Raw genomic sequence first — 57,671 nt, forward strand, 5'->3', positions numbered from 1 at the left:
ACCCTTGCCGTCGGCTAGCACTTCCCCTTGCCGGGCGTGCAGGGGACTTTCACCCCCAAGTCATCCTGAGGCACCACCCCCAGGAACAGCGCCAGTCAAGGCGCTGCGCGCCATGCCTGGCGCACTACAAAAAAGCCACTAACGAGTAGTGGCTAATGATGGATCGCTGAGACAGTGATCAGCGTTTGCTGAGTGCGGGAGGAGGGCGAGCGACCTCAATGAGCCGCTCGCCTCCTCAGCACCTACCATTTAGCGCCAACCTATTCAGCCGTTGCCAATAGGCTGGCGTTACCACCCGCGGCAGTCGTGTCGATACATAGATGGCGCTCAACCACGTAGCGATCCGGCGAGATGGTCTGGGTCTCGAGGGGTATGATGGCTCCGTCGCGCTTGGCCAGCGCTATCCGCAGTTCACGTGTCCAGTCGCTGGCGCCAGCGGCGGCGACCGCTGCAAGGCCTTTGACCTTGCTCACTGTCTCGGCCGAAACGCTTCCGTCAAGCCCGGCCACCGGCGCGCCGGCGTCGGTCAGCGGCTTCACGGCCTGCTCGGCGCCTGGTGCGACCACGACGGCCGCACAGCCCGCACCGAGGGCCTGCGCTGCTTGCGCGATGGCGATATCCAGGGTTGGCCCTAGGCATAGAACCACGCCCTTCGGGTACATCGCCAGGCGGTTACTTTCACCTGTCGGCCCCGGCAGTGTCTGCGGCGTCATATCCAGCGCTGCCGTTTCGGCAAGCGCTTTGCGGATTACACCGCCTTTACCGGAGAGCGCTTTGCGCAGTACCTCGATCCGATTGGGGCGTACCGCCCAGTTGCGCGCGTCCAGCCCGTTAAAGGCCGATTGAAGATCGCTGAGTGATACGACGTTCCCCTCAGGAGCTTCGTGGCGCTCAGCCTCCGCGGTGCGACGAAAACGATTGACGTAGAGCGGGCCGCCGGCCTTGGGCCCAGTGCCCGAAAGTCCTTCGCCACCGAACGGCTGAGAGCCAACAATGGCACCGATCTGGTTACGGTTAACGTAGACGTTGCCGACATGGATGCGTTCGACGATTTGCTGCACGCGGTCGTCGATGCGGGTATGCAGTCCAAAGGTCAGCCCGTAGCCCTTGCCATTGATGTCATCGACCACCTTGTCGATATCTCGCGCCTTGAAAGTGGCTATGTGCAGCACCGGGCCGAAGATTTCACGTTCGAGATCCTCGATACCGCCAACGTCGATCACCGCTGGGGTGACGAAGGTGCCGGTCTCCGGCGCGGCCAGTTTCTTCAGCACCTTGCCAGCTTTCTCTTGTGCTGCCACATAGTCGCTGATTTCGGTCTGGGCATCGGCATCGATCACCGGCGAAACGTCGGTGTCAGTGTTCCAGGGGTCGCCAATGGTGAGTGCGTCCATGGCGCCGTAGAGCATGTTGAGCAAGCGGTCACGGGCCTCTTCCTGGACATACAGCATGCGCAGTGCTGAACAGCGCTGGCCGGCCGACTGGAAGGAGGAAATCAGGATATCGCGCACCGCCTGCTCGGTCAGCGCTGTGGAGTCCACGATCATGGAGTTAAGCCCGCCGGTTTCGGCGATTAACACAGCATCCGGATTAGCGTTCTCGGCCAGCGCCTTGTGGATGATCTGGGCCACCGGCGTTGAGCCAGTAAAGCAGACCCCGGCGATCCGTGGATCGCTGGTCAGCGGGCCGCCCACCGTCGGGCCATCGCCAGGCAGTAGCTGCAGAGCTGCTTCCGGTAGGCCTGCTTCACGCATAAGTTCAACTGCGCGTGCAGCGATCAGCGGCGTCTGTTCAGCGGGCTTGGCGATTACCGCGTTACCTGCCACCAGGGCAGCAGCGATCTGCCCGGTGGTGATAGCCAGGGGGAAGTTCCACGGGCTGATGCAGACGAAGATGCCGCGGGCGCTGCCGGGCTCTTCCGCATCCAGACGCTCGCCTTCGTTGGCGTAGTAGCGCAGGAAATCCACCGCTTCGCGCACTTCGGCGATACCGTCGAACATCATCTTGCCCGCTTCACGGGTGGTGATCACGGTCAGTTCGGCGATATGCTCTTCGTAGAGGTCGGCGGTGCGGCGCAGTACTGCGGCGCGCTCGGCCGCTGGGCGTGCAGACCACTCTTTGAAACCTTGTTCGGCGGCGTCAAGGGCAGCCGTTACCTCTTCGGGGGTGGCTTCATGCACCTTGCCGATCACCCGCGAGCCATCGGCAGGGGAGACGGCGTCACGAGCGGGCCCCTGGGGGGCAGGGCTTCCCACCAACATGGGGCCTGCTGTCCAGGTAGCGTCGGCAAAGTTCTCACGCGCATTGAGCAGCGGCAGAATCGAGGCGGGCTCGTTAATCCGATAGCCCTTGGAGTTCTTGCGATCAGGCGCAAACAGCTCACCGGGCTGACGGATCAACGGGCTTGAGACATCGTTGCCGAGCTGTTTAAAGCCTTCAATGGGATCCCTTGAGACGTCGCTCGGCGGAATTGAGCTGTCTACCACCTGGTTGACGAACGAGGAGTTGGCGCCGTTCTCCAGCAGGCGGCGAACCAGATAGGCGAGCAGATCGCGGTGCGCGCCGACCGGTGCGTAGATGCGGCAGTGCGTGCCTTCCGTCTCCTTGACGATGTGGTGCAGCGATTCGCCCATGCCGTGCAGGCGCTGGAACTCGTAGCTGTCTTTGTCATCGCCTGCCATCTCAGCTACGGCGGCGCAGGTGTGGGCGTTGTGGGTAGCAAACTGCGGATAAATACGGTCGCGGCGGTCGAGCAGCATCTGGGCGCAGGCCATATAACTGACGTCAGTATTCACCTTGCGGGTGAAGACAGGGAAGGTCTTGACACCCATCTCCTGGGATAACTTGATCTCGGTATCCCAGTAAGCGCCTTTTACCAGACGTACCATGATCTTCCGGTTAAACCGCTCGGCCAGTTCGTAGAGTGTCTCTATTACCGGCGCTGCGCGGCGCCCATAGGCTTGAACGACGACCCCAAAGCCATCCCATCCGTCGAGGCTGGGGTCGGCCATTAGTGCCTCAATCACGTCGAGGGAGAGATCCAGCCGATCCTGCTCTTCGGCGTCGATATTGAAACCGATATTGGCCTTGGCTGCCTGCTGCACCAGCTCTTTGGCCCGTGGCAATAGCTCTGCCATCACCGTGTCGCGGTGGGTGTATTCATAACGCGGGTGCAGCGCTGATAGCTTCACCGAAATGCCGGGGCTGCCGCGTACATCGCCCTTGGCCTGCTCGGCGATGGCGGTGATCGCTTTGGCATACGCTTCATGATAGCGAACGGCATCTTCGTCGGTGCGCGCCGCTTCGCCCAGCATATCGTAGGAGTAGGTGTAGCCCTGTTTCTCGAGCTCGCGGGCATTCTTCATGCCTTCTTCAATGGTCTGGCCAAGCACGAACTGGCGGCCGAGGATCTTCATCGACTGGCCAACCGCCTTACGCACCACTGGCTCGCCCATGCGTCGTACCAGGCCGCGTAGTGCCCGTGTTGGGCCCTTGGGGTCTTCTTCCAGCACCTTGCCGGTTAGCAGCAGTGCCCAGGTCGAGGCATTGACCATTGACGAAGAAGATTTGCCCAGGTGAGCGCCCCAGTCGGAGGGCTCGATCTTGTCGTGGATCAGGTCGTCGATGGTTTCCGCATCGGGCACGCGCAGCAGCGCTTCCGCCAGACACATCAAACCGACGCCCTCGGTGGTCGAGAGCCCGTACTCAGCCAGGAACGCCTCCATCATTGAGGGCGACCTCTCCTTACGCACACGCTCTACGTATTTGGCGCCGACGGCAGCGACCTTCTTGCGGTCATCCTCCGACAGCTTGATACGCTCGACAAGCCCGTGCAGCACATCTGCCTCGTTGGCATCATAATGGCTGCGAATGCGCGAACGTAGATCACTCACGTCGCTATGCAGATGGTCGTTCATACAGGGTCTCTCCTTGCTAGCCGACACTTTGGCGTTACTGCGTCGGTTAGGATGTAATCGTTCTCTAACCTGAAGAGGGCTCCCGCGGGAGCCCTCTTGATACGCTAAATGTATCCTGAGCGCTTATTTGCGTTCGATATGCTGATATTCACCGGCATCGTCGGTGGCATTGCTTACTACGATGATGGCAATGAAGGAGGCGATAAAGCCAGGGATAATCTCGTAAACGCCCGGGCCACCCATAAAGGAGCCGTTCCAGCCGAGGGCAATCCAGATCATTACGGTGAGTGCGCCCACTACCATGCCGGCGATAGCACCATTGCCGTTGGTGCGTGACCACATCAGCGACAGGATAATCAGCGGGCCAAAGGCTGCACCGAAGCCTGCCCAGGCGTTACTGACCAGCCCCAGAACCTGGGAGTTTTCGTCAGAGGCAATAAACGCTGCCACAATGCCCACCAGCACTACACTGACACGGCCAACGGCAACACACTGCGCCTCAGTTGCATTCTTGTTCAGGAACAGACGATAGAAGTCTTCGGTGAGTGACGAAGATGCCACCAACAACTGACTGGAAACGGTGCTCATGACGGCAGCAAGCAGTGCCGCATAGAGGAAACCGGTAATCAACGGATGGAACAGCAGATTCGCCAGGACAATAAAGATGGTTTCCGGATCTTCGATATCCAGACCATTACGGATGGCATAAGCGCGGCCAAAGATACCCAGAGATACGGCACCGATTAGGGAGATAAGCATCCAGCCCATGCCGATGTTGCGGGCAATCGGTACATCCTTGAGTGTCCGGATGGCCATAAAGCGCACAATGATGTGCGGCTGACCGAAATAACCCAGCCCCCAGGTGACTGCAGAAAGCCAGCCAATAAAGGTTAACCCCGAGGTCCAGGAGAGTAGGGTGGGGTCGACTTCATTCAGCGTTTGCGAGGCCTGAGAAAAGCCGCCACCGCCTTCACCAAAGAGTACCACCGCCGGCATGATCACCAGGGCCAGCATCATGATGCAACCCTGTACGAAGTCGGTCATGCTCACGGCCAGGAAGCCGCCAACAACGGTGTAAATCAGTACCACACCCAGCGTAATCATCACGCCCATGGCGTAGTTGCTCATATCGCCGAAGTTGTAAATGCCTGAGAACGCACTTTCAAACAACTTGCCGCCAGCCACCAGGCCTGAGGCCGTGTAAACCGCGAAAAAGACCACGATGACGATGGCAGATACGGTGCGCAGTGACATGGAGCGGGTCGGGAAACGGTTTGCCAGAAAAGCAGGGATGGTGATCGCATTGCCATAGTGAACGGTCTGTTCACGCAGACGAGGGGCGACCAGAATCCAGTTGAATAACGCCCCCACAAGCAAACCAATGCCGATCCACGCGGAACCCAAGCCAGAGACGAACATTGCTCCGGGCAAACCCAGCAGCAACCAGCCGCTCATATCCGATGCACCGGCCGACAGAGCAGCGACTTTAGGGCTTAGGGTACGTCCACCCAGCATGTAATCTTCAGAGGAAGAGGTGGATTTGCGCATCGCATAAATACCGATGGCAATCATGAGCACAAAGTACGCAATGAGACTGATCCAAACACCAATAGCCATGTAACTTCTCCAGTTCGTCAGGAAGGAACTAGGTCCGACCTATCAGTGCGGTCACCGGGTAGAGCCCGGTAGTAAACCGCGTTATTTTTATTAACCCTGTTGTTTATTCACGTCAGAAGGCCTAACGAGCATCCGCCACGAATCAAGTCAGCGAACTGGTTGGTACCTTTGTAAGCAGTGATCCCTATATTATTGTCGACCATAAGTTAGTTTCCTGTTCAGGAGTTCAGGTTAATGATGTTGATGAGTGGCTCACTCATCGTCTAGCGACATACGCAAATAAGCGAATGTAGAGTGCTGCCCCCTTTGGTGTATGTTGATTTCAGGGCAAAACGTGTCAATTTCGCGGCAAGAACAGTTGTTATACGACTTTAGTAGAGTTCTTGCTGGGCTGCTAGCGACCCTAAAGCAGCGTTTGATGGGCTAATGGCAGCCGGTGGTACATCACCTTGGCGTAGTTTGCGTGGCGACAACCCATAACTGCGGCGAAATGCATGGGAGAGTGCGCTTTGATTGGCAAAGCCGGTTTGAATCGCAATATCGGTAAGAGGGAGGCGGCTTTGCAGAATCAGTTGGCGGGCCGCATGCAGACGCTGGCGTTTGACGTACTGCCAAGGTGAAAGCCCGGTTTGGGCACGAAAGCAGTCGGAAAAATGCGCTTCGCTTAAACAGGCGAGCCGAGCTAAATCGGCGACGCGAAGGTCTTCGGCAAGGTGTTGACGAATGAAGCGGTTAATCCGCGTTAAGTCCAGGCGCTGCTGAGCAGTGTTGGCGGCTGACCCCAGGCGCGCTTTAAGGGAGCCCAGCAGCGTAGCGGCCAAGCGGTCTTGCTGAAAGGAGTTAGTCGAGGTGTCAAACCCTTGAGCAAGTTCGCTTTGCATAAACGCTAAATAGTGTTGCAGCGCGTTATCCAGGCCAAAAAAACGCGGCGCATCAAACAGCGCTACCAGTTCGCGGTTTTCACCAGTGAGCGCGGGGGCGTCTTCAGGTAGGTCGAATATTAGTTGCCGGTTATGGCCATAACCCGAGTAGTAGTGCTCGTGATTAGCGGGCACGATACAGCCCGAAAAGGCATTGACTCGTCCGCCCAACCCTTCAATTTCAAATTCGGATGAACCACACAGCGTAATCACAATTTGATGAAAATCATGGGTATGGTGATGGGTGGCGCTGGCTAGTGGTATTTGTCGAATGGTACTGGGCATGCAGTTCTCCTTAATCGCAATAGGTCTCTTGAGCCGCTACTGCTGGCGGAGGGCCGTGTGGGCGGACAAGTGGTCGCGCAGGGCCTGAAGTTCTGCCTGCCCCTCTTGATTGAGCAACGGCTTGCCCTGAGCCACCATCCAACGGCGTCCGTGCTGCTCCATTAAGTGCGCGGCACGGCGCCTAATGCCGTCCAGGTACTCATTGTGCCGAATGGGGTAACCGATTATCGCATTCCACTCGGTTTCACTTACTTGGCTATTGAGCGCTTTATCAAACAACTCTAGTAAGTCCTTGGGCTCAGTGCGGTAGCGAGGGGTGCTTGAGGTCATTAGCACCAGCATGACTGCACCAATCACCAGCAAGCACACCCCAAACACCAATAGATACAGCGCCATTCGCGGTGCTCCCAGGCATCATGAATTAAAAAAATTGCCTCTAAATTATACGCTTGACATTGCTTGGGTCGAAATTTTTACTTTTTTTCGAACTTTTCCTTCATCGCGTGTCTGAGTATGTACAGGCAACATCGCGATAGCAGTCGCTAAAGTTGTTGTCCTGGCTCTATTGTTTTGATCCCTTGCTTCCGCTACTCACTGAGTAGCGGTTTTTTTTTGTCTAAAGCTTTCTTCTGCCAAAAAGCTTACCTAGAACGTTTCACAACCCTATTAGTGGCGGCGTATAGCCAATAGCGCTACCAGAATATCACGTCGTGTCACAATTCCTACCAGCCGCTGCTGCTCAACCACTGGGTAGATTTTAGGTTTTGAACCAAGCATCTCCTGGGCTAGGTCGGTTATGCTTTTATTGGGGGAGACGCTGAGTACTTCGTGGCGCATCATCTCTTTCACCAGTGGCGCTTCGTCATCATGGTAAATACTGTCCAGCACACGGCCCATGACATCCTGCTCTGAAATAAAACCGATTAAGCGATCGGCCTCATCCACTACCGGCGCGCCGGGCAGACGGTGAAGTGCCAGCCCTTTAGCCAAGGTGGTGATCGAGGCGTTGGGTGAGACACGGTAGCAATCGCGGGACATGATATCGCGAACGATGCCGGGGGTTGTTTTATTCATCATGGACACTCCTTGCTCATTTTATTCATCGCAATGGCAAACAGGGTATCGCCAGCAAAGCGATCTGATCTAAGTGCTAAAGTAGCAGCGACTCTTTCACTGTAGGTGATTTAAAACGCATTGTTCAGCCAGCAAGGCATCTTTATTCAACGCTGTAAGTACTGAATTTTCTAGGACGTTAATTTTCCAACCAGTTAAATGAACCGCAAATTAACGCATTGAGGAGCCACCCATGGATGCACGTGAGTACTTAAACCGCAAAGGGGTGTGTCTTGACCGAGACCCAGATCGGCCGAACACCTTGGAAGAGAAAGCCTGGGAGCGTGCGCGGGGGGCCGGGCACCAGCGACCAAAATCCGGGACGCCCCACGATTGGGAAGATTGGGAGCGCCACCACGATGACCTTGCTGAAGGGGCTGAGACCCTGGAGCAGAAAATTGATAAAGAGGCTCATCGTCTTGCCCAAGAGCGGGCCGCAAAGGGCGCGGCTGAGTCCGCTTCCAGCACTGTGGAGCACTTCACACCGCCGCCCAAAGCGGAACCCGCGCCTGCCCAGGTCGAACCACCCAAAGCGACTTCCGGGCAGCAAGCAGAGCAAGCTGTACCGGAGCCTGGCGCGCTGAAACTTGCCTATTATGCGCTGGCGATACTCCTACCACCGCTGGCGGTGGGTTTAACCCTGGGGGGAGGCAAGCGTGTAGGCTTGGCCGTGCTACTAACGCTAGCGGGATGGCTGCCCGGCGTTGTGTATGCCGTTTGGTGGTTGCAGCAGCGTTAACTAACGATCCTTATAGACGTTTACTGCTTGGCAGCCTCATCCAAGTGCGTATAATCCGTGTAAACTAAATAGTAGATTGAGGTTTACGATGGGTTATCTGATCGGCGTCACCGCCCTATGGGCCTTCTCCTTTTCGCTGATAGGGGTTTATCTAGCGGGTCAGGTCGACAGCTACTTTGCGGTGCTTCTGCGGGTCACGCTTGCCACGCTGGTATTTTTGCCGTTTTTGCGCCCCAGCCTGCTGCGGGGTAAGCAGCGGTTGGCACTGATGGGGTTGGGCGCCATTCAGTTGGGCGTGATGTACACCTTTTTCTATCAATCTTTTTTGCTGCTGTCGGTGCCTGAAGTTCTGCTGTTCACCATCTTTACGCCTGTCTATATCGCACTGCTGGATGACCTGCTGTTTGGGCGCTTTACGCCGATCTATATAGTCACCGCGCTGCTCGCCGTGGTTGGGGCAGGGGTTATACGCTACGACGGTGTTGATAGCGGTTTCTGGGCAGGCTTTTTAGTCGTGCAGGGGGCAAACCTCTGTTTCGCGCTTGGCCAGGTAGGCTATCGTCGTCTGGCCGCTGACCTACCGCCCACCCTGGCATGGCACAACGTCTTTGGCTGGTTCTTTATTGGCGCGATGGTAGTGGCGTTGCCCGCCTATTTGCTGTTTGGCAACAGCGCCGCGCTACCGACCACGTCACTACAGTGGGGCGTGCTGGCTTGGCTAGGATTGGTGGCGTCTGGCGTCGGCTATTTCGCCTGGAACCAGGGGGCCACCAAAGTAGATGCTGGCACGCTGGCGATTATGAATAATGCGCTGGTACCGGCAGGGTTAATTGTCAATCTAGTGATCTGGAACCGCGATGCGGATATTCCACGCTTGTTGTTGGGGGCGCTTATCATGGCCGCCTCTCTATGGCTCAACCACTGGTGGTGCCAGCGCCGTCAGGTAGCCGTTAGCTAAGCCTATTTGCCCGATAGCGGAGGTGTCTCCATAATGGCAGCTTACGTTAGCGAGAGTCGGCCCATGAGCAACACCTTATCAGCAGGCGCTAAACCAGGGACTGTGTCGCCCTCCAGCGATCAATCAGGTAGGCCCTTTAAAACTATCGGGCTGATTGGCCGGCTGGGGAGTGACAAAGTGGTCGACTCCCTGCAGCGGTTGGTGACCTATCTTATTGCCCATGATTACGCGGTGTTGGTAGAAGACCGCACCGCCACCGTGATACCACACCATGGCCAGCCTGAAGCCAGCCGCCGTATGCTGGGTGAGCTGTGTGACTTGGTGATTGTGGTGGGAGGCGATGGCAGTCTGTTGGGGGCGGCCCGGGCCCTCTGCCGAAGCGGTACGCTGATTTTAGGCGTTAACCGTGGCCGCTTGGGGTTTCTTACCGATATTTCTCCAGATGAATTAGAAACCCGCGTCAGTGAAGTGCTGGCGGGGGAATTTGAGGTTGAACAGCGCTTTTTACTCGATACCGTGCTTTACCGTAACGGTGTAGCGGTAGGTAATGGTGACGCCTTGAACGAAGTCGTGCTGCATCCTGGCAAAGCGGTGCGCATGATAGAGTTTGAGCTGTTTATTGATGGCCAGTTTGTGTATAGCCAGCGCAGCGATGGCTTGATTGTCGCTACCCCCACCGGCTCTACGGCCTACGCGCTTTCTGGCGGTGGGCCAATTATGCACCCCAAGCTGGATGTCGTAACGCTGGTGCCGATGTTCCCCCATACGCTATCGAGTCGCCCCATCGTGATTGACGCCGCCAGCGAAATACGTATTCACATTGGCGAAACCAATCAATCCTATCCACATATCAGTTGCGATGGGCAAACCCGTGCGGTGGCCAAGCCCAATGATGTACTGGTGATTACCCGCAAGCCTGAGCGAATCCAATTGGTGCATCCTATCGGTCATAACTTCTATGAAGTGCTGCGCAGCAAATTAGGCTGGAGCCATCGGCTGGGGGATTGAACATGGAGGGATACGACCTTATTGGCGATGTTCATGGCTGCGGTGCTACGCTGGCCTCACTGCTGGAAAAATTGGGGTATCACCAGCGCAATGGTGTGTATCGTCACCCCCGCCGTAAAGTAATCTTCCTGGGCGACCTGATTGATCGCGGGCCGCGAATTCGCCTGGCAGTGACCATCGCCCGTCGAATGGTCGAGCAGGGCGAGGCATACATCGTCATGGGTAATCATGAATATAACGCGCTGGCGTACACCCACCCTGGGCCGACAGGTAGCCATAAACGCTGGTTGCGCGAGCATACGCCGCGGCATAATCGTATTATTCAAGATACCCTGGCGCAGTATCGCGACTATACCAACGAGTGGGAAGACACTTTGGCGTGGTTTAAAACCATCCCGCTATGTTTAGAAATCGATGGTATCCGCGTGGTTCATGCCTGCTGGGACGAGGCGCTGATTGAAGAGCTGAAACAGCGTCGTCCAGATGGCTGCATGGACACGCAGTTTCTGGTCGAGTCCACCGACTCTTCCACCCAGGCGTTTAGGATCCTGGATCGTCTCACTCGAGGCCCCCATGTCTCACTGCCCGAAGGTATTGCGATACACTCCGGAGATGGTTTTAGGAGGCAGAGCTTTCGTGCCCATTTTTGGGCCCAGGCACCGCAGCAGTGGGGCGATGTGGTCTTCCAGCCGGATAACCTGCCCGGTGATCTTGAATCCCGTGAATTGACCGATCAAGAGCGACAAAAGCTTAGCTATTACGGGCCAGAGCAGCCGCCGCTGTTTATCGGTCACTACTGGTGCGAGGGTATACCGGCATTGCCGACGAATAATATCGCCTGTCTGGACTATAGTGCCGTCAAATATGGGCGTTTAGTGGCTTATCGCTGGAGTGGTGAGACGCTCTTAAATGCCGATCATTTTGTCTGGATTAAAGTGCCAAAAGAGGAGCGGGCGCTGCCTAAACCCTGGGAAATCGACTTTGATTAACCGCAATGATTAACAGTTTTTCATTTTATTACATAAAATTACATATTTTTTTCAAAACGGCTGAACTAACCCTGACGTCGGCTATCAGAGTAAGTGTTCCCTTGAATGATCCCTTGCTTTTATTCTCCGGCGGTTCCTACCGCCGGTTTTTTTTCGCCTGAATGTTGGCAGCCGTGCGGTATATTCAATACCTAACCGCTGCGGTCAGTATGCCGCCAGCGTCTTGATTAGAGGGATGTTATGCGTCCAGTGATGCTTCTGCCCGATCACGCGGATACGAGCGAACTGCGCCAGGCGCTTTGGCGCCATCGCATTGGCCACCGCATTACCGATGAGGCCGACGGCCAACTGTTATGGATCGCCGACCCACGCCAACTTGATGCGCTTAAAGCCCTAGTCGAACGCTGGCAGCAGGGAGAGCCCCTGGTGCTTCAGCAGGCTGCTCAACGTTCACGCAGTATGACCAACTCCTGGGCATCGCTGAAACAAGTGCCGGTGACGGCGCTGATGATTGTCATTAGCCTGATGGTATTTGCACTGATAGGTGTTTTTGGCGACCAGTTGATTGTTACTTTAACCATTGTGCCGATAGGTATTTCAGGTGGCGAACTGGTATTCGGCAATCTGACACAAACGCTAACCTCGGGCCAGGTATGGCGCTTGTTATCGCCCGCTTTTCTGCACTTTGGCTGGATGCATTTAATCTTCAATCTAATGTGGGTGTGGTATTTCGGTCGCCAGATTGAGGCGCTCCAGGGCAGCCGTACCATGCTACTGCTGCTTATTGTGTCAGGCATTGGCGCGAATGTGGCGCAGTATGCCACTGGCACCGTGCTGTTCGGTGGTATGTCAGGCGTTGTTTACGCCTTGCTGGCCCATGTCTGGTTGATGTCTCGACGGGTGCCCGGCAGTGGTTTCTTCGTACCCCAAATGCTGATGGTCTTTATGCTCGGATGGATGGTGTTCACCATGACCGATATGGCTGGCAGCGTTGGCTTTGGCAACGTCGCTAATGAGGCCCATTTGGGCGGCCTACTCGTGGGGCTTGTCACGGGCTGGTATTATTCATCCCGCCGTTTGAAAAACCGTTAAGAGGCCTGCAATGAGCGAAATGACGTTCGAAAAAATGATCAACCAGATGACCCCAGCGATTTATGAGAGCCTTAAACAGGCCGTTTCGCTGCGCAAATGGCCTGATGGTCGACGCTTAACGCCGGAGCAGACTGAGCTCTGCCTGGAAGCCGTCATGCGTTTTGAGGTGGAGAACAAGGTGCCGGAAGAGAACCGTGTAGGCTACCTAGAGCAGCGTACCTGCGGGGCGGCGGCTAGTGGTGCCGGGGTGACACCTGAGATGGCGGGCTTGGCACGGGACGCCACGCGTGATTGAAGCAGCAGTACCGGGCTTTTCAGTACAGGGTTGTTTAAGCAAAATGGCGGCGACTTTGCCCAACTGCCAAGATCAACCGGTGATTTACCACTTGCGTGCGGGTGAGCACCGTATCGCCCTTAATGAGCGTATAGGTGAGCCGCTCAGCCTGCGCTGGACGGGAGCGATTGCCTGTACCCACTGCGGGCGAGCAACCAAGAAGAGCTTTGCCCAGGGCCACTGCTACCCCTGCTTCAAGCGGCTAGCCCAATGCGATACCTGCATCATGAAGCCGGAAACCTGCCACTATTTCCAAGGTACTTGCCGTGAGCCGGAGTGGGGCGAGCGGCACTGCTTCCAACCCCATATTGTCTATTTGGCTAACTCGTCGGGGCTAAAAGTGGGCATTACCCGCAAAACCCAAATGCCTACCCGTTGGTTGGATCAAGGCGCTATTCAGGCGCTACCGATTCTTGAAGTGGATACGCGTCAGCAGTCCGGGTTTGTCGAAATGCTGTTCAAAGAGCAGGTGGCAGACCGCACCAACTGGCGGGCGATGCTCAAGGGCGAGGTCGAATCCATGGACTTAACCGCCGAGCGTGACCGTTTGCTCAGCCTGTTAGCCGATGGGTTGAGCCAACTGCGTGAGACCCAAGGCAGCGATTCGATTCGCACGCTGGAAGCGGCACCGCAGCATTTTCACTACCCTGTCAGCGTTTTCCCTAAAAAAGTCGTATCGCACAATTTTGATAAGCAGCCGCTGGTGGAAGGCGTGCTGCAAGGTGTTAAGGGGCAGTATTTAATCCTTGATAACGGTGTGATAAATCTACGCAAATTCACGGGTTACGAGATACAAGTGAGTTAACCGGCTAGCCAGATGAGGGTGTTTTGACTAAGGTTAGGGGGTGATCTGATCCTGCCTTATGCAATGCAAGGAAGCCCCAATGCCCTGGCTAAAACTGCTTCACATTGCCGCGCTAGTGATCTGGTGCGGTTCCCTGCTTTATCTGCCCGCCTTGCTCAGTCAGGCGCTACAGCTGCGCAAAGACTCGGGCTTTGCACAGGGCACGCCGCCCATGCCGCGGTTTTTTTATAATTCAATCGCTACCCCGGCTGCCTTAATAGCGATCGCCTCAGGCACGCTGCTGTTTCTTATCCATGGCTTGCTGGGTGGTTGGCTGATTTTAAAGCTTGGCGCAGTCGTGGCGATGGTGGCGGCTCATGGCTGTTTTGGTTTTTTAATTCTACGTATGGAAATGGGCCATTATCACTGGGTGAAAACCGCCAACTGGGCAGCACTATGCGTGGCGTTGGCGGGGATATTAAGCGTCCTGCTGTTCGTGTTAGCTAAACCAATGGATTGGAGCTGATGCCGATGATGGTTAAGAAATATACTTCAATCGTCGACATCGACTCCGACTGCGTGTTCATAGACCAGTTGACCACCCAGCAGTCCCGCCACAGCGATCAAGGCTGCCGTCAACAGCGATACCGCCAAGCCCCAGGGAAGAATTGCACTGGGGTCATTAAAGCGCAGCAGCCAATTCAGCGATGCCAACGAGAGCATTACGACAGCGACGATGGCGTGGCTCCAGCCGGTAACCAGACGGCGAATGCGGGGCACGGTTACCAAGTCTATAATGCCTGCCGTACTGGCAACCCATCCACCAAAAGCGCCTACCCCGGCCAACCACAAACTGGCGCGCATCCAGAAAGGGTCGCCGCTCAGCAGGAAACCGACATCGCTTGCTACCAGCGCCATCAGCGCTGCGACGGGAAAGTGGATCATCACTGGATGCAGCGGATGGCCGGCTATAGCTGCACGGCTAACAATCGATCGTTGGCGAATTTTTTCCATGGTCACTTCCTGTGGGCAGAAAAAGGAATTCAAGGGATGAGGCTATGTATTCAACGCTTAACCTGGCAGTGGGTCAAATCGCTTGGTACGCCGCTAGCGCTGTTCGCCAGCCTATTGTTAGCTGGTTGCGCGGGGGATAAGTCTATTCTAGACCCAGCCGGCCAGGCCGCGCGAGATGTAGTGATGATCTGGTGGGTAATGCTGGGGTTTGGCACCGTGGTACTCGTGCTGGTCACCGTTTTCTGGCTGTATACCTTCAAGCGCAAAGAAGTAACGCGAACGCCTGCTGATGAGCGAAAAATAGCTCGCCGCTGGATTATAGGCGGCGGCATTGTGCTGCCGGTGGCGAGCATTACCGCGCTATTGGCCTTCGGGGTACCCACTGGGCAGCGCTTATTGCCGCTGCCGTTAGCAGAACCACCGGAGGTCATCGAAGTTATCGGCCATCAGTGGTGGTGGGAAGTTCGCTACCCAGGGGCGGAAGGGGGCGAGGTGGTGACCTCTAATCAACTCATTATGCCGGCGGGAGAACCGGTTGATTTTCATGTTAGCGGTGCTGATGTGATCCACGCTTTCTGGGTGCCGCGCTTGGGTGGAAAGATCGATATGGTTCCCGGGCGGGTGAATAAGATCCGCTTGGAGGCGGATGAGCCGGCGGTATTTGGCGCCCAGTGCGCCGAGTTCTGCGGTGCCCAGCATGCCCAAATGCAGCTCTATGTAGAAGCCGTCGAGCGCGACGATTACGAAGCTTGGCTGGCCGCCCGCCAAACGGATCAACTGGCAGCGCTAGCGGAAAACGACCAACAGCATGAATCGGCCAGGGAGGCCTTTATGACCCATTGCGCGAGCTGCCACCGGGTAGCAGGACTCTCCTCTGGTAGGGAGGGGCCAGATCTTTCTGATCTTGGCAGCCGTACCAGCCTCGGGGCGGGCATTATGGCTATGGAGAAGGGGGCGGTAACCCGCTGGCTTCAGCACCATCAAGACTTAAAGCCGGGCAACAAAATGCCGCCCCACAATGATATCGAGACGGCCACCTTGGAGAGCTTGGGTGCTTGGCTGGAGACGCTCACCCCATGACCACTATCAACCGTGAAGCGACCCCCGAAGGCGATAACATTAAAGGCCCTCATCAACTGCATAGTGATTTGCACGAGATCTGGGGCAATCCGCGTGGCTTGAAGGCCCTCACCATTGTCAATCACACCACTCTTGGCCTGCGATTTATGGTCACCGGGATGGTATTCTTCTTGGTCGGCGGCCTGTTGGCCATGCTGGTGCGCACCCAGCTGGCGCTGCCTGATCAAGACTTTATGTCGCCGGATATCTATAACCAGGTCACCACCATGCACGGCACGGTGATGATGTTCCTGTTCGCCATCCCCATGCTGGAAGGATTGGCGATTTATATGATCCCCAAGATGATCGGTGCCCGGGATCTAGTCTGCCCCCGGCTGACATCGCTGGGGTACTGGTGCTATCTGTTTGGCGGCATCATCCTGTCGTTTAGTTTGGTGTTAGAGATGGCGCCGGACAGCGGCTGGTTTATGTATACCCCGCTTAGCAGCAGCGAGTACTCACCAGGGTTGGGTTCTGATTTTTGGCTGCTAGGGATTACCTTTGTTGAGATCTCTGCGCTCTCTGCCGGGGTCGAGCTGGTGGTCTCAATTCTGCGTACCCGTACTCAGGGCATGGCGCTGCACAAAATGCCGCTGTTTGCCTGGTATATCCTCGCCATGGCGCTGATGATCGTGGTCGGTTTTCCGCCGCTGATTCTGGGCAGTATTCTGCTGGAGCTTGAGCGCGCGGTGGGAATGCCCTTCTTCGAAGTGGCCGGTGGCGGTGACCCTATTCTTTGGCAGCACCTGTTCTGGTTGTTTGGCCACCCCGAGGTTTACATCATCTTTCTGCCTGCAGCGGGCATAGTATCCACGCTGATACCGGTGTTTGCTGGCCGTCCGATTGTTGGCTACGGCTGGGTGGTGTTTGCCATTACCGTAACAGGCTTTATCAGTTTTGGGCTCTGGGTTCACCACATGTTTACCGTGGGCATCCCCCAGCTGGCTCAGGCGTTCTTCTCCGCCGCCAGTATGTTGGTGGCGGTGCCCACAGCGATTCAGGTGTTTGTGTGGCTGGCCACGCTATGGCTGGGTAAGCCCAAGATGAAGCTGCCCATGCTATGGATTATGGGCTTCCTGATTATCTTTGTGTGTGGCGGCCTAACCGGGGTAATGCTGGCGCTAGTGCCGTTTAACTGGCAGGTGCACGATACCCACTTTGTCGTAGCGCATATGCACTATGTGTTGGTGGGTGGAATGTTCTTCCCGCTAATTGCCGGGCTCTACTACTGGCTGCCGCTGTTTTCCGGGCGTATGCCGTCTGAAACCCTGGGTAAATGGGGCTTTTGGTTGACCTTCCTGGGCTTTAACGGCACCTTCCTGATCATGCACTGGACTGGCCTGCTGGGTATGCCGCGGCGGGTTTACTCCTATGAGACGGGCATGGGCTGGGATATTTTCAACCTGCTCTCGTCCATGAGTAGCTTTATCATGTCCGCGGGCATTGCCATGGTGCTGCTCGATTTTGCGCTGCACTTCCGTTTCGGCAAACCTGCCAAGCATAACCCCTGGAATGCGGACACCCTTGAGTGGGCTAACCGCATGCCGCCCAGCGCCTTTAACTTTGTCAGCCTGCCAAACGTCGAGACACGCCATCCGCTCTGGGATAATCCCGAACTGCCCCGCACTATGGCAGAAGGGCAACATGGCTTGGCGGTGGCGACTCACGGCCGCCGTGAAATGTGGGGCAGCGATCCGATAACCGGCAAAGTGCGCGAAATCATCCACCTGCCGGGTAACTCCTGGTGGCCGCTGTTTGCCGCCATGGCCCTGGCGGTCGTCTGTATTAGCCTGCTAACGCGTCTTTATCCGTTGGCGGGCATTGCGGTGATTATCGCGGGGTTATTTCTGCTGCGCTGGTCGTGGGAGAACGGCGCTCATCCGAAAGCTGCCCCGGATGCGGAGGTTGCCCCCGGCGATCCGCCGCTGCACTCGCGTACCATGGATGGGCCGGGTCTATGGGCCATGTCGATCACGCTAATCGCCAACGGCTCGTTCTTTCTCTCGTATCTGTTTGGTTGGTTTTACCTGTGGACGGTATCGCCCGAGTGGCGGATGCCCGACTCTTCGCCGCTCTCTTTGCTGGGTCTGGTTGTTGCCGGGGTGGCGCTAACCGTTGGCGCGGGATTTCTCGAAAAACTTGTTCGCGGTTTGCGCCAGGGTACGGATGCGGGCTTGGCAGTGGGCATGTATTGCATTAGTGCCTTAGGCTTTGTGCAGGTAGCGATAACGCTTTGGGTGCTGCTGAGTGCAGACCTGGCAGTTACCGAGACCTCCCATGATGCGATCATTTTGGTCGGGCTGGCCTATGCGCTGCTACACGGCGGTTTAGGCGCCGTGCTTACCCTGCTCCAGGGCCTGCGGGTGGGCTATGGCTATGTGGGTGCCCATGCGCCTTTCGAGCCCGCCGTGGTTACCCAGTGGTGGCGGTATAACCTAGTGACCTTCTGGATACTCGTGGGCGCGCTCGCCGTGTTGCCCCGCGTGATAGGGAGCTAATTCGATGTGGAAATCTCCTACCATGCAGCGCCTACACCTTACCCATCCAGTGCATTTCGTTATTGGCTTAACGCTGTGGTGTATCTGGTTTGTAACGGTTTATGGCGGACATGCGGTCGCCTGCGCAGTCGCGCCGCCTGCTCCTGAGCAGGGCGTCTTCACCCTGGTGAACGCTATGCTGCTTGCCGTCAGTATTGCGGCGATTGTGTTACTGGCGCTGCTAACGGTGGGCTGTTGCCGTATGGCGAAGCGTCACGCCGGGCGGCTGCGCTTTAATGCCACGGTGTCCGCTGGGCTGTATCTTTTCTCTACCTTGGGCGTTGTATTTGCGGCAATGCCGATTATCGGCATTCCGCCTTGTCTGTAAGTGGCATGACGGACGCCAACGCGGAAAAACTCTATACCCTCCACGGTATGTGGTGCACCAGCTGCGCCCTAGCCGTGGAGGGCTCGCTTAAGCATCTTGAAGGTGTGCGTGAGGTTAGCGTGCACTACCCAAGCGCAACGCTTTGCATTAGCGGCACGCCTGCCGCTACCCAGCTCTCAACGCTTGCCGCAAAGGTTAAGCGCCTGGGCTATCGGCTGACAGAGCTTGAACCGGTAGGGGACGCCCATGCGCGTTTAGAATCAGAGAGCCGCTACTTAACGCTTAGACTGATGGTTGGCTCACTGTTTGGCATGTGGACGATGCTCGCTTCTGTGCTGATCTACGCCGGTGCTCTGCCAAGCGAGCAGATTGAGCGGATAGTGGCTTGGGTTTCAGGAGCGTTTTCTCTGCCCGTTGTGCTGTTTGCCGGTGTACCTTTCTATCGGGCCGGGTGGCGAACGCTGCTGGCCAAGCGCCCGGGTATGGATGTGCTGGTTAGCCTGGGTGTTATCGGTGCGGTGATGGTCTCGGTATGGCTGCTATGGCGCGGCTCTGCAGAGGTCTACTTCGACACGGCAGTGATGCTGATTGTGCTTTTACTCGTTGGGCGGTTGGTCGAGACGCTGTGTCGCCATCGGGGGTTAAAAGCATTGGATGCCCTGACGCTACCAGACACAAACATAAAAGTTTGGCAAAACCAGCGTTGGGTCTCGCTACCTATCGCCGAAGTGGCCGCTGGAATGCGCGTTGAATTAGCGCCCGGCGAGTTGGTGGCGATTGACGGCACCCTCGAAGAACCCGGTTGGATCGACACCGCCTCACTGACTGGGGAAAGCTTGCCGCGACATTTTCAAGCAGGGCAGAAGTTATACGCGGGCTGCCGCTATCTGGGTACCACGCCCATCGTTATGCATGTCAGCGCTGGGGTAGGCCAGCGGCGACTGGATCGGCTGTGTGATGAGATGCGTCGCTATCAGGCCAAAAAAGGCGAATTGCAGAAGCTCGCTGACCGCTTTGCCGCCTGGCTAAGCCCGCTAGCGCTGGTGCTCGCGTTACTGACGCTGCCCGCTGCACTGTTATTGGGGCTGGGCTGGGAAGATGCCTTTGTGCGCGCGCTTTCCGTATTAGTCGTGGCATGCCCCTGCGCCGTGGGGCTTGCCGTGCCGCTGGCAAGTCTAGCTGGGAGCGGTCAGGCTATGCAGCAAGGGATTGCGCTGCGCGACCCCGCAGCGCTTGAAACCCTGGCACGTATTCGCTCGGTCGCACTGGATAAAACCGGCACCCTAACCACCGGTAGCCATGCAGTGCTTCACTGGCAGGCGCGGGAGGGAGTTGAGCAGCAAGCCCTACAACGCAAGCTTAGTGCCGCTGTTGCGGGTAGTGAACATCCCTTGGCACAAGCGCTAGCACGTTGGGCAAGTAGCCACGGTGATCAACAATCGGAACCGTGCGAAGAGGTCAATGAAGTGCCTGGAGAAGGGCGCCGGGCGAGGTTAAGTAGCAGCGAATGGCTGTCGGTGGGCAGCGCTAGCTGGATGGCTCGCCAGCGCATCGTTCTGCCTGACCAAGCAGAAGACGCAGCGCTGGCTTTTGCTTCTCAAGTGATGGTAGCCGATGAGGCGGGCTGGTTAGCTACGCTCTATCTCTCCGATCAACCGGTGGACGACGCTGAACCTAGCGTGAAGCGCCTGCTGGCTTCGGAGTATATGGTGGCAATGATCAGCGGTGACCGGCAGGGCGCGGTGAGTTGGTTAGGCGAGCGGGTGGGGCTTGCCCGTGAAGCTTGTTATGCCCAACGCTCGCCGGAAGCCAAGGCGCGGTTACTACAGGCGCTGCCATCGCCAACGCTCTACGTGGGGGATGGCTTAAACGATACCTTAAGCCTGGCTGCGGCAGATGTGGGAATCGCGCCACTGAGTGCCAGTGAGGCCGCCCGTGAAGGGGCTTCTGCCCAGCTTATGGCACCCGGAATTGGTGGGGTAGTGAAGCTGCTCGGCATTGCCAAACGCACCCGACGCATCATGGTGCAAAACCTGTTTTTTTCGGCGCTCTATAACACCTTGGCACTCGGGCTAGTGGTGCTGATGGCCATACCGCCGTTGGTCGCAGTGCTTGCCATGGCGGCTAGCTCGTTAACAGTGACCCTTAATGCTGCGAGACTAGCGTGGGCTGAACCGGATGAAGAGGATTAAGGTAAGTTGCATTAAAGCGAATAGCCAAGCGTCTGTTTAAGCCGTTCTGCATTCGTCGCCACCCAGCTTGGATCTATCGCGCCCCAGTCACGTATTTGGTAGCGGCCAATGTTGTGGCGCTCGCCGTCATCTTTGCTAAAGACACACTCGATATCCAGCTCGGCCAGGGAGGTGATCGTATCCTGGGCGGTGCGCCGGGGCATGCCGGTGGCCTCAATTAATGCAGGCACGCTGGCGATACCTTGTTCGATTAAATGGGCGACATATAAGCGGCGGTAAAAACTCGATTTGGTTTTGCTAAGCACGGGCATTCGGCTTCCTTTGCAGCTAATTGATGCATGTGCCGCTTAGCTTAAATGAATAAATCCTGCTGCGCTCGTGGCGGGCGAAAATCTCGGGTGTTCAACCCCTGCTCGGTGCGATCCTGCATGTTCCACTGGCGGCTGGCACGGGCAAAGCGTTGGGCGATTAAATCTGCAAATACCCCTTCCCCGCGAAAGCGCTTACCAAATTTGGCATCGTACGCCTTACCGCCCCGGCATTGGCGCATTAAACTCATCACTTTAGCGGCGCGTTCCGGGTAGTGGGCTTCTAACCACGCTTCAAATAGCGGCGCTACTTCATAGGGTAAACGCAGCAACATCCACGCGGCGGTGCGTGCCCCTGCTCGGCTAGCGGCTTCCAAAAGGTTTTCGATTTCATGATCCGTCAGCCCCGGAATAACCGGCGAAATCAGCGTGCCCACCGGAATGCCTGCTGTATTCAGTTCACGAATCGCCCGCAAGCGCGCCTGAGGAGACGCCGCCCGTGGCTCTAGTGTACGTTTTAAATTGGCATCCAGGCTGGTCAAACTGACAAACACCCGCACTAGTCGGTGTTCGGCCATCTCCGCCAGTAGCTCTAAATCGCGCAGCACCAGGGTGCTTTTAGTCACCAGCGTTACCGGATGGCGACACTCCAACAGCAGCTCAAGCAACCGCCGAGTGGTTTGGTGTTTGGCTTCAAGCGGTTGGTAGCAGTCAGTGTTGCCGGAAAGATTGATCGGACGGCACACATAGTTGGGATGACAAAGCTCTTCGGTTAGCCGCTCCACTAATCCGCTGCGGGCAATCAATTTGGTTTCAAAATCCAGCCCTGGCGATAAATCCCAGTAGGCGTGGGAGGGGCGGGCGTAGCAATAAACGCAGCCGTGCTCACAGCCGCGGTAGGGGTTCAGCGAGCGATCAAAGGGTAAATCCGGCGATTTATTCCAGGAGAGCGCGCTTTTGCTCGCCTCCTCGCGCACTTCGGTGGCGATGGTCGTTGACGCTTCTTCCCGCCACCAGCCGTCGTCTTCTGCCACGCTACGGGTAGGCGAAAAACGGTTGTGCGGGTCGTACGTCGCGCCGCGCCCTTTGTAGGTGGCTGGCTGAAAAGGTGAGTTAAGAGATGCCATTTGTTCACCTCCTTTTAGTGATTTTATATACAGTAGTTGTGAAAAGGTAAGAAAGCAATAGTCCGCAAAAGAATGAATACGACAGCTGGCTTTGGTGAAACTACCCAAGTCACTATGACGGGGTTAATCTGATAAGTGGGTTTGTGAACACAGCGCCAGCGAGGAGGCATCATGTCGAAAGTGGTTATCGTGACGGGAGGAAGCCGAGGTATAGGAGCTGCGACTGCAAAACTGCTGGCGACTAAAGGCTATGCGGTGTGTGTCAATTATCTTTCTAACCGCGAGCGGGCGGATGATGTGGTTGATTCCATTACCCGGGAAGGGGGCCGAGCGTTTGCCCATCAAGCGGATGTCAGTAGTGAAATTGACGTGATCCGGCTATTTGATGCAGCAGAAGCGCGCTATGGAAATGTTACCCATCTGGTCAATAATGCAGGCATTCTGTTTACTCAATCTAAATTGGTTGATATCGACCTTGAGCGCTTCAGCCAAGTACTCAATAGCAACGTGGTTAGCTGTTTTCTATGTTCGAGAGAAGCCGTTAGACGCTTCCAAGCAGGCGGTGCCATCGTTAATGTCTCCTCGCTTGCCTCCCAAACAGGCTCGCCCTTTGAGTATGTGGATTACGCGGCATCAAAAGGCGCTATGGATACCCTGACTAAAGGGTTGTCTCGTGAAGTTGCCGCTGCGGGGATTCGTGTTAACGCGGTTCGTCCCGGTTTTATCTACACTGATATGCATGCCGATGGTGGTGAACCTGGGCGGGTAGATCGTTTAGCACCACAAATTCCTATGCAGCGCGGCGGTACCGCTGAGGAAGTGGCCAATACCATTGCTTGGTTGCTTTCGGATGAAGCTTCGTACGTTACGGGGGCATTTATGGATGTTGCCGGTGGGCGATAGTATTGCTGCACCCTTATGACAAGCTTTCTACAGGGATGCTGCATCTGACTAGGAAAGGTCTTAAAACTTATGCAACTTCAACAACACTTCAAACTAATGGCCACGTATAACGAGCGGATGAACGCACAGGTATACGATACGGCTAGCAAGCTGGGCACAGCTGAGCTTATCGAGGATAGAGGCGCCTTTTTTGGCTCTATTTATGGCACCTTGAATCACATTGTAGTAGCGGACACCATGTGGCTTAAGCGGTTTGCAACCCATCCTTCTTCTACCGCCACACTTGCGGTAATGGTGGCGTTGCCTATGCCCGAGCGCCTTGATCAAATTATGTTTGATGACTTGGATGGCCTAAAAGTGCACCGTCAGTGGCTGGATAGCGTGATTATCAACTGGATAGAAGCGTTGACAGACGAAGACTTGAGCACCACGTTGAGCTACCACAATAGCAAAGGAATCGTTTCCACACGGCGCTATTCAAGCCTTATCTATCACTTCTTCAATCACCAGACCCATCACCGCGGGCAGGTTTCTACGCTGCTCTCGCAAGCTGGTTTGGATATAGGCGTCACCGACCTGCTGGCGCTGATTCCGGATGAGGCGTAAAAATGGTGCCAAAACAACGCATATGTGGCAGAAAGCGGTAAATGGTGAAAACCCAGGCAAGTTAGGTGACTTATGTTAAAAATCATTGATGTGGATTTGATTGGGCCATACAAGCTTGAGCTGGTTTTTAGCGATGGTTTTCATGGTGTTGCTGATCTATCAGGCTATTTTAGCAAGGCACCCTTTTCAGAGATTAAAGACTTCCAAAAGTTCTCACTAACCGCGGATGGGTCGCTCAACTGGCGTGGTAACGAGCTTTCTGCGGCCACTTTGCGTGCAGTGACAAAGGGCGTGCAGAGAACAGCAGCTACTAACTTCAACGTGCAGGAAATGGAAGACGTTATTAAGCAAGCCTCTTGGGACTCTATGCAGGAAGGGCGTCCTGACATTTTACAGGCTGTTATTCGTTCCTACGTGGAGCAGTTTGGGCATAGCCAGGTCATTGCCAAAGCAGGTATCAAAAGCCGTACCAGCGCCTATCGTTCTTTAAAGCCACAAACCACACCCAATTTCGCCACCTTGGTTCAATTGGGGCATGCGGTCATCGAATTAGCTAAAGAAAATATCAGCGGGCGTTCTGAAACACAGCTATAAATCCAGGAAATTAAATGAGACCTTTCTCCATCCTGCTAATACGTGTATTGGCAATTTACCTCGCACTTAATCCTCTTCTGTCAGTGTCACCGGTTCTGTTTAGCTCGGGCTCGGAAGAGTCAATAAACGAATGGCTGCCTATGTTGATAGCTGGGGTGCTAATACCCATGGCTGCGGGCGTTGTACTCTGGTTTTTCGCGCGAGCGTTGGCTAATAAAATCCATGCTGGCTCTGTCGTAGAGCCAAGCGTAAATATTAGTGAGACAGGCTTAGTGAGAGCAGGTAGCTTTCTGATAGGCGTCTATCTATTTGTTCAACACCTAGGCACAACGATTAGTCAGTGGGCCTGGGGTGGTATTATTGCCTATGGCTCGCTGTCCGTTATCGTGATCAGCGTAGGATTGATAGTAGGAGCTAACTCTATGGGTAAACTATATAAGAAGATTAAGTACGCAGGTGTTGATTCATAGCCGACGGTAAATATCCATTGCAGTGGTGCAGCCTTATCTCTATTGACGGTTTAGTTTGCTACGCTTTAGCGGCACTGCTGGCAAGCGTCCGGAGTGTAAACAGATTAACGAGTGCTAAATGATCAAGCTAGAAAAACTTAATGCAGCGGATATTGCCGTGGTACGCAACATCGCGGTGCGCGATGATCAACTGAAATTTGTGGGCACCGCTAAGGAGTTTCTCGCTGATAGCAATGAGGCTACGCACCTGCATGTGATTAAACACAATGACCAGATGGTAGGATGCTTCAAAATCGATATAGCCTATGCTGATGGTTATGACTTTTGTACGGAAGGCAGCATAGGCTTACGCGCATTTATTATTGACGCCAAGCAGCAGGGCAAAGGTCTTGGTACGCTGGCAGTAAAAGCGTTGTTTCCCTACCTAAAAGAGAACTATGCGAATTACCCTCGAATCTACCTGACGGTGAATACCAAGAACCCCGCAGCGTACACCTGTTACCAAAAGGCGGGCTTCCATGAAACAGGTGAGCAATACCTGGGCGGGGCTGCAGGGCCTCAACATATTATGTATTGGGATATTCAGTGATCAGAACGTTTATCCCAAGCGATGTTGAGTCTGCACTGGCTATTTGGCAGACCTGGTCACTGAGGGAAGCCTCACTATGCCTTGGACGAAAGGCATGCGCTTTGTACAGGTTTAGCCGTTAATCTTCTTCTATGGATTGAATGCAATAGACATCCAATGCAATTAAATCTATCCGACTATAACCATCGCTGGGGGTAAGGTTGCCCTGAAATAAATCGATGATACACGTAGCCAAAACCCACCATCAGTATGGCCCCAGACGCCACTGGTGTTACTAAAAAGTGCCAGTTCTCACCTGCTAGCATAATCAGTAAGGGATTAGCACCAGCAGGCGGATGGATGGTATTGGACAGCATCATCGTCACTATCGATAATCCGACCGCCAGACCTAGCGTCCATTCGTGCACACCCAAAAAATGCGCCACCATAAGGCCTAAAGCTGCTGTTATTAAGTGACCCGCCACAATATTTCGTGGCTGTGCTAATGGGCTGGCGGGTAATCCAAATAGTATCACCATGGTGGCACCGAATGGCGCCATTAACCATAAAGCATTGCTGTGTGAGCTGAGAAAGCTAAGCGCCGTTATGCACCCGGTAGCACCGATACCGGCTAACAGTGCTGTCTTTTGTCGAACTGGAAAAATCTGCGCAATCTTCATAGAGGCAACCTCGTGTTAAACGATAGTGAAGTGGAGACCGATCTGTCTACTTCGGTCATGGTAGACAGATTGGTCTCCATCCGTCAATATGCATTCACAACATCAACACGAGGTTTCAGCGTGGAGAGGAGAGAGCAGTTAGTCTCAGTCGCCTTTGAGCTATTTTATCGTTATGGGGTGCATGCCATTGGCATCAATCGCGTCATCGCTGAAGCCGGAGTGGCAAAGAAAACGCTCTACAGCCACTTTTCCAGCAAAGAAGCCTTGGTGGCTGCGACGGTGGACTATCGTGATCGACAGTTTTTCGCTTGGATCGAAGGGCGAATCCAGAGCGCACCCGATGGCCTGAGCGCGCTTTATGCTTTGTTCGATGCGCTTGATGATTGGTTCAATGAGAGGGAAAAGCTGATACATGCTTTCCATGGTTGTTATTTTATCAATGTAAGTGCTGAGTTCGGCGATTTAAACCATCCCATTCACCAACAGTGTGCTAGCCACAAAAGAGCGATGCTTGGCCTGATAACCCGACATGTTTCACAGTTACTCTCGGACGAAAAAACGGTGACCACATTGTCGGAAGCTATAGCAACCTTAAAAGAAGGAGCGACCGTGCAGGCCCATGTTATGGGGGATCTAAAGGCCGCTGTAAAAGCCAAAGCAATTGCTGCGGAGTTGCTGAACGCAAGAGTGAAGCATTAGTCCAGGCTAGTGATAGTTTTCTTTCTAACAATATCTAATCATTCTGTAGCGCTATACTTATCCCATTTGCAGAACACGAGACGTGGCCCCATGGCAACAGCACATGATAAACAGTGGAACATGAAGCCTAATGTTCGCTTGGCTAGGCAACTGGCGGTGCGAGATGTGCCTGCTTTGGTGTACGACGCGGTGAATCTGGAAGGGGTCGCCATGACGCTACCGGAGGTTCAGACCATCCTGGATGGTATAACCGTTGGCGGTCATAAGGTCAGCGATCAGAATATGGCGATCAGCCAGGCAAAAGCTTGGGAGCATATATTCGCGCTAGTCGATAAAGGCGAATTTCGCTTTGATAAGCAAACCGCCCTAGACGTCCATGCCATCGCAGGCAAGGAAGAGGCCTTGGAGTGGGGTAAATTTCGTTCTGGTTATGTAACGATCGCAGGTTCTGACTATGAGCCGCCCGCGCCTGACGAGCTTGATGCTAGATGGCAAGAGGTTCAACGGCGGGTAGAGAGCGAAGAGGATAGTTACGACCAAGCCATCACTGCTTTTCTACAGATGGCTAGGGCACAATTCTTTTGGGACGTTAACAAGCGTACCGGCCGCTTTATGATGAACGGCATTTTGCTGGCCTACGGGTTCCCGATTATTAATGTGCCTGCCAAGCGCCAGCAGGAGTTCAACACCCTGATGATGGATTTTTACACTAGCAACGATATGCGGCCCATGAACACCTTCTTACGTAGCTGCTTACAGCTGACCATTATCAAAAATTTCACGCTTGATTTGTCCACTGGTTAGATCCTGTTGATGTTTCATGGCGGCTATGATTGAAGCGTCAATAGGCCCTAAGGTGATGTCTGTATAAAATTATTGGGTGATTTTGCCAAGGCACTCTCGTGGCACTGCATTGTAAGTTGCCTCTTGGGTTCGATTAAATTTGCTCATCAAGTTAAGGCGAGTAATGGCTACTGCCATGCGTGGCATGGTATGTTTACTTTTCTAAAATTATTTATGATACGGTTCGATACGTATATTTATTAAATCCGAATCCTACTGACGTAAGTTCCGGCAAGGGTGTCATCCATGTCTTCTGTTTCTTCCGTACGGCCAGGTCGGCCACGGAGTACTTCGGCTGCTCCCAAAGTTATGCGCGCCGCACTAGAGTTGGCATTCGAAGGCGGTGTTCATCATGCCACCGTCGAGCGTATTTCCTCTGTGTCAGGAGTGGCCAAGTCGACGATATATCGACGCTGGCAGAATGCTGCGGCAATTGTTATGGACGCGTTCTTCGAGGAGGTGGGGCCAACTATCGCTTATGACGTTCGACTACCCATCGTAGAAAACTTTTGCCACAGCGTCAGGGCATTGATGGTAGCGTTAAAAGGGCCGCGCGGGCAGTTACTCAGGGAGTTGCTGGGTGCTGCACAGGCTGACTTCGACCTGCGTGAGGCTTTCGTGGAGCGCTGGATCATGCCCAGACGCCGTATGGGCCGTGAGGCTATTGAAGGGGCTATCGCACGAGGTGAACTACGGCCAGAAATCGATCCAGAACTCACCTTGGATCTCATATTCGGTGCCGTTTACTACCATTTGACTGTATCATTCAGCGATATAGATGAATCTTTTGTTGCCAAACTTGTGGAAGAGGTTCTGAGCCCTTACCTGACGATCCAGGCCTAAGAGAAAACTGCGGACGTTCAGGAGTTAGGAAAACCAGAGCTGGTAACTGAGCAGTTCCCAGCTCTGGAAATGGTTACCGCAAAGTTGCTGCTCCTCAAAATAACATTGTTACTAACCTAAACCGCTTAAACCACCCACTGGCTGTGTAGGTAGTCGTCGTAGCTATCGCTGAAATCAATAATACCCTCCGGTTGAATATCAATGATGCGCTCCGCTAACGATGAAGCGAACTTGTGGTCGTGGCTTATAGGCATCAGTGTACGTGGGTGGTTTTATAAGGCTAAATGGAACGCTTTGATAGACACTCCATATCCAGGTGATCATTAGTCGGCACATTCATGAGTAGCACATTGGTCTGTTACCGAGCAGCATACGTCCTTGATTGCGACTGCACAAAAAATCCTACTTGTTTCTGGCAGCTGTTTTTAGGCTAGTTCCCTGCTTTATTGAATACATAATATCTGAAAATTTAAGTAAATTCATAACCATAGATTAGGGTCTGTTGACGTTTCACTCACGGCCACGCTGGAGCCCGTTTTTATTCGCGGCAAGGCAGGAGGAGAGATGTTTGGTTATTCCAAATGAACGACGACTAACGCCGCCGCGGGTAAAAACGGGCCCAGCCCTTCGGGTTGCGCCTCAAAGAGTGCCATACGGCGTTGCAAAACTTGAAAAGGGAACCACCCTTCCCTGCGTTTTGCGCCTTGTCTGGCACTCTTTGAGGCAGCAACGCGGTTCGCGATGAAACGTCAACAGACACTAGTTTAGGTATTTTTTAAAAATTATATTGATTTAAGTAAATTTGAGTACTACGGTATATAAATACGATACGATTCGTTTTTATGGGTGTTAATGTATTGAATGCTCTACGAGGTCGGTCACCTTGTTAGGCATTTTGAATGACCTCTGTGTTACTTCTTCGCGTGAAACAACACAGATCAGTAAGGACTCCAGGCTGTAAGGATTTTCAGGCAAAGCTCCATGCTCTGTATCAGCAAGCAGTGGCTAGCTCAAAACTGGATTTTTAAAATCTCGTTAGGCCCTCAGTATCCAAAGGAAACGCTATGTCCAACTCTACGCTCCAATCGCTCTTCGCTTATAAGGCGTGGGCCAATTCCGAGCTGTTCGAGCTTCTGGCAACATTGCCGCCAAGTCATGGCGAGCAGTTGCACACCTGTGTTCGTACGCTCAATCATGTCTATGTCGTGGATCGAATTTTTCGTTCACATCTTAGTGGAGAGCCTTGCCCGTTCGATGCAACAAATACGAAAGACACCCCATCGCTCAGCAAATTGCACGGCGACGTAAAGGCAACAGATGCTTGGTACATGAATTACTTAGCCGAACTTACTGAGGCAACTCAGTTTGAAGCCTTGGTATTCAGGTTCACTGACGGTGATAGAGGAAGAATGACTCGAGAAGAAATTCTTCTTCATGTCGTCACTCACGGTGGGTATCACCGTGGCAATGTGGGTGAAATACTGAAATCAATTTCAGTTTCCCCACCTCGCGACCTATATAGCAAGTTCTTACATGTCAGCGAACCTAAGCGTAGAGAGGCCTAATCCAGTATTCGAGAAGCCAATTCATGCTGCTTATGTTGAGCTGTAATAACTATTAATCCAAAGGAGAGAGTATATGTCCGAGTATTATGCGTCGGTTAAATGGACTCGCAAAGTAGATGAAAGTTACGTTGATAACAAATACAGCCGCGGCCATGTTTGGGAGTTTGACGGAGGGGTTAGTGTTCCCGCATCGTCATCACCCCACGTAGTGCCCCTTCCTTACTCTGTTGAAGCAAACGTTGATCCCGAAGAGGCGTTTGTCGCCGCCTTATCGAGTTGTCATATGCTCTTCTTCTTGGCAATCGCAGCTAAGAAAAAATACGTTGTTGACAGTTATACTGATCATGCTGTCGGCACAATGGAAAAGGACGCGTCGGATAGGGTTTCAATGACCAAAGTTATCCTGCGGCCAAAAGTATCGTTTTCAGGTGGTGGAACACCTTTGAGAGAGGAGCTAGAAGAAATACATCATCAGTCTCACGAACAATGTTTTATAGCCAATTCTGTTAAAACCGAAGTAATTACGGAGATTGACGTGTAACAGGCCAAGGCCTACTGATATAGGTGTTGACCATAGAATGAACGGTCGCCATTCATATATCAAATGCCAAAAAAGCCTTAGCTTTTTAAAGCCAAGGCTTTCTTTCTACCGACTTACTAACCTACCCGTCAACGCTTCTTCCGTGATGGCTTCTTATTGGCAATAACTGTAGCGCTCTCCTTTTCGCCGCTACCGCCATTGGGGAAGTGGGCACGCACTAGTTCCAGCAGGCCTTGTGTGGAGGTATCGAAGTCAGCGGCGTTGGTGTCGATACGCTCGCTGATTTCACCGGCGATACGCTTGCCCAGCTGTACGCCCCACTGGTCAAAGGAGTTGATGTTCCAGATGACGCCTTGGACGAACACCTTGTGCTCGTAGAGGGCGATCAGCGCACCCAGGTTTTTCGGCGTTAGCTCGTCGAGTAGTAATGTGCTGGAAGGGCGGTTGCCGGGGCAGCTGTAGGGGTCGTGCTGGCTTAGCTCTTTGCTGTCTCCCTGGCTGCCTTCCATAAAGGCGTTGGCCTGGGCGAGCATATTGGTCAGCAGGGCGAAGTGGTGGTCTTCCACGCCGGGCTCGGGCTTGAGCGAGGCGATAAAGTCGATAGGAACGTAGCGGGTGCCCTGGTGCAGCAGTTGGAAGAAGGCGTGTTGGCCGTTGGAGCCGGTTTGCCCCCAGACGATCGGGCCGGTTTTGTAATTCACCGGGTGGCCGAAAATATCCACCGACTTACCGTTAGACTCCATATCCAACTGTTGCAGGAAAGAGGGCAGTTGGTTGAGCGCCTGATCGTAAGGCACGATGGCTTGGGTTTCGGCGCCGATAAAGTTGATATACCAAATGCCAATCAGCGCCATCAGTACCGGCATATTCTCGGAGAAGGGCGCATTAATGAAATGGTTATCCATTTCGTGAGCGCCTTCCAACAGTTCGATAAAGCCTTTAAAACCGATGGAAAGCGCAATCGGGAGGCCGATAGACGACCACATGGAGTAGCGTCCGCCCACCCAGGCCCAGAACTCGAACACGTTCTCCTCGCGAATGCCGAACTCCATCGCTGCCTTGCGGTTAGTGGAAGCGGCGATAAAGTGCGCGCCCACGTCGGCGTCTTCGCCAGCGTTCTCCAGGAACCAGCGCCGGGCTGTTTTGGCGTTGAGCAGCGTCTCCTGGGTCGAAAAGGTCTTGGTAGAAACGATAAATAGCGTGGTGGCCGGGTCGAGGCGCGAAAGCACTTTCTGAATATGGGTGCCGTCCACGTTGGAAACGAAGTGGAAATGCAGCTCCGGGTGGCGGTATTTGAGCAGTGCGCGCACCGCCATATTGGGGCCTAAATCCGAGCCGCCAATACCGATATTGACCACGTCCTTAATGCGCTGGCCGTTGTAGCCTTTCCACTCGCCGCTGCGCACCGCTTCCGAGAACACCTTGATCTGCTCACGGGTGCGGGTGATTTCCGGCATCACGTCTTCGCCGTCTACATGAACCGGTTCATCGCTTAGATTGCGCAGAGCGGTGTGCAGTACCGGGCGGTTTTCGGTGACGTTGATAATGTCGCCGGAGAACATTTGTGCGCGGCGTTGAACCAGCGCGGAGTGGTCAGCCAGTTCTATCAGCTTGGCGAGCACCTCATCGGAGACATGATGCTTGGAGTAGTCCAGAAACAGACCGCCCACCCGCAGGCTCATTTTCTCAAAGCGCTGCGGGTCATTGGTGAAGTAGTCACGAATGCGGTCGTTGGCGGTTTTGTCGCGCAGGCGATCAAGCGCCTGCCAGGTAACACTGCGGGTGAGTTGAAACATAGGGCGATCCATTTGTTATAAGTGAATGTGGTAACCAAATGCGAAAAGTGGCGTTATGTAAAAATACTACATAAAAAGCGGCAAATAGTAGAGGGTATTTGTGCTTTGAAAGGGGGTAACTGCGTAAAACTACCTGCTTTTTTGAGGGCAGATTGTGAGGGCAGGCGCTATGCCTGCCCTTCACATTTGATGATAAGCCCTTAAGTGGCAACGGCTACCTGGGCCGCGCCGCGTTTGATAAACGCATAGCCTAAACCCGTCACCAACGAGCCCGCTACGATGGCGCCGAGGTAGAGCAGTGCTGGGCTGATCGCATTAGGAATCAGCAACACAAATATACCGCCATGGGGAGCCATCAATTGTGCGCCTGCAAGCATGGAAAGCGCACCGGTGAGGGCGCCGCCCACCATGCAGGCGGGGATCACCCGCAGCGGGTCTTTGGCTGCAAAGGGGATCGCGCCTTCACTGATAAAGCATAGGCCAAGTACAAACGATGCTTTGCCTGCTTCGCGCTCCGGTGCAGAGAACTTGTTGCGCGCCACAAAGCTGGCAATCCCCATACCAATGGCCGGCACCATGCCCGCGGCCATAATCGCCGCCATGGGGCCGTAGGTTTCTGAAGCGAGCAGGCCCACGCCAAAGGTGTAAGCGGCTTTGTTGACCGGGCCACCCAGGTCAAAGCACATCATCGCGCCCAGCAGAATGCCTAGTAGCACCGCATTGGTGGAGCCCATGGATTCCAGGAAACTGGTCAGGCCATTGAGCAGCGCCGCGACCGGCTCGCCAATCACGTAGATCATGGTCAGGCCGGTGACCAAGCTGGCGACCAGCGGAATGATCAGAATCGGTTTGAGGGATTCAATGCTGGAAGGCAGCTTAACGTAACGCGTCACCGCCAGCGCCACGTAGCCTGCCAGGAAACCTGCCAAAATACCGCCAATAAAGCCGGAGCCGATATTGGCCGCCAGCATACCGCCAATCATACCCGGCGCGATCCCGGGGCGGTCGGCGATCGAGTAGGCGATGTAGCCCGCCAATACGGGAATCATCAGTGCGAAGGCGGTGCCGCCACCAATCTGCATCAGTGCGGCGGCCAGAGTGCCTTCCTGCTCGAAGGCTTCAATCCCAAACACAAAGGAGAGCGCTATCAGCAAACCGCCCGCCACCACCATCGGCAACATAAAGGAAACGCCGGTGAGCAGGTGCTTATACACGCCTTTCTCTTTAACGCTCTTATTCGCGCTGCCTGCACTGCTGTTGCCGCTCTCTATAGCAGCCTCGCTGAGCGCGGCTTCAAGAGTGGGGCGTGGCTTTTTCAGCGCGTTGCCGGTAGAGGTGCGGTAGATGCGTTTGCCTGCGAACCGAGCCGGATCAACGTCGATATCGCAAGCCAATACGACCACATCGGCGTCGGCGATCTCATCTTCCGTCAACTGATCTTGGGCGCCTACCGAGCCTTGGGTCTCCACGCGAATGGCGTGACCCATGGCTTTGCCTGCCTCTGCTAGCGCTTCGGCGGCCATAAAGGTGTGGGCGACGCCGGTGGGGCAGGCGGTAACGGCAACGATTTTCTTGCCACCCGTTTCGCTTGGCGTTGCGGCTGTTGCCGTAGCAGCCGGGGCGCTATAAATAGGCGCTTCACGCTTGGCCTGGGCCAGAAAGCCACTGGGGTCGGGGAGGGCGCTGGCAATCGGGGCTTGGAATAGGCGCTTGCCTTCAAAACGCTCTGGGGCCGGCACATGGTCGGCGGCGACCACGATTAAGTCGGCGTTGGCGATCTGCTCGGCGGTTGCGGCCTGGAGCGGGGCGACTTCCCCGTGCATCTCCACGTGGGCTGTCCAGCCTTGGCGCTGGGCAGCTTGTTCCAGGCGCTTAGCCGCGAGGAAGGTGGTCGCCATGCCGCTGGGGCAGGCGGTAATCAGAATAATATTCATAGCGTGGCTCCCTCGGTGATGGTGTCATCAAGACGCCGTATCCGGGTGTGTTGTTGGAGTGAATCGAAATCGGCTGCATGGGGATCGCCCACGCCGACGTGGCGAACGGCCTCGGCAGACAACGCCGTGGCGAAGCGAAGGGTGTGCTCGGGGGCGTGGCCGCTAAGCAGGCCATGCAGGATGCCAGCGACAAAAGTGTCCCCGGCGCAAACGGTATTGGTGGCGGTGACCTTGGGCGGTGTGGCGTGCCAAGCACCCTGGGCGTTCACCCACAGCACTCCCTCCGCACCCGCTGAAATCAGCGCATTGGCGATGCCGCTTAGATGTAGGCGCTTAGCTGCGTTTAAACGTGCATCGGAAGAGGTCATGTCTTCGCCTGCCCATTCGGCCAGTTCATTTTCATTGGGCTTAACGCCTGCAGGGTGCGTCGCTATCGCGGCGTTGAGTGCAGGGCCGCTGGTGTCCACCCATAGCGGCACGCCGCTGGCGTTCAAGTGGTTTAACAGTTGGCTGAAATCGTCAAGAGAGAGCCCAGGGGGCAGGCTGCCCGCCACAACGATGGCTTGCGGGGGCGTTGCGCTGGCCAGCTCGGCATCCAGCTTATTGATCAGCGCCTGCAAATGATCGGCATCAATCGGCATGCCGGGGCCGTTAATATCGGTAACGCGGCCGCTCTGTTCAGCAATTTTGGCATTAATGCGGGTTTCGCCCGGCACGCGCACAAAGGCATCGGCTAAGGCGTACTGGGCAAAAGCCAATTGAAAGGGAGCGTCATTATCGGCCCCTAAAAAACCGCTGACGGTGACGTCGTGACCAAGCCCTGCCAGTACGCGGGCAACGTTGACGCCTTTGCCTGCGGCGTCTAATTGCGCGCTGATAGGGCGGTTGACGCTGCCCAGCACTAGCGCGTCGAGGTTAAACGCCAAATCCAGCGCAGGATTCAGGGTAATACACAGCACGCGGGCCATTAGCGCGCCTCCAGCGCATCGCGCACTTCATCGCTGGTCGCTTGGGAAAGCGCGAGTTGAGCGCTGGCCTGGGCATCTGCAAAATCAAATTCGCGCAGGCGAGCCTTGACCAGCGGAATCTGCCGTGCGCTGACGGAAAGTTCGTCTACGCCAAGGCCGACCAGCACCGGAATGGCCACGGCGTCAGAGGCTAACTCGCCGCACACGCCGACCCATTTACCTTGGCTGTGGGCAGCCGCCACGGTCATTTGAATCAAACGCAGCACCGCAGGGTGCAAACCATCGGCCTGGGCGGAAAGCTCCGGGTGGCCGCGGTCGATGGCCAGGGTGTACTGGGTCAAGTCGTTGGTGCCGACTGAGAAGAAGTCCACTTCAGCGGCGAGGCTGGGGGCTAATAGTGCACTAGAGGGTATTTCAATCATCACCCCAAGCTGCACATCGGTGGCGCGCTGGGAAGTCGGAATCTCCTGGAGTAGGCGGTCGTAGATGACTTTGACCGCGCGGAACTCGGCAATGTCTTTGACCATCGGCAGCATAATACGCAGAGGGCTGTCTTTACCGGCCATCAACAGCGCGCGCAGCTGGGTTTCGAGCACTTCGGGCTGAGTCAGCGCCAGGCGAATACCGCGCAGGCCCAGGAAGGGGTTGTCTTCCTGGGGCACCGGCCAGTAGGGCAGCGGTTTGTCGCCACCCACATCTAGCGTGCGAGCGACCAGTGGGCGGCCATCGAGGGCGTCAATCGCCTGGCGGTACTCGCCAATTTGAGTGGCTAAATCCGGGGCGCTAGCGTGGGCCATAAATAGAAATTCGGTACGCAGCAGACCAACCGCTTCGGCGCCGCGCTCTACCGCATCGGCGGCGTGGGCGGTGTTGCCCAGGTTGGCAGCGACTTCGACACGGTGCCCGTCGCGGGTCTGGGCGACCTCAAAGCGGCTTTCCCAGGCATCGGCTTCGCGCTGTTGGAGGTCTAGCAGTTGCTGTTCGGCGCGCTGCAGGCGCTCCTCGGAAGGCTGCGATGTGACTCGACCGCGTTCGCCGTCCAAAATCATCATGCTGGCGTTGTTGAGCGCCATTACGGCTTGCCCAGCGCCGACGACCGCGGGGATACCCAGTGCGCGGGCCAGAATAGCGCTGTGTGCCGTGGCGCCGCCGCGAACGGTGAGCAGGCCGCGCACCCGGGAAGTATCCAGACGGGCCACATCGGAAGGGCCGATATCGTCCATGACCAGGATGTAGGGGTGATCCGGCGGTTCGGGAAGTGTCACATCGCAAAGCACGCCCAGCACCCGACGACCTACGTCGCGTAAATCAGCGGCGCGTTCGGCCAGCAGACGGTCGGCGAGCATCTCCTGGGCGTGGGCAGCCGTTTCAATCGCTTCCCACCAGCCTGCCTCCGCCGAGCGGCCTTCACGAATGGCATCCACTGCCGCGTGATGGAGTTCCGGGTCGTCGAGCATCTCTTCGTGCATGGAGAGGATATCGGCGACTTCGCCACCGGGGGCCTTGCGCACCAAGCTTTCCAGTTGGGCGGCACCCTCTTTTAGCGCGCTGTTTAAACGGCTGATTTCGTGTTCAGCGTCGCTGGCGTGCTCGGCGTAGTCGAACTGCATCGGGCGAATGACAAACACCGGCGCAATGGCCAAACCGGGGGATGCGGCCACGCCTGCGTGGGGCGTGTCAGCCGCGAGGGGCTCGATATCCGCTTGGGCAGTGCTCGCTTGCGGGGTGCTGTCAAAGCCTCCGTCAAAGGGCGTTACTTTTTCTCCCAGGCCTGATTCAACGGCTTCAGCAACGGCCTCTAACGCTGCGCTTGCCTGTTCGCCTTCGGCTGAAAGTACCAGCCACTGGCCGCGCCGTGCGCCCAGACCGATCACTTTGGTCAGGCTGGCGGCGGAAACCGGGGTGGCGCTGCCTTCTTCCAGGCGTGCCTGAATCGGCATGGCCTGGGCGCGGGCAACTTGCACCAACTGCTTGGCGGGGCGGGCGTGCAGTCCGTGGGGGTTAAGCACACGCACCCGGCGGGTCTGGGTGCTGGCGGTCTCGCCTGCCAGGGTGGCCAGTAGTTGCGCGCTGGTTTTGCCCATCAAGCTTTGGCTTGCGCCGTTTTCTAACACCGCCAATAGCTGTTCTAACAGCGGGCGGTGGGCATCGCCGTGGGCGGCCAGGCAGAACAGCGCATGTACCGGGTGACCCGCGCTCTCCAGGCTCTGCTCCGCTGGCGTGGCGACCCCAAGCGCGGGCTGGTTAACGCCCTGGGCGCTGCTGGCCAGCCAAATCCCGTGGCCTAACCAGGTAGGCTGCGCTGCGGCGACGGCGGTAATAAAGCGGTTATCGACACAGCCGCTTTGACGTAAGCGGGCGGCTGCGGCTAAAACCAGCTCTTGTGGGTCGCGGGCGGGAAAGTTGACGCATAGGGTGTCGGCGTCCAGGCGCGGCTCTAATGCCGGTTTGGAAAGCAGGCGCGCGACATCGGCCGCGGAGGTGGCATTGGCCAACTGTTCGGAAACACCCTCTTTGTCGAGTACGTGCGTCAACTGGCGCAGAATATCCAGGTGCTCATCGTTTTGGGCCGCAATCGTGACCAGCACGTGTACCTGCTGGCCGTCGTGCCACTCGACCCCGTTGGGAAACTGCAGTACGCGCACGCCCGTTTGCTTTACATACTGGCGGCTTTCCGGCGTACCGTGGGGTATCGCAATGGCGTTGCCTAAAAACGTTGAGGACTGCGCCTCGCGGGCATGTAGGCCGTCGCGGTACTCGGCCTCAACCAAGCCGGCGTCAACCAGCGCTTCAGCGGCACTGTCCAGCGCGGTTTGCCAGCTGTCAGCGTTGCGGCCTAGCAAGATGTCATTGGGGCCGAGTGTCAACATAGGTGTCTCCGTGTAGAACCATAGTCGTAGCGCATCGAAGGGAGCTAGATGAATCGTCTCATCTGTGTATAGTTGGCTATGCTGAATCGATTCACTGAATGACACAAGGTTTGTGCTTTTAGACTTTGGTCTGGTAGACGCTAACTTGCTGATAAACTGCCTGATCACACCAAGGGGAAACCGCATGACACTTGCCGATATTGCCCGACTAGCCGGCGTCTCGCGCACCACCGCTAGTTACGTGATTAATGGCCAGGCCGAGCAACGGCGCATTAGCGCAGCGACCATCGATAAGGTGATGGCGGTGGTGCGCCAACACCGCTACCACATTGACCCCCAGGCGGCAGCGCTGCGCCGGGGGGCTAGCCGCTTGCTGGGGCTGATCGTGCCGGATCTGGAGAATATCAGTTACGCCCGGCTAGCCAAGCGCCTGGAGCGTGGCGCCCGGGAGCAGGGGTATCAGCTGTTGATCGTAAGCTCGGATGACTGCGCAGAGAGTGAAAGAACCCTCGCCCTGGCGCTGCGTGCCCAGCGCTGCGAAGTCTTGATCACCGCCAGTTGCCTGCCCAGTGACGACACTTTTTATGCCGACCTGGTCGACGAGGGCTGGTGCGTGGTGGGCATGGACCGTGGCCTCAACCCGGCGCGTTTTGCCAGCGTGGTGAGTAACGATCAGGAGGCGGCGGAGACGTTGACGCGCTCGGTGATTGGTGAGGCAACCAAGCGCGTTGCGTGGTTGGAAGCAATGCCGGATCTGTCGGTGAGTTGCGAACGGCGGGCGGGCTTTCAGGCGGCACTCAAAGGCACTGCTATTGAGCCGCTTTATTTAACCGGATCACACTATGAGCGCAGCGAAGGGGCGCGCTTGGCAGCTCAGCTGCTGGATGAGCAGGGCGGTGCCGACGCACTGGTGACTGGCTCTTACACACTGATGGAGGGGGTGTTCGATGTGTTCTTGGAGCGTGGCGGCTTGCCGGAGAATATTCGTCTGGCCACCTTTGGCGATCACCGGCTGCTGGATTTCCTGCCTCAGCCCGTTAACTCGGCGCTGCAGGATTACGACCGTATCGCCGAGTTAACACTGCGCTGTGCCCTAGCCGCCATGAGCGGCCACTATGAAAGTGGACTGCAGGTGGTGGCTCGCCACCTGCACCGGCGCTAAACCGTGCGCGCCTGGGCCCAGGCGGCAGCATCCGGTATCGACATGTCGTAGCTCTCGCTCAAGTAGGGCGAGGAGAGCAGAAAGTCGGCGCTCGCCGCGTTGCAGGCAACCGGCACATTCCACAGCGCCGCTAAACGCAGCAGCGCTTTGACATCCGGGTCGTGGGGCTGGGGTGAGAATGGGTCCCAAAAGAAGATCAACACATCCAGTTGCTGCTCCGCAATCCGTGCGCCAATCTGCTGGTCACCGCCCAAAGGCCCGCTCATTAAACCCTCGACTTCTAACCCTAACGCGGTCTTAAGCCGCTTAGACGTAGTGCCCGTGCCAATCAGTTTGTGCTGGCTCAGCGTATCCTGCCAGCGGGTTGCCCACTCCAGCATTTCACTCTTTTTGCCATCATGGGCAATTAGCGCAATGCGCTTGCGCGCTTGCAGGGTGCGGATAGCTTGGCGGGGCGGTTGCGCGTCACTCATTCATCACTTTCCTCTTGGTTTTTTTGCTTTTGAAAGGTCGCTATAGATTAAAGCTCGCTACAGAGGTTAGCCCGTTACTCGCTATCCAGGGCAAGGATTTTCATCGTATTGGTGCCGCCATGAGCGTTCATGTGGTCACCGCGAGTCAGAATGACATGTTCGCCAGGGTGGATAAATCCCTGCGTCTGCAGATGCTTCAAGGCCTCTTGGTTGAGGTTGGCAGGATCCATGTCGGTGGTGTCGAAAGGTATTGAGACAACGCCGCGATAGAGCGCCATGCGCCGTTGGGCGATAGGGTTATGGGCTAAGCCGACAATAGGCAGGCCGGAGCGAATCCGCGAAGCGATTAAAGGCGTATAGCCGGTTGCTGTCATGCAGGCGATGGCGCTAACGCCGGATAAGTGGTTAGCCGCATACATTGCCGATAGCGCAATGGTTTCATCGATCCGCTCGAAGCCTTCATGAATGCGGTGGCCTGACTCCTGGGCCATGCGTTCACGCTCGGCACCCAGGCAAACGCGATCCATCGCTTCAATGGTTTCTACCGGGTAGTCCCCGGCAGCCGTTTCCGCTGACAGCATGACCGCGTCGGTGGCGTCGAGCACCGCGTTGGCCACGTCGAAAACTTCGGCGCGGGTAGGCAGCGGTGACTCAATCATCGACTCCATCATCTGAGTAGCGGTAATCACCGCACGATTAAGGGTGCGGGCATGTTTGATAATGCGCTTCTGGGTGCCAATCAACGCCGCGTCACCAATCTCAACGCCCAGGTCGCCCCTGGCCACCATGACGGCCTCTGAGGCTTCGATAATGCCATCCAGGGTGGCGTCGTCGGCAACCGCCTCAGCGCGTTCAAGCTTCGCTACTAGGCCAATCTCTTTACCGGCTTCGCCCAGCAGTTCGCGGGCTTCCTGCATGTCCGCGGCGTTGCGCGGGAAGGAGACCGCCAAATAGTCAACGCCAATCTCGATAGCGGTTTTCAGGTCGGCCTTGTCTTTCTCAGTGAGGGCAGGCGCGGATAGACCGCCGCCCTGTTTGTTAATGCCCTTATTGTTGGAGAGCTTGCCCCCCACGTGAACACGGGTATGAACCTCCTGTCCAACCACACGAGTGACATCCAAAACCAAACGGCCATCGTCGAGCAGTAGGCGGTCGCCTTCCACGACATCCTCGGGGAGGGTTTGGTAGTCGCAGCCAACTCGCTCTGCGGTGCCGCTGTTGGCGTCCAGCGCCATGTCCAAGACAAACGGCTGGCCGACATCGAGTTTGACGGCGCCTTCAATAAAGCGCGCAATACGAATTTTCGGCCCCTGTAGGTCGCCCAGCGCAGCAACGCTGCGACCAAGTCGTTCGGCGATTTCGCGCACCTCGCCTAAGCGGTGGCGGTGGTCATCTGCCGAGCCGTGGGAGAAGTTAAGCCGCACCACATCCACACCGGCTTTGAGCATCGCTTCCAGCACGCCGGGGCGATCGCTGGCGGGGCCGAGGGTGGCAACGATTTTAGTGCGCCGTAGCGGGGTATGTAAGTTGGTCGCGGTGGTCGAAAGAGGGGCAGTAGACGCCTGAGCTGCTGTGTTCGAGGTAGCGTTTGTCACGAGAGCGCTCTCCTTATACAAGGGTATTGTGGGCAATTTAGTATTGGACTACGATAGCGTTTATATAGTAATTTTACTACATATTGGATTTCTACTAGCCTTTTGGGGCGGTTAAAACGCTATTTATCGGCCTCATGACGCTTAAATACGTATTTTTAGTAATTTTTTTACTAAAAGTACCTCTCATTATTATTGGTCAATTGAGGAGCTATCATGACAATAAGAGTTGCGATTAACGGATTTGGCCGTATCGGCCGCAATGTGCTGCGCGCCCTCTACGAAAACAGCTACCGTGACCGTGTTCAGGTGGTTGCCATTAACGATCTAGGCGATCCCTCGCTAAATTCCCACCTGCTGCGTCACGACACTGTGCATGGCCACTTCCTTTTTAAGGTAGAACACGACGCCGAGAGCATCACGGTGGATGGCGATCGTATCGCCATCTCTTCAGAGCGCGACCCTGCGAAACTGCCGTGGTCAGCAATGAATATTGATCTGGTGATGGAGTGCACAGGGTTGTTTACCAAGCGTGCAGCGGCGGCCAAGCATATTGAAGCGGGGGCCAAGCGCGTGCTGATTTCTGCTCCTAGCCCGGATGCCGATGCGATGATCGTTTATGGTGTCAATGAAGGTGTGTTGACTGCTGAAGATACCGTTGTTTCTAACGCTTCCTGCACCACCAACTGCTTAGCACCGGTAGCGAAAGCAATAAACGATGTTGTTGGTATCGAAAACGGTTTAATGACCACCGTGCACGCTTACACCAACGACCAAAACCTGTCGGATGTTTATCACACTGACCCCTACCGGGCGCGCAGTGCCACCCACTCGATGATCCCGACCAAAACCGGCGCTGCGGCGGCGGTAGGCATCGTATTGCCGGAGCTGGCGGGCAAGTTCGATGGTTTGGCGGTTCGTGTGCCGGTAATCAACGTTTCGCTGGTGGATCTGACGTTTACCGCCGGACGCGATACCACCAAGGAAGAGATCAACGCCATCGTTGAGAAGGCTGCCGCCAACTCGCCGGTGTTGGCGGTCAATGCCGAGCCGCTGGTGTCTATCGACTTCAATCACGATGCCAACTCGTCGACCTTTGATGCCAACCACACCCGTGTGAATGGCCGTCTGGTCAAAATCATGGCCTGGTACGACAACGAGTGGGGCTTCTCCAACCGTATGCTGGATACCGCGCTGGCCATGCAGGCGACGGCTAAATAACGCCTTCCTAAGGGCAGGTATCGCCCAGCAGTAGCTCCGTTTGCAGCAGCTGCTGGGCAAGGGGCACGCGGCCTAGAATCATCTGTGCCGCGATCCGCCCCTTGCCCCCGCTATCCTGGCGTACTGTGGTTAAGCGCGGTGCGCGGTACTGCCCTTCGGCAATGCCATCAAACCCGGTAATGCGCAGCTCTTCCGGTACGCGAATACCGCGCTGTTCGGCGAGCGTTAGCGCCGTTAGCGCAATGCGGTCAGACATGCACAGCAGCAGGTCTGGCCGCTGTTCGATGGGCTGGTCGAGAATCTCGGCAATCACCGGCGAACACACCTCAAAGGTATTCTCCTCGATATTCCACAGCGGCACCTGCTCCGTATCCATCGCGCGCTCTTGAAGCGCGGCGTGAAACCCCTCCAGCCGTGCACGGCTGATCGTGCTGGTATGGGGCAGCAGGGTGTGTTCAGGCGTCACGCGGCCATTGCAGGCCTCTTTGGTTAAGCGCAGGTTGATGATTGCCGGACGTTTGGGCAAGTGGCTCAACGCGTGCTGGGCGATTTTATAGCTGGCGGCGGTATCATCGATATGCACCGTTGGACAGCCTTCAATATCAAAATCAACGGACACCAAATTACGCTGGGCGGGCAGTTCATCGAGCAGTTTATTGTTGGGCATTAGCCCATAGACGATAAAGCCATCGGCGATATTGGCCGATCCCGGCGGTTGGGAGGCGTGGCCGCGCCCCGGCAGCAGCAGCAGCGTGTGTCCATGGGCATCGAGAACTTCGGCAACCCCAGAGAGAAACTCGCTGGCCACGGCATCGTTCAAGCTGTAGGTAAGGCTTTCGGCAAGAATGACCGCAATAATCCGCGAGCGGCCGGTGCGCAGGCTGCGCGCTTTGGCGTCAGGGCCGCTGTACCCAAGCCGTTTGGCCTGCTTGAGTATCCGTTCGCGCAGGGCTGGAGAGAGCTGATCCGGGCGGTTAAAGGCATTGGAAATCGTCGCCGTGGAGACGTTGAGTTCCTGCGCAAGATCCTTGAGTGTCATTCGGCGCTGATCAGTCACAATGTGTCCTTAGCAGGCTATTTTTTAATAATTGAAGGCTTAGCTATTTAAAAGGCGCGTTAGATAAAATCGACCCGCTGAGTGCTGCCACTCACCATGATAAGCGAAGGGGAGGTTAGGCACACACAGCGGGTCGGTAATGCGGGTATCTTGGTTGTCTCGTGAGTTAAGCGGCCGCCTGCTGTTCAGCTAATTTCAGCGCTGTACCGCTGTCATCAAACAAGTGGACTTTTTCCCAATCCGCTGCCAGTGATACCTGCTGACCTTCCTTCCACTGGCTGGGTGCTTCGCTGCGGTGGATCAGTAGCGTATCGCCCTGTTTGGGCTCAAGGTAGACGTAAACCTCGTTGCCTAAATACTCGACGTTGACGATATCAAAGCAGTTGCTATCAGTGGGAGCAGCTAAGCATAGATGCTCTGGGCGAATGCCCAGCGTCAACGCTTCACCGCTTTGCCGTTGCTGAGCATCCTGGGGTAGGTCAAGTTCGCCAATCCCCGTGGCCCGCACGCGGCAGCCGCTGGTGTTGCCAGCGAGCAACTCTGCGGGCATAAAGTTCATGGTCGGTGAGCCCATAAACCCGGCAACAAATTTCGTCGCTGGACGCTGATAAAGCTCGTGGGGGCTACCGACCTGCTCGACGTAGCCGCCGTTCAGCACCACGATTTTGTCGGCCAGGGTCATGGCTTCCACCTGGTCGTGGGTGACGTAAATCATGGTTGAACCGAGACGATGATGCAGCCGGGCGATCTCGTTGCGCATTTGCACCCGCAGTGAGGCGTCCAGATTTGAAAGCGGCTCATCAAACAGCAGAATACGCGGTTCACGCGCCATGGCTCGACCCATGGCCACCCGCTGGCGCTGGCCGCCGGAAAGCGCCTTGGGTTTACGGTGCAGGAGCTCTTCGAGCTGCAAAATCTTGGCTGTGCTCATGACCCGCTCGTGCACTGTCTCTTTGGCGGTTTTGGCCAGTTTCAGGCCAAACGCCATGTTGTCGTAAACGGTCATATGCGGGTAGAGCGCATAGGATTGAAACACCATGCCCACCCCGCGTTCCCGCGGTGGCAAGTCATTGACCACGATGTCGTCCATGCTTAGGTCGCCATCGCTAATCGATTCCAAACCGGCGATCAGGCGCAAAAGGGTCGACTTGCCGCAGCCGGAGGGGCCTACGAACACCACAAACTCGCCGTCGCCAATATGTAGATCCACATCGTTAATAATGTGATCGCTGCCAAACACTTTGTTGATCTTGCTAAGCGTTACACTGGCCATGGGTGACTCCTTGCCGACCTCACTGCTTTGCTCGCGTTGGGCCGGCCTGTTGTTTTGTATGGTTAAGTATTATCGGCGACGCGCATAAAGGCCGCTTGATACCCTGGCAGCGTCAGGCTGTCACCGTTGCGCTGAGTGGTAAAGCCGTGGCCCTGCAAGTCGCTCTCTATCGCTAGCGGCAGGCTAACCGTCTGCGCCTCGGCGGTAAGGTTGAAAACGCACAGCAGCTTTTCAGCATCTTTTTGACGGCTAAAGCCGAGCAGCGTTTCGCCCACATCGACCAGCGTTAAGTCGCCGTCGAACAGCGCGTGGTGCTGGCGACGAAAAGCCAGCATGCTGCGCAGCGCATTCAGGGTGGAGTTGGCATCATCCTGCTGGCGGCTTACCGCCAGGTCGCGGTGACTGGCCTCCATGGGTAGCCAGGGCTCAACATTGGAGAAGCCGCCGTGTTCGCTGTCGTTCCAGGGCATTGGCGTGCGGCAACCGTCGCGGCCTTTGAACTCCGGCCACAGCACCTTGCCGTAGGGGTCTTGGATGCGTTCAAAGGGGACGTCGGCCTCCGGCAGGCCCAGCTCTTCACCTTGGTAGAGGCAGACGCTACCGCGTAGCGAGCAGAGCATGGCCAGCGCCACTTTCGGGTAGGCGGTAGGGTGTTCACCTGCGCCCCAGCGGGTGGCGCTGCGTACCACATCGTGGTTAGAGGTTGCCCAGCAGGGCCAGGCATCGCCCGCCAGGCGCTGAAAGCGCTCCAGCACTTCATGAATATAGCGCGCTGAGTGGGGCTTGTTGAGCAGGTCGAAGGTGTACGCCATATGCAGCTTGTCACCACCGGCGGTGTACTCGGCCATACGCTCAAGCGGGTTATCGTCGCCGATTTCACCCACGGTCGTGGTGCCGGGATATTCATCCATCAGCGCGCGCAGATCTTTCAGAAAGTCGAGATTCTCCGGGCGGCTAAGGTCGTAAACATGGCGCTGCCAGGTATAGGGGTTGCTGTCGGGCGCGCCCAGGGTTTTGGCTTCGCCTTTGGGAACCGGCGGGTTGTCGCGCAGCTCGGCGTCGTGGAAGTAGAAGTTGACGGTATCCAAGCGGAAGCCGTCCACGCCCAACTCCAGCCAGAAGCGCATATTATCCAACTGCGCCTGGCGCGCTTCCGGGTTATGGAAGTTTACGTCCGGCTGGCTGGTGAGGAAGTTATGCATATAGTACTGCTGGCGGCGTGAATCAAACGTCCACGCCGGGCCACCGAAAATCGATAGCCAGTTGTTGGGTGGCGTGCCGTCCGGCTTGGGATCGGCCCATACAAACCAGTCGGCCTTGGGGTTGGTACGATCCTGGCGGCTTTCCTGAAACCAGGCGTGTTGATCCGATGTATGGCTAATCACCTGATCGATCATCACCTTAAGCCCCAGCGAGTGGGCCTTTTCCAGAAGTGCTTTAAAGTCCTCCAGGGTGCCGAACATGGGATCGACATCGCAGTAGTCGCTAATGTCGTAGCCAAAATCGAGCATGGGCGAGGTGAAAAACGGCGATAGCCAGATACCGTCCACGTTCAGAGACGCCACGTAATCGAGTTTTTCAGTGATACCTTTAAGGTCGCCAATACCGTCGCCGCGGCTATCCATAAAGCTGCGCGGGTAGATCTGGTAGATAACGCCGCCGCGCCACCAAAGAGTGTTGTCTTGCATCTTGAAATCCATTGTTGACATAAAAAATCCTTAGCCTTTAACGGCACCGGCGGTGAGGCCTGACACAATGCGGCGCTGGAAGATAATCACTAATACGACCAGCGGCACCGTGACCACCACAGAAGCGGCCATAATCGGCCCCCAGGGCAGTTCGTAGGCGCTGCCGCCTGACAGCAGCGCGATGGCGACGGGTACCGTGCGCTGGGTGTCGGTGAGTGTGAAGGTGAGGGCAAACAGAAACTCGTTCCAAGCGGCGATAAATGCCAGCAATCCTGTGGTCGCCATGGCGGGCCACATAAGCGGCAGAAACACTTTTGTGATCGTTACCCAGGGCGTGGCGCCGTCCATGATGGCGGCCTCTTCCAGCTCCATGGGTAGTTGCTTCATAAAAGTGGTCAACACCCAGACGGTGAAGGGCAGGGTGAAGATGGTGTAGCTGAGAATCAGCCCGGCAGGGTTGTTGTAGAGATTGAGTGCACGGATCACCTCAAACAGCCCTGAGAGCACCGCCACCTGGGGGAACATCGAAACGCCCAGAATCACCAACAGCACCGTTGAGCGGCCGCGAAAGCGCACGCGGCCCAGGGCGTATGACGCGGTAATGCCGAGCAGTAGAGCGATGAACACCACGCTAACCGCCACGATGATGGAGTTGAAAATAGCGCGCAGAAAGCTGGTCTGGGTGAAGACGCTGATGTAGTTATCGAAGTTCCAGTTCGACGGCCACAGCTCAACCCGGAAAAGGTCGCTCGACGGTTTTAATGAGGTGACCACCGCGTAGTAGAACGGGAAAACGGCGTACACCATGATCAGCACAATCAGCGCCCAAAACCCGACGCGCTTGGCTACTTTGGCCAACTGACGCGTGTTCATTAGTCACCTCCCAATTGGATTTGTTTACGCCCAACGTAGAGATAAGCCACGGTGGCCAATGCAATAATTAAGAACAGCAGGGTAGAGGCAGCGCTGCCGTAACCGACATCCTGGAATTCGACCAGCTGCTGGCGGGCGTATACCGACATCGACATGGTGCTGGTGGAATTAGAGGTCAGTACGTAGATCACGTCGAACACGCGCAGCGCGTCGAGCAAGCGGAAAATCACCGCTACCATGAGCGCCGGGGTAATTAACGGCAGGGTGACCTTGAAGAACACTCGAATCGGGTGGATGCCGTCTACTTCAGCGGCCTCGTAGCAATCCTTGGGCAGCATTTGCAGGGCAGCAAGCACCAGCAACGCCACGAAGGGGATGGTTTTCCATACATCGACCATAATCACCGCCCACATGGAGTAGGTGGCGTTAGCGGTCCATGCGATGGGAGCGTCAATCACCCCAAGACCCATCAGCATATAATTGATAATGCCGAACTGGTCGTTGAGCATCCACGCCCACATTTGCGCGGAAACGATGGTGGGGATTGCCCAGGGAATCAGTACCGCAGCGCGAACGATTACGCGGCCCTTAAACTCGGCGTTCAAGATCAGCGCGACAATCACCCCGAATACCACTTCCAGGGATACCGACACCACCGAGAAGTAAACGGTGTTCCATACCGACTGCCACCACACCGAGTCGGCCAGTACCCCGTACCAGCGGCCATCGTCATAGACGAGGTAATTCTCAAAGCCAATCAGATTGGCGGCGCCTAAGTCTGACAGTGATGCATCGGTGAAGCTGAGAAAAAAGGTGCGCACCAGCGGCCAACCAGCGACCAGGGTTAATGCAATCAGCATTGGGGCTAAAAACAACCAGGCTGCTTTCACCCGCTGACGGCGAACCTTAGTGCCTCGGCGCTGCTTGGTAGTGAAAGAACGCGCCCCGGTGGGCGCGTCATCATGCTTGATGGAGGTCGACATGGAGGGGCTCCAGGGTTACCAGTTGCGACGCTTCAGGCGAGCCAATTCGTCTTCAAGGTCAGCGACCGCTTGGGTGCCATCTTTAGTACCGGAAAGCACATCATGGGTGGTGCTGAAGAAGGCGTTGCTGACCCGGCCATAGGCATCGCCGGTGGGCGCGGAGGGCCGTGCAACAGCGTTAACAAAAGTTTCGTAAAGCGTGCCAAAGAAGGGCACCGCTTCGAGTACTTCGTCGTCTTGGTAGAGCGCATCGATAGTGGGGTTGTAAGAGGCTTGAATGGCGCGACGCTTCTGCTCCTCTTCACCTGTCAAAAAGGCGACCAAATCAGCGGCTAGTTCCGGGTGTTCGCTGTAACGCGACACGGCTAGGTTCCAGCCGCCCAGGCCAGCGGCGCTATGGCCATTTTCACCACCTGCGGGGAGTTGAGTTACACCTACTTTGCCGCGAACGTCACTGTCTTCGCTTTGCGCCAGCGCCCAGGCGTAGGGCCAGTTGCGCATAAATACCGCGCCGCCACTTTGGAAAACGCCGCGCGCTTCCTCTTCGGTGTAATTGAGTACGCCGTTGGGCGAGATGTCGCCAATCCAGGAGGCGGCAAGATCAAGTGCCTCGGCAGCGTGTTCGTTGTTAATGCTAATCTCGCCATCAGTTTCCACGATGTTTCCGCCGCCAAAGCTGGCCACCCACTCAAGCGCATTAACGGTCAAACCTTCGTAAGCGCGCCCCTGGAAGACATAGCCCTGCATACCCTCTTTGCCCTCGGCGCGTTCGGCGTCTTTAATCTCGCGGGCAATTTCGGTGAGTTCTTGCCAGGTCTTTGGCACTTCATGGCCATACTTTTCCAGCAAGTCTTCGCGGTAGTAGAGCACGCCCGCATCGGTGAACCACGGCATGGCGACTAGTCGGCCGTCGATGGTGTTATTGGTCACGATGGTGTCAAAGTGCCCGGCGGCAGCATCATCGCCAAGCACCTCGCGTAGATCCAGCAGGTGGTTGGCGAGTAGGCCTGGCCACACCACGTCGATCTGCATCACATCGATATCGCTGGAGTTAGCCGAAAGGATCTGCTGATAAAGTGAAAGGCGTTCGGTGGAGGAGTTGGGCGTTGACACCACGTCGACGCTATGGCCGGTTTTCTCCTCCCAGGCGGCGACGCCCTCCTGGCAAAGCGTTAGCTCCGCGCCTACCGCACCGCAAGAAATAGTCAGTTCTTCAGCCTGGGCCTGGCTTGTCGCGCTCAGCGTGCTGGCCACGGCGATAGCGGTAGTGATTAAAGTCTTTTTCATAACGGCGTACCTCGACGTTTATTGTTGTGGACGATGTTGCATCAAAAACAGCGCTAAACAGCTAGCTTAAGTGCGCTCGATCGCTCTCTTAACTTTTATCTTAATCGATTAAGATAATGCCGCTCAGTTAGCCGCTTCGGCTGAAAAAGTTCAATAGCGACTTTTGTCTAACGGCATTATTCAGTTTTCACTAAACAAAATAGTTCTTTAGACATTAGTCGCTAATTAGCAACTAGCCGTTGGCAATAAGTGACTTAATCGATTAAGTTCTGGCTATCTTTCCTTAAGCACCGTGGCGTCTAATGACCGCCGCTACCCCCGCTGGGCGAAATGTGCAAGGGAAGTGTTATCGATATGATCTTAATCGATTTAGTCATAAGCTTTTAAAGATAGCTGCGTTAAAACAGCCGCTTATCAATAACAATAGGGTACTCAAAACAATGCATAAAATGACATTCAAGAAGCCGTTAGCGATTGCTATTGCCGCCGCCAGCTTAGGGATTAGCGGAGTTGCTTCGGCACAGATGACCATGGAACAACGCTTTGCCGAACTGGAAGCCCGCATTGAAGCAGCGGAACAGCGCGCTGAAGCCGCCGAGCGCCGTGCCGAGATTGCCGAGCGATCACAGTCGACCGCCGTGGCTACAGAGAGCGACGCGGAGATTGAAGAGCGCCTGGCGCGAGTGGAGCGCTATGCTGATGGCGAAGAGGGGTTCTCGTTTAACGTTTACGCTCGCTCAGGTTTGCTGATTGGTGAAGATGGTAAAAGCGAAAATGCTGGCCCTTACCTGACACCCGCGGGTGGAGAGGGCGGCGCCGTGGGCCGTTTAGGTAATGAGCCGGACACCTACGCCGAAGCAATTTTCAACTACCGCATGCAGTTTGATAACGGCGCCAAAGCGCTTTACCGCACCATGATTGCTGACGGCACGACCTCCAGCAATGACTGGACCGGCGGTGAGTCGGATCTTAACGTACGTCAGGTATTTGCTGAATTCAGCGATCTTCCCAGTTTTACCGGCGCCTTTGAAAATGCCTCGATCTGGGCCGGTAAGCGTTTTGACCGCGATAACTTTGATATCCATTGGCTCGACAGCGACGTGGTCTTCCTAGCGGGTACCGGTGGCGGTATCTACGACATGCAGTTGGCCGACAACTGGAAATCCAACCTGTCGATTTATGGCCGCAGCTTTTCCGACTACCCAATCGTCGATAGTGAAAACCCTGGCCTAGAGGGCGACACTGACAACCTGATTCTGACCTCTAACAACTACTTCGGTAACTGGCAGTGGATGGTCAACGGTATGTCCGCTGCAGATAACGACGAGCGCGATATTGATGTTGGCCAGACCGCGGCCGATACCGGTTTCCATACCATGATTGCTTATCACGGCGACAGTTTCTTCGGAATGGGCGAGGGTAATTTCAAAGCTGCCGTGCTGCATGGTCAGGGTTTGGGCGCCGAGACCAAAAGTATTGGTTCACGGGGTGATCTAACCGATGATGCAACCTCCACGCGTCTAGCGCTCTACGGCACTACTTATATTGCCCCGCAGTGGCGCGTTGCCCCTTCTATTCTGGCTGAAACCAGCGAAGACCGTTATGTCCAGGGCGATAAGTACAACTGGGCAGGGCTTAACGTACGCTTAGCCAACGAGCTAACGCAGAACTTTGAAATGCAGTACGAAGCTGGCTATCAGTGGATGGATCTCGATCCCCAGGGATACAGTGGTCGTAACGCCGTGGATGGTGGCTTCAGCAAGTTCACTATTGCGCCTACCTTCAAGCCGGAAGTTGGTGGCTTCTGGCAGCGCCCTGAGATTCGTCTATTCACTACTTTCAGCGACTGGGATGGCGACCTCAACAACTACGGTGCCAGCTCACTGGGCAACGAAGGCTTTACCGGCGGCCAGTGGACCTTCGGTGTTCAGACCGAAGTGTGGTTCTAACCGATGCGAGTTGCTTGATTTAACTGTTTCTTCTCCAATGCACTTTGCCCGCGATACGTCGCGGGCTTTTTTGTAGGGCTTTAACAGCATTGGTGAACGGAGAGCAGGGCTACCCAGGGGAGAGCTGATGCCACTTCTGCAAGAGAAACTAAAAGCACCGTTACTGCCGCTTGGTGTGGTAGCCAGGCCGCGCCTAAATGACCATTTTGGTTTAAATGAACATGTTCGCTTACTGATGGTGCAGGCCCCTTCGGGGTATGGCAAAACCACGCTGCTGGCCGAGCGGCTGCCGGCGCTGGAGCAGGAAGCCGCTTGGCTACGTCTGGATCAGCGAGATGATCAGCCTGCGCGATTTTTAGCCTATTGGCAGGCAGCGCTCAACTCGCTGTTGGATGAAAAAGCGCCGCTGTCACCGGTGGCCGAAGAGGCCGACTGCGTTGAGCAGTTAGAGCGCTGGCTTGGCGAGTTACCAGAGCAGCGAACCCCGTGCCGGTTGGTGGTGGATGAATTTGAACATCTCACGCATCCCGATATTTTAGCCGGGCTGGCCCACTGGCTACGCCATCAGCCACCCTGGCTAACCTTGACCCTGGCTAGCCGTTCGCGACCAGCTCTGGGGTTGGCAAGCCTGCGACTAAGAGGCGAGCTTGAAGAGATCGACCTCAGCGCCCTGGCCTTTGATAGCGAAGAGGCGCAAACCCTGTGCGCAGAGCAGCTCAGCTTTCCACCCACACGAGTAAGCCTGGAGCGCGCGCTACGCAGAAGCGGTGGCTGGGCAATGGCGATGAGCTGGCTGGTAGAGCGCACCACCACACGGGCAGGCTTCGACGCCCTGGTTGATCGGTTAAGTGGCGCTCACCCCGACTTTGTCGCCTGGTTTGACGAACTGCTCTCTGCAGCTCTGCCTTTGGAAGAGCGCGAGCTAATGTTGCAACTGGGGGTGCTGGAGCGTTTTTCTCCTGAATTAATGGCGCGTCTATTAGACGGTGAACGTTTAACCCAGCGCTTGGAGGCCTTTGAGCAGGCGGGGTTATTTATTGAACGGCCTGATCCTCACGCCCAGTGGTACCGCTTCCAACGGCTGTTTGGTGAGTATCTACGCCACCGCCGTCATGAGCTAAGCCTTGCCACCCAGCGAACGCTCCACCGGCGTGCCAGCCAAGCGTGGCTAGCCTTGAACGATCCGGTGATGGCGCTGCGCCAGGCAATTCTCGCCGAAGCCCCTGAAGACGTGGCCAGTCTACTGACCGCAGAAGGGCCAGCCCTATTGGCAAGCGGTGCCTACGCACTGTTGGCCAAAGGCTTTGCTCTGCTTGGTGAGCCACGACTCACCACCAGCCCAGAGCTTGCACTGCTGTATGGCTGGGTCTCCCATGCTCAGTTTCAGTTTGATATTACCGCCCGGGTGATTGGCTGGATTGAAGCGCAGCTAAATACGCCAGAGTGGCAACGGCTTAGCGCTGAATTTGCCACCCTGCGCGCACAGTTGGCGATTAACCAGGGCAATGCCGAGCGCGCCGCGCCGCTGGCGGAACAGGCGCTGGCCGTGCCTGCCCGCTATTTAGCCTCAACGCCGCTCACCGCCACCGCCATATTGAGTGAGGCGCGCTTTGTGCAGGGGTATTTAGACGAGTCGCTGCAGCGAGTTCGCGAAGTAGAGCATCAGTCCCGCCAGCGTGAAGACCACCAACTGCTGCTATGGTCGTTTTGTCATCAATCCGAAGTGCTGGTTGCCCAAGGGCGTCTTCAGGCAGCCTACGATATTCAAGAGCGTGCTTTTGCCCACTTGGAGCGAGCTGAGCTTGAGCATCTGCCCGTGGCAGAGTTTCTCTACCGTATTCGCAGCCAGGTGCTGTGGGAGTGGCACCGCTTGGATGAAGCTGAGCAGGCGGCCTTGAAAGGTATCGCCGTGCTGGATAATCAGGGTGAACGCTGGACGCTGCAGTGCCATATTCAACTGGCAAAAGTTGCCCAAAGCCGTGGCGACCAGGCTCAGTGCGCCGACCATATCCGTCGGTTGCGTAAAATTCTTGCCGAAGGGGATTACCACATCGACTGGGTGGCGAACGCCCACGCTACGCTACTGGCCTGGTGGCACTCGACCCATGATATGGATGCCGTAGTACGCTGGCGTCAGGAAGCCCCGGCGCCGCTCATCGACAGTGCCACCAACCACTTTTCCCAGTGCAATGTGCGTAACCACGCCCGGGCGCTTACGCTGCTGGGCGACTACGACGCAGCCCACACGCTATTGGAAGCTCTTGAAGCGCATACCCAGCGCTTGGGGCTGGTGACTGATGCCAACCGCAACCAGCTCTGTCTGGCGGCGGTGGCTTGGCATCAAGGCCTGTTTGAGCAAGCCAGCCAACACATGCAGAAGGCGCTTGGCTTAGCTTCTCGCACCGCGCTGGTCGGCAGCTTTTTACGCCTAGGCAAACCCCTTCGCGAACTGCTTGTCAGATTAATCGCTAACGGCACGCTGGCTGCTTTAGAGCAGGCAAGAGCAGATCGGCTGCTAACGCTTGCTGGCCAACAAAAGGACTTTGGCAGTGCCCGGCGCTTAATGCTGGATGAAACGGTGATCGCCGATATCGTCGCAAGGCCGGATGTGCCCGAGCTAATCCGCACATCGCCGCTGACTCGCCGTGAGTGGCAAATCCTGGGGCTGATTCATGCCGGTCTTTCCAATGAGCAGATCGCCGAGCAGCTCTCGGTGGCGCCCACCACCATCAAAACCCATATCCGCAGTCTCTACCAAAAGCAGAATATTCGCCGCCGGGATGAAGCGATCGCCCTGGCCGGGCAGTTGCTGGCGCATATTCAGGGGGAATAAGTAGACAGGCGGGCTACTCCTAACGCCTACGCCCAGAGTCACCCTGGGGGGAGGATTTTATCTTGTGAGCAACCCTGCATCATGCCAAGTAACCAGCAAAAACGATGGCAAGGACAAAACAATGATGCAGACACCTTCAACTTCCCTCTATGTGGGCAGCCAAGGGGCCGACTGGTGGCGTGGAGTGGTGATTTACCAAATTTATCCGCGTAGCTTTATGGATAGCAACGGCGATGGCATTGGCGATTTGAAAGGGGTGATCGAGAAGCTCGACTATATCGCCTCATTGAACGTCGATGGGATTTGGCTTTCGCCGTTTTTTACCTCGCCCATGAAAGACTTTGGCTACGACATCAGCAACTACCGCGATGTTGATCCGATGTTTGGCACGCTGGAAGACTTTGACCGGCTAGTGGAAGCCGCCCATGCCAGGGGATTGAAAGTGACGATTGATCAGGTGATGTCCCACACCTCCGACCAGCACGCCTGGTTTGAAGAGAGCCGCCAAAGCCGCGATAACTCTAAGGCTGACTGGTACGTATGGGCCGACCCCAAACCCGACGGCGCACCGCCGACCAACTGGCAGTCGGTATTTGGCGGCAGCGCCTGGCAGTGGGACACCCGCCGCTGCCAGTATTACCTGCATAACTTCCTGGCCAGCCAGCCGGATCTTAACTTCCGCACCCCAGCGGTGGTGGACGCCATGCTGGGGGAAGTGCGCTTCTGGCTAGAGCGCGGCGTAGATGGTTTCCGGCTGGATGCGGTTAACTTCTGCACCCATGGCGAGCTAAAGGATAACCCGCCGCGTCAGGAGATCACCGAAAGCTTTTTAGGGGTACGCCCCGACAACCCCTACGGTTACCAGCTCCACCAGTACGACAAAACCCAGCCGGAAAATCTCGTTTTCCTGGAGCGGCTGCGTGCTCTGTTGGATGAGTACCCCGGCACCACCAGCGTGGGCGAAGTCGGCGATGACGACGCGCTGGGCGTGATGGCGGAGTACTCCCAGGGCGGCAAGCGGTTGCACATGTGTTACTCGTTTAACCTGCTGACCGATAAAGCCGATCCCAGTTATCTGCATCAAACGCTGACCGAAATGGAAGCGCGAATTGGCGATGGCTGGCCCTGCTGGGCGCTGGGTAATCACGATGTCACGCGGTTGGCGTCTCGCTGGCAGGCGGAAGGGCAGTTGGATAAGCTGCGTCTGTATATGGTGTTTTTGCTCAGCCAGCGGGGCAGCGTATGCCTTTATCAGGGTGAAGAGCTAGGCCTGCCCGAAGCGGAGCTGGCCTTTGAGCAGCTGGTTGATCCCGCTGGTATTACCTTCTGGCCTGCCTATAAAGGTCGCGATGGCTGTCGCACCCCGCATCCATGGCAGGCGGATGCTCGCCATGCAGGCTTCAGCAGTGCCACGCCATGGCTGCCGGTGCCTAAAGCCCATGTAAGCCTTGCGGTTGATCAGCAGGATGATGATGTTGACTCGCTGCTCAATGCCTATCGTGGGTTTTTAGCCTTCCGACGCACCCAGCCTGCCCTGGTAAAAGGCGATGTGCTCTACCACCCTGTACGTGATGAGGTGCTTTGCCTGGAGCGCACCTACCAACAAACGCGCTTACTGATTGCACTCAATTTTAGCGGCCAAACGGTTACCCGCTCAGCACCTGAGAGCGCTGAAGCCATCGCCGGTGCCCCCACCTGGCTTATCAGTGAGTGGCAGGAGGGCGCGTTGACGCTACCTCAACTGTCCCTTCCCCCCTATGGCGTGGCGATTGTCCGTTGCCCGCAATCCCAGGAGAACGCGCCATGGGACGTTTAACCCTAAGCGGCATCGGTAAATCCTTTGATGGCGTGGAAATCTCCCGGGATATCGATCTCACCATCGAAGATGGCGAGTTTGTGGTGTTTGTCGGGCCCTCCGGCTGCGGTAAATCCACCCTGCTGCGCATGATTGCGGGCCTGGAGGATATTACCGAAGGGGATATGCAGCTGGATGGCCAGCGGATCAACGAGATTCCGCCCCAGGAGCGAGATATCGGCATGGTGTTCCAATCTTACGCGCTCTACCCGCATATGAGCGTGGCAGAGAACATGGCGTTTGGCCTGAAGCTGGCGCGGACTGACAAGGCGGAAATTCGCCGCCGCGTCCAGCATGCCGCTGAGATGCTGCACCTTACTGAGCTGTTGGAGCGTAAGCCCAAAGACCTCTCCGGTGGCCAGCGTCAGCGGGTAGCTATTGGCCGAACCCTGGTAAAAGAACCAGCAGTGTTTCTATTTGATGAACCGCTCTCCAACCTGGATGCCGCGCTGCGGGTAGATATGCGGGTGCAGATCGCCGCGCTGCATAAGCGCTTGAACGCCACCATGATCTACGTGACCCATGACCAAGTGGAGGCGATGACGCTGGCTGACCGCATTGTGCTGCTGTCCAAGGGCCGTATTGCCCAGGTGGGTGCGCCGCTGTCACTTTATCACTTTCCCAACACCTTAGAAGTGGCTGAGTTTATCGGCTCACCGCGGATTAATACCTTCCCAGTGACGGTAGTAGACCCCGGCGAGCGCCAAACGGTGGTGCGCCTGGATAGTGGCGACACCCTAGCGGTGGCGGTTAATGGCCAACATCTTCACTCAGGCGAGAGCGCCACGCTGGGATTGCGAGCAGAAGACTTTGTCGCCCCCGATCAGGCCGAAGCCACGCTAGGCGCTAGCTTGATGGTGGCAGAAAAGCTGGGCTACGAGACCCTCGCCCATTGGCGAGTAGCGGGAATCGACACTCCCTTAACCCAGCGCCTGGATGGCTTAACGCAACTAACCGAAGGTCAAACGGTCGCTTTGGGCATCTCGGGCCAGCACTGCCATCTTTTTGATCAGCAGGGCAATGCCTGCCCTCGGCAGGTGGTGGTCGATGGGGTTAGCCAATAATTATTTTTAAATGAGGGCATCCAAAACGTCTTCTCGCAGGTATTCCCCATACAGCCGCTATTGGTGGCGGCTGATTACAACCCTTGTAGGAGACTGAAAA

General features: G+C 56.0%; 49 protein-coding genes. 27 read left to right on the plus strand and 22 right to left on the minus strand.

Going from position 1 to position 57,671, the window contains the following annotated elements:
• Positions 1 to 260: 260 nt before the first annotated feature.
• The 5 genes from putA to QT231_RS09895 form a co-directional block, all read right to left on the minus strand.
• Complete coding sequence (putA, locus tag QT231_RS09875) at positions 261 to 3,917, minus strand: bifunctional proline dehydrogenase/L-glutamate gamma-semialdehyde dehydrogenase PutA (protein ID WP_308336729.1); 3,657 nt, start codon at positions 3,915 to 3,917, stop codon at positions 261 to 263.
• Between the two features lie 123 nt (positions 3,918 to 4,040).
• Positions 4,041 to 5,534: a sodium/proline symporter PutP gene (putP, locus tag QT231_RS09880; RefSeq protein ID WP_308336730.1), complete on the minus strand. Its 1,494-nt coding sequence runs from the start codon at positions 5,532 to 5,534 to the stop codon at positions 4,041 to 4,043.
• A gap of 371 nt (positions 5,535 to 5,905) precedes the next feature.
• Positions 5,906 to 6,739, minus strand: coding sequence for an AraC family transcriptional regulator (locus tag QT231_RS09885; protein ID WP_308336731.1), 834 nt, complete (start codon positions 6,737 to 6,739; stop codon positions 5,906 to 5,908).
• A gap of 36 nt (positions 6,740 to 6,775) precedes the next feature.
• Positions 6,776 to 7,135: a hypothetical protein gene (locus QT231_RS09890; RefSeq protein WP_308336732.1), complete on the minus strand. Its 360-nt coding sequence runs from the start codon at positions 7,133 to 7,135 to the stop codon at positions 6,776 to 6,778.
• A gap of 270 nt (positions 7,136 to 7,405) precedes the next feature.
• Positions 7,406 to 7,813 carry a CBS domain-containing protein gene (locus QT231_RS09895; RefSeq protein ID WP_308336850.1) on the minus strand — a complete coding sequence of 136 codons (408 nt, stop codon included), beginning with the start codon at positions 7,811 to 7,813 and terminating at the stop codon, positions 7,406 to 7,408.
• A gap of 232 nt (positions 7,814 to 8,045) precedes the next feature.
• On the opposite strand from QT231_RS09895, the gene QT231_RS09900 reads away from it, so the two are divergent.
• The 8 genes from QT231_RS09900 (at position 8,046) to QT231_RS09935 (ending at position 14,282) form a co-directional block, all read left to right on the plus strand.
• On the plus strand, positions 8,046 to 8,591 hold the full coding sequence (locus tag QT231_RS09900) for a YqaE/Pmp3 family membrane protein (RefSeq protein WP_308336733.1): 546 nt from the start codon (positions 8,046 to 8,048) through the stop codon (positions 8,589 to 8,591).
• A gap of 88 nt (positions 8,592 to 8,679) precedes the next feature.
• Positions 8,680 to 9,549, plus strand: coding sequence for a carboxylate/amino acid/amine transporter (locus tag QT231_RS09905; protein WP_308336734.1), 870 nt, complete (start codon positions 8,680 to 8,682; stop codon positions 9,547 to 9,549).
• A gap of 63 nt (positions 9,550 to 9,612) precedes the next feature.
• The gene (locus QT231_RS09910) at positions 9,613 to 10,557 is read left to right on the plus strand and encodes an NAD(+) kinase (RefSeq protein ID WP_308336735.1); all 945 of its coding nucleotides are present in this window, start codon (positions 9,613 to 9,615) and stop codon (positions 10,555 to 10,557) included.
• Between the two features lie 2 nt (positions 10,558 to 10,559).
• Positions 10,560 to 11,546, plus strand: a complete 987-nt coding sequence (locus tag QT231_RS09915) for a metallophosphoesterase (RefSeq protein WP_308336736.1) — start codon at positions 10,560 to 10,562, stop codon at positions 11,544 to 11,546.
• A 240-nt stretch (positions 11,547 to 11,786) separates the two neighbouring features.
• On the plus strand, positions 11,787 to 12,638 hold the full coding sequence (locus QT231_RS09920) for a rhomboid family intramembrane serine protease (protein ID WP_308336737.1): 852 nt from the start codon (positions 11,787 to 11,789) through the stop codon (positions 12,636 to 12,638).
• Positions 12,639 to 12,648: 10 nt separating this feature from the next.
• Positions 12,649 to 12,933, plus strand: a complete 285-nt coding sequence (locus tag QT231_RS09925) for a DUF1315 family protein (protein ID WP_308336738.1) — start codon at positions 12,649 to 12,651, stop codon at positions 12,931 to 12,933.
• 43 nt (positions 12,934 to 12,976) lie between these two features.
• On the plus strand, positions 12,977 to 13,777 hold the full coding sequence (locus tag QT231_RS09930) for a DUF2797 domain-containing protein (protein ID WP_308336851.1): 801 nt from the start codon (positions 12,977 to 12,979) through the stop codon (positions 13,775 to 13,777).
• Positions 13,778 to 13,856: 79 nt separating this feature from the next.
• The gene (locus QT231_RS09935; RefSeq protein ID WP_308336739.1) at positions 13,857 to 14,282 is read left to right on the plus strand and encodes a CopD family protein; all 426 of its coding nucleotides are present in this window, start codon (positions 13,857 to 13,859) and stop codon (positions 14,280 to 14,282) included.
• Between the two features lie 26 nt (positions 14,283 to 14,308).
• Here QT231_RS09935 and QT231_RS09940 read toward each other — a convergent pair whose 3' ends face one another.
• Positions 14,309 to 14,770, minus strand: coding sequence for a DUF2231 domain-containing protein (locus tag QT231_RS09940; RefSeq protein ID WP_308336740.1), 462 nt, complete (start codon positions 14,768 to 14,770; stop codon positions 14,309 to 14,311).
• Between the two features lie 36 nt (positions 14,771 to 14,806).
• On the opposite strand from QT231_RS09940, the gene coxB reads away from it, so the two are divergent.
• Genes coxB through QT231_RS09960 form a run of 4 tightly spaced genes read left to right on the plus strand, consistent with a single transcriptional unit; the run spans position 14,807 to position 20,946 of the window.
• Positions 14,807 to 15,850 carry a cytochrome c oxidase subunit II gene (gene coxB / locus QT231_RS09945; RefSeq protein WP_308336741.1) on the plus strand — a complete coding sequence of 348 codons (1,044 nt, stop codon included), beginning with the start codon at positions 14,807 to 14,809 and terminating at the stop codon, positions 15,848 to 15,850.
• Entirely contained in the window at positions 15,847 to 18,387 is a 2,541-nt protein-coding gene (gene ctaD, locus QT231_RS09950; RefSeq protein ID WP_308336742.1) for a cytochrome c oxidase subunit I, read from the plus strand. Before coxB ends, ctaD begins: the two co-directional genes overlap by 4 nt.
• A 4-nt stretch (positions 18,388 to 18,391) precedes the next feature.
• On the plus strand, positions 18,392 to 18,754 hold the full coding sequence (locus QT231_RS09955; RefSeq protein ID WP_308336743.1) for a hypothetical protein: 363 nt from the start codon (positions 18,392 to 18,394) through the stop codon (positions 18,752 to 18,754).
• Positions 18,755 to 18,759: 5 nt separating this feature from the next.
• On the plus strand, positions 18,760 to 20,946 hold the full coding sequence (locus QT231_RS09960; RefSeq protein ID WP_308336744.1) for a cation-translocating P-type ATPase: 2,187 nt from the start codon (positions 18,760 to 18,762) through the stop codon (positions 20,944 to 20,946).
• A gap of 11 nt (positions 20,947 to 20,957) precedes the next feature.
• On the opposite strand, the gene QT231_RS09965 is transcribed toward QT231_RS09960, so the two are convergent.
• A complete protein-coding gene (locus QT231_RS09965) occupies positions 20,958 to 21,257 on the minus strand; it encodes a winged helix-turn-helix domain-containing protein (RefSeq protein ID WP_308336745.1) in 300 nt (99 codons plus the stop codon).
• Between the two features lie 41 nt (positions 21,258 to 21,298).
• Entirely contained in the window at positions 21,299 to 22,381 is a 1,083-nt protein-coding gene (locus tag QT231_RS09970) for a PA0069 family radical SAM protein (protein ID WP_308336746.1), read from the minus strand.
• A 171-nt stretch (positions 22,382 to 22,552) separates the two neighbouring features.
• Between QT231_RS09970 and QT231_RS09975 the strand changes: the two genes are divergently transcribed.
• From QT231_RS09975 to QT231_RS09990, 4 genes are all read left to right on the plus strand, one after another.
• A complete protein-coding gene (locus QT231_RS09975) occupies positions 22,553 to 23,284 on the plus strand; it encodes a glucose 1-dehydrogenase (protein ID WP_308336747.1) in 732 nt (243 codons plus the stop codon).
• Between the two features lie 69 nt (positions 23,285 to 23,353).
• Positions 23,354 to 23,890, plus strand: coding sequence for a DinB family protein (locus tag QT231_RS09980; RefSeq protein WP_308336748.1), 537 nt, complete (start codon positions 23,354 to 23,356; stop codon positions 23,888 to 23,890).
• Positions 23,891 to 23,962: 72 nt separating this feature from the next.
• Positions 23,963 to 24,484, plus strand: coding sequence for a DUF2442 domain-containing protein (locus tag QT231_RS09985; protein ID WP_308336749.1), 522 nt, complete (start codon positions 23,963 to 23,965; stop codon positions 24,482 to 24,484).
• A gap of 588 nt (positions 24,485 to 25,072) precedes the next feature.
• Positions 25,073 to 25,543 carry a GNAT family protein gene (locus tag QT231_RS09990; protein WP_308336750.1) on the plus strand — a complete coding sequence of 157 codons (471 nt, stop codon included), beginning with the start codon at positions 25,073 to 25,075 and terminating at the stop codon, positions 25,541 to 25,543.
• Positions 25,544 to 25,719: 176 nt separating this feature from the next.
• Here QT231_RS09990 and QT231_RS09995 read toward each other — a convergent pair whose 3' ends face one another.
• Complete coding sequence (locus QT231_RS09995; RefSeq protein ID WP_308336751.1) at positions 25,720 to 26,202, minus strand: HPP family protein; 483 nt, start codon at positions 26,200 to 26,202, stop codon at positions 25,720 to 25,722.
• 30 nt (positions 26,203 to 26,232) lie between these two features.
• Here QT231_RS09995 and QT231_RS10000 point away from each other — a divergent pair, with 30 nt between their 5' ends.
• From QT231_RS10000 to QT231_RS10010, 3 genes are all read left to right on the plus strand, one after another.
• The gene (locus QT231_RS10000) at positions 26,233 to 26,901 is read left to right on the plus strand and encodes a TetR/AcrR family transcriptional regulator (protein WP_308336752.1); all 669 of its coding nucleotides are present in this window, start codon (positions 26,233 to 26,235) and stop codon (positions 26,899 to 26,901) included.
• 90 nt (positions 26,902 to 26,991) lie between these two features.
• Entirely contained in the window at positions 26,992 to 27,705 is a 714-nt protein-coding gene (locus QT231_RS10005; RefSeq protein WP_308336753.1) for a Fic family protein, read from the plus strand.
• A 285-nt stretch (positions 27,706 to 27,990) separates the two neighbouring features.
• A complete protein-coding gene (locus QT231_RS10010; RefSeq protein ID WP_308336754.1) occupies positions 27,991 to 28,587 on the plus strand; it encodes a TetR/AcrR family transcriptional regulator in 597 nt (198 codons plus the stop codon).
• A gap of 125 nt (positions 28,588 to 28,712) precedes the next feature.
• Here the strand turns inward: QT231_RS10010 and QT231_RS10015 are convergent, their stop codons facing one another.
• Positions 28,713 to 28,841: a hypothetical protein gene (locus tag QT231_RS10015; RefSeq protein WP_308336755.1), complete on the minus strand. Its 129-nt coding sequence runs from the start codon at positions 28,839 to 28,841 to the stop codon at positions 28,713 to 28,715.
• Between the two features lie 810 nt (positions 28,842 to 29,651).
• Between QT231_RS10015 and QT231_RS10020 the strand changes: the two genes are divergently transcribed.
• Positions 29,652 to 30,152 carry a DinB family protein gene (locus QT231_RS10020; protein WP_308336756.1) on the plus strand — a complete coding sequence of 167 codons (501 nt, stop codon included), beginning with the start codon at positions 29,652 to 29,654 and terminating at the stop codon, positions 30,150 to 30,152.
• A gap of 73 nt (positions 30,153 to 30,225) precedes the next feature.
• The gene (locus QT231_RS10025) at positions 30,226 to 30,693 is read left to right on the plus strand and encodes an OsmC family protein (protein ID WP_308336757.1); all 468 of its coding nucleotides are present in this window, start codon (positions 30,226 to 30,228) and stop codon (positions 30,691 to 30,693) included.
• A gap of 128 nt (positions 30,694 to 30,821) precedes the next feature.
• Here the strand turns inward: QT231_RS10025 and pgi are convergent, their stop codons facing one another.
• The 4 genes from pgi to ptsP form a co-directional block, all read right to left on the minus strand.
• Positions 30,822 to 32,489: a glucose-6-phosphate isomerase gene (gene pgi, locus QT231_RS10030; RefSeq protein ID WP_308336758.1), complete on the minus strand. Its 1,668-nt coding sequence runs from the start codon at positions 32,487 to 32,489 to the stop codon at positions 30,822 to 30,824.
• Positions 32,490 to 32,689: 200 nt separating this feature from the next.
• Complete coding sequence (locus tag QT231_RS10035) at positions 32,690 to 34,423, minus strand: PTS fructose-like transporter subunit IIB (protein WP_308336759.1); 1,734 nt, start codon at positions 34,421 to 34,423, stop codon at positions 32,690 to 32,692.
• Positions 34,420 to 35,391, minus strand: a complete 972-nt coding sequence (pfkB, locus tag QT231_RS10040) for a 1-phosphofructokinase (RefSeq protein WP_308336760.1) — start codon at positions 35,389 to 35,391, stop codon at positions 34,420 to 34,422. The genes QT231_RS10035 and pfkB overlap by 4 nt, the downstream gene beginning before the upstream one ends.
• Entirely contained in the window at positions 35,391 to 38,261 is a 2,871-nt protein-coding gene (gene ptsP / locus QT231_RS10045; RefSeq protein WP_308336761.1) for a phosphoenolpyruvate--protein phosphotransferase, read from the minus strand. Before ptsP ends, pfkB begins: the two co-directional genes overlap by 1 nt.
• A gap of 184 nt (positions 38,262 to 38,445) precedes the next feature.
• Here ptsP and cra point away from each other — a divergent pair, with 184 nt between their 5' ends.
• The gene (gene cra / locus QT231_RS10050; protein ID WP_308336762.1) at positions 38,446 to 39,423 is read left to right on the plus strand and encodes a catabolite repressor/activator; all 978 of its coding nucleotides are present in this window, start codon (positions 38,446 to 38,448) and stop codon (positions 39,421 to 39,423) included.
• On the opposite strand, the gene QT231_RS10055 is transcribed toward cra, so the two are convergent.
• Together QT231_RS10055 and pyk are read right to left on the minus strand one after the other, a co-directional pair.
• A complete protein-coding gene (locus QT231_RS10055) occupies positions 39,420 to 39,896 on the minus strand; it encodes a methylglyoxal synthase (RefSeq protein ID WP_308336763.1) in 477 nt (158 codons plus the stop codon). The two genes, cra and QT231_RS10055, sit on opposite strands and share 4 nt — an antisense overlap.
• A 74-nt stretch (positions 39,897 to 39,970) precedes the next feature.
• Complete coding sequence (gene pyk / locus QT231_RS10060) at positions 39,971 to 41,491, minus strand: pyruvate kinase (RefSeq protein WP_308336764.1); 1,521 nt, start codon at positions 41,489 to 41,491, stop codon at positions 39,971 to 39,973.
• 213 nt (positions 41,492 to 41,704) lie between these two features.
• Between pyk and gap the strand changes: the two genes are divergently transcribed.
• Positions 41,705 to 42,709 (plus strand): type I glyceraldehyde-3-phosphate dehydrogenase, encoded by a 1,005-nt coding sequence (gene gap / locus QT231_RS10065; protein WP_308336765.1) that lies wholly within the window; start codon positions 41,705 to 41,707, stop codon positions 42,707 to 42,709.
• Between the two features lie 7 nt (positions 42,710 to 42,716).
• Here gap and QT231_RS10070 read toward each other — a convergent pair whose 3' ends face one another.
• The 6 genes from QT231_RS10070 to QT231_RS10095 all read right to left on the minus strand — a co-directional run bounded on the left by QT231_RS10070 (position 42,717) and on the right by QT231_RS10095 (position 49,870).
• On the minus strand, positions 42,717 to 43,766 hold the full coding sequence (locus QT231_RS10070) for a LacI family DNA-binding transcriptional regulator (protein ID WP_308336766.1): 1,050 nt from the start codon (positions 43,764 to 43,766) through the stop codon (positions 42,717 to 42,719).
• Between the two features lie 166 nt (positions 43,767 to 43,932).
• Complete coding sequence (locus QT231_RS10075) at positions 43,933 to 45,039, minus strand: sn-glycerol-3-phosphate ABC transporter ATP-binding protein UgpC (protein WP_308336767.1); 1,107 nt, start codon at positions 45,037 to 45,039, stop codon at positions 43,933 to 43,935.
• A 62-nt stretch (positions 45,040 to 45,101) separates the two neighbouring features.
• On the minus strand, positions 45,102 to 46,727 hold the full coding sequence (locus tag QT231_RS10080) for an alpha glucosidase (protein WP_308336852.1): 1,626 nt from the start codon (positions 46,725 to 46,727) through the stop codon (positions 45,102 to 45,104).
• 30 nt (positions 46,728 to 46,757) lie between these two features.
• Positions 46,758 to 47,600, minus strand: coding sequence for a carbohydrate ABC transporter permease (locus QT231_RS10085; RefSeq protein WP_064233275.1), 843 nt, complete (start codon positions 47,598 to 47,600; stop codon positions 46,758 to 46,760).
• A complete protein-coding gene (locus QT231_RS10090) occupies positions 47,600 to 48,583 on the minus strand; it encodes a sugar ABC transporter permease (protein WP_308336768.1) in 984 nt (327 codons plus the stop codon). Before QT231_RS10090 ends, QT231_RS10085 begins: the two co-directional genes overlap by 1 nt.
• A gap of 15 nt (positions 48,584 to 48,598) precedes the next feature.
• A complete protein-coding gene (locus QT231_RS10095; RefSeq protein ID WP_308336769.1) occupies positions 48,599 to 49,870 on the minus strand; it encodes an ABC transporter substrate-binding protein in 1,272 nt (423 codons plus the stop codon).
• 440 nt (positions 49,871 to 50,310) lie between these two features.
• Between QT231_RS10095 and QT231_RS10100 the strand changes: the two genes are divergently transcribed.
• The 4 genes from QT231_RS10100 (at position 50,311) to ugpC (ending at position 57,571) form a co-directional block, all read left to right on the plus strand.
• Entirely contained in the window at positions 50,311 to 51,819 is a 1,509-nt protein-coding gene (locus QT231_RS10100) for a carbohydrate porin (protein ID WP_308336770.1), read from the plus strand.
• Positions 51,820 to 51,946: 127 nt separating this feature from the next.
• Positions 51,947 to 54,652, plus strand: a complete 2,706-nt coding sequence (malT, locus tag QT231_RS10105; RefSeq protein ID WP_308336771.1) for an HTH-type transcriptional regulator MalT — start codon at positions 51,947 to 51,949, stop codon at positions 54,650 to 54,652.
• A gap of 121 nt (positions 54,653 to 54,773) precedes the next feature.
• Entirely contained in the window at positions 54,774 to 56,468 is a 1,695-nt protein-coding gene (locus tag QT231_RS10110) for an alpha glucosidase (protein WP_308336772.1), read from the plus strand.
• On the plus strand, positions 56,456 to 57,571 hold the full coding sequence (gene ugpC / locus QT231_RS10115; protein ID WP_308336773.1) for a sn-glycerol-3-phosphate ABC transporter ATP-binding protein UgpC: 1,116 nt from the start codon (positions 56,456 to 56,458) through the stop codon (positions 57,569 to 57,571). Before QT231_RS10110 ends, ugpC begins: the two co-directional genes overlap by 13 nt.
• Positions 57,572 to 57,671 lie beyond the last annotated feature (100 nt).

The organism is Halomonas sp. SpR1 (assembly GCF_031010175.1).
In the GTDB taxonomy this organism is placed as follows: domain Bacteria; phylum Pseudomonadota; class Gammaproteobacteria; order Pseudomonadales; family Halomonadaceae; genus Vreelandella.

Bases quoted from the DNA above. Each gene is read 5' to 3' on its own strand.
- QT231_RS10035 (WP_308336759.1), bottom strand. From the start codon at position 34,423: ATGAATATTATTCTGATTACCGCCTGCCCCAGCGGCATGGCGACCACC.
- QT231_RS09925 (WP_308336738.1), top strand. From the start codon at position 12,649: ATGAGCGAAATGACGTTCGAAAAAATGATCAACCAGATGACCCCAGCG.
- QT231_RS09975 (WP_308336747.1), top strand. From the start codon at position 22,553: ATGTCGAAAGTGGTTATCGTGACGGGAGGAAGCCGAGGTATAGGAGCT.
- QT231_RS09905 (WP_308336734.1), top strand. From the start codon at position 8,680: ATGGGTTATCTGATCGGCGTCACCGCCCTATGGGCCTTCTCCTTTTCG.
- QT231_RS09900 (WP_308336733.1), top strand. From the start codon at position 8,046: ATGGATGCACGTGAGTACTTAAACCGCAAAGGGGTGTGTCTTGACCGA.
- QT231_RS09940 (WP_308336740.1), bottom strand. From the start codon at position 14,770: ATGGAAAAAATTCGCCAACGATCGATTGTTAGCCGTGCAGCTATAGCC.
- QT231_RS09960 (WP_308336744.1), top strand. From the start codon at position 18,760: ATGACGGACGCCAACGCGGAAAAACTCTATACCCTCCACGGTATGTGG.
- QT231_RS09980 (WP_308336748.1), top strand. From the start codon at position 23,354: ATGCAACTTCAACAACACTTCAAACTAATGGCCACGTATAACGAGCGG.
- QT231_RS10055 (WP_308336763.1), bottom strand. From the start codon at position 39,896: ATGAGTGACGCGCAACCGCCCCGCCAAGCTATCCGCACCCTGCAAGCG.
- gap (WP_308336765.1), top strand. From the start codon at position 41,705: ATGACAATAAGAGTTGCGATTAACGGATTTGGCCGTATCGGCCGCAAT.
- QT231_RS10015 (WP_308336755.1), bottom strand. From the start codon at position 28,841: ATGCCTATAAGCCACGACCACAAGTTCGCTTCATCGTTAGCGGAGCGC.
- QT231_RS10010 (WP_308336754.1), top strand. From the start codon at position 27,991: ATGTCTTCTGTTTCTTCCGTACGGCCAGGTCGGCCACGGAGTACTTCG.
- QT231_RS10085 (WP_064233275.1), bottom strand. From the start codon at position 47,600: ATGAACACGCGTCAGTTGGCCAAAGTAGCCAAGCGCGTCGGGTTTTGG.
- QT231_RS09890 (WP_308336732.1), bottom strand. From the start codon at position 7,135: ATGGCGCTGTATCTATTGGTGTTTGGGGTGTGCTTGCTGGTGATTGGT.
- QT231_RS09910 (WP_308336735.1), top strand. From the start codon at position 9,613: ATGAGCAACACCTTATCAGCAGGCGCTAAACCAGGGACTGTGTCGCCC.
- QT231_RS10075 (WP_308336767.1), bottom strand. From the start codon at position 45,039: ATGGCCAGTGTAACGCTTAGCAAGATCAACAAAGTGTTTGGCAGCGAT.
- QT231_RS10025 (WP_308336757.1), top strand. From the start codon at position 30,226: ATGTCCGAGTATTATGCGTCGGTTAAATGGACTCGCAAAGTAGATGAA.
- pgi (WP_308336758.1), bottom strand. From the start codon at position 32,489: ATGTTTCAACTCACCCGCAGTGTTACCTGGCAGGCGCTTGATCGCCTG.
- QT231_RS10080 (WP_308336852.1), bottom strand. From the start codon at position 46,727: ATGCAAGACAACACTCTTTGGTGGCGCGGCGGCGTTATCTACCAGATC.
- coxB (WP_308336741.1), top strand. From the start codon at position 14,807: ATGAGGCTATGTATTCAACGCTTAACCTGGCAGTGGGTCAAATCGCTT.
- QT231_RS10100 (WP_308336770.1), top strand. From the start codon at position 50,311: ATGCATAAAATGACATTCAAGAAGCCGTTAGCGATTGCTATTGCCGCC.
- QT231_RS09985 (WP_308336749.1), top strand. From the start codon at position 23,963: ATGTTAAAAATCATTGATGTGGATTTGATTGGGCCATACAAGCTTGAG.
- QT231_RS10005 (WP_308336753.1), top strand. From the start codon at position 26,992: ATGGCAACAGCACATGATAAACAGTGGAACATGAAGCCTAATGTTCGC.
- QT231_RS10110 (WP_308336772.1), top strand. From the start codon at position 54,774: ATGATGCAGACACCTTCAACTTCCCTCTATGTGGGCAGCCAAGGGGCC.
- putA (WP_308336729.1), bottom strand. From the start codon at position 3,917: ATGAACGACCATCTGCATAGCGACGTGAGTGATCTACGTTCGCGCATT.
- QT231_RS09955 (WP_308336743.1), top strand. From the start codon at position 18,392: ATGTGGAAATCTCCTACCATGCAGCGCCTACACCTTACCCATCCAGTG.
- QT231_RS09915 (WP_308336736.1), top strand. From the start codon at position 10,560: ATGGAGGGATACGACCTTATTGGCGATGTTCATGGCTGCGGTGCTACG.
- cra (WP_308336762.1), top strand. From the start codon at position 38,446: ATGACACTTGCCGATATTGCCCGACTAGCCGGCGTCTCGCGCACCACC.
- ugpC (WP_308336773.1), top strand. From the start codon at position 56,456: ATGGGACGTTTAACCCTAAGCGGCATCGGTAAATCCTTTGATGGCGTG.
- QT231_RS09895 (WP_308336850.1), bottom strand. From the start codon at position 7,813: ATGAATAAAACAACCCCCGGCATCGTTCGCGATATCATGTCCCGCGAT.
- pfkB (WP_308336760.1), bottom strand. From the start codon at position 35,391: ATGGCCCGCGTGCTGTGTATTACCCTGAATCCTGCGCTGGATTTGGCG.
- putP (WP_308336730.1), bottom strand. From the start codon at position 5,534: ATGGCTATTGGTGTTTGGATCAGTCTCATTGCGTACTTTGTGCTCATG.
- QT231_RS10090 (WP_308336768.1), bottom strand. From the start codon at position 48,583: ATGTCGACCTCCATCAAGCATGATGACGCGCCCACCGGGGCGCGTTCT.
- QT231_RS10095 (WP_308336769.1), bottom strand. From the start codon at position 49,870: ATGAAAAAGACTTTAATCACTACCGCTATCGCCGTGGCCAGCACGCTG.
- QT231_RS09970 (WP_308336746.1), bottom strand. From the start codon at position 22,381: ATGGCATCTCTTAACTCACCTTTTCAGCCAGCCACCTACAAAGGGCGC.
- malT (WP_308336771.1), top strand. From the start codon at position 51,947: ATGCCACTTCTGCAAGAGAAACTAAAAGCACCGTTACTGCCGCTTGGT.
- QT231_RS09935 (WP_308336739.1), top strand. From the start codon at position 13,857: ATGCCCTGGCTAAAACTGCTTCACATTGCCGCGCTAGTGATCTGGTGC.
- QT231_RS09920 (WP_308336737.1), top strand. From the start codon at position 11,787: ATGCGTCCAGTGATGCTTCTGCCCGATCACGCGGATACGAGCGAACTG.
- QT231_RS09885 (WP_308336731.1), bottom strand. From the start codon at position 6,739: ATGCCCAGTACCATTCGACAAATACCACTAGCCAGCGCCACCCATCAC.
- QT231_RS09995 (WP_308336751.1), bottom strand. From the start codon at position 26,202: ATGAAGATTGCGCAGATTTTTCCAGTTCGACAAAAGACAGCACTGTTA.
- QT231_RS10020 (WP_308336756.1), top strand. From the start codon at position 29,652: ATGTCCAACTCTACGCTCCAATCGCTCTTCGCTTATAAGGCGTGGGCC.
- QT231_RS09930 (WP_308336851.1), top strand. From the start codon at position 12,977: ATGGCGGCGACTTTGCCCAACTGCCAAGATCAACCGGTGATTTACCAC.
- ptsP (WP_308336761.1), bottom strand. From the start codon at position 38,261: ATGTTGACACTCGGCCCCAATGACATCTTGCTAGGCCGCAACGCTGAC.
- QT231_RS09965 (WP_308336745.1), bottom strand. From the start codon at position 21,257: ATGCCCGTGCTTAGCAAAACCAAATCGAGTTTTTACCGCCGCTTATAT.
- ctaD (WP_308336742.1), top strand. From the start codon at position 15,847: ATGACCACTATCAACCGTGAAGCGACCCCCGAAGGCGATAACATTAAA.
- QT231_RS09990 (WP_308336750.1), top strand. From the start codon at position 25,073: ATGATCAAGCTAGAAAAACTTAATGCAGCGGATATTGCCGTGGTACGC.